Here is a 51,873-nt window from a genome sequence, read left to right as displayed (position 1 = left end):
TCGCTCGACCGCAACTGGTTCTCGCCGGACCAGGCCAAGCGGCTGGTGGACGTGGCGACGGGCGAGGGGCTGCTCGAACAGGTCGACGGGAACCTCCGGTGTACGTTCGACCCGAACGAGGTCGAGATACCCGAGGAGTTCGTCCCCGCCGACGACGTGCTCACCGAGCGCTCGGCGTTCGAACAGGTACTCGACGACCTCGTCGCCGCGGGGCACGAGAAACACGAGGCGGTCGGGGCGATCAACCAGCTCCAGCAGGAACTCGACGTGACCATCGCGGCCGCCGCACTGGTGTACGCGCGCCAGCAAGGTCTCGACGTCTCCGAGGCACAGGTGAAGGCGCGACAGGAACTCACGGAGGCCTGAGATGGTCGAAGACAGGACCACCGACGGCGTCCGCCTCGCACAGTTGCTCTCCTCCGAACTCGACGGGCGCGAGGACGGCGAGTTCGCCCGCTTCGCGGTCGAGAACGCCGACCGCGACGTGGAGCCGACCGACGACGGGGCCCGCGCCTACGAGGTGACCCGGGACGGCGACCCCTTCGCGGTCGTGTTCGTCCAGCCCGACCGCATCCGCATCGAACTCGAAGCCGGGCTCGACGCGGCAGTCGAGAAAGCGAAGCAGGTCGGCCTCCGGGTTCGCCCGAAGGCGACCCAGCCCCCGAAGACACTCGTCTTCGTCGAGGACGGGGCCGAGGTCAAGCGAGCGACCGACGTGGTCGACGCGGCCAGCCAGGCCGCCGCGAGCGAGTGAGGGGTGAGGCGGCGACCGTTCGCCGAGCGACTCAGGCGCTGGTCCCGCTCGACGATTCCCTGACGACGTACTTCTCGAGCAGGGGCGAGGCCCGCATCAGGCCCGTCCCGAGCACGCTCATCACGAGCACGTAGCCGACGGCGAACGCCGGAATCACGTCCGCGAGCGCGCCGGTTCCGACCGAGGTCGCCAGCGCGGCGAGCACCAGCGAGAACTCCCCGCGAGCGACAAGCCCGACCGCGACGCGCAACGACCGCCGTTCGCTCAGGCCGTACCGTTTCCCGCTCCAGTAGCCGCTGACGAGCTTGCTCGCGGTGGTGACGACCACGGCCACGCCGAGGAGCGCGAGTGCGGTCCCCTGGAGCTGGCTCACGTCGGTCTGGAGGCCGATGGCGAAGAAGAACGCCGCGGCGAACAGGTCCCTTGCGGGGGCCATGACCCGCTCGACCCGGTGGACGGCGTCGGTCTCACTGACGGCCGTCCCGACGAAGAACGCCGCGACGGCCTCGCTGACACCGAGGTCGAGCGCCATCGCGGCGACGACCGTCGTCACGCCGAGCAGCCCGAGCAACAGCAGTTCGTCCGAATCGATGGCGAGCGCGCGCTGGAGTAGTGGTGTGCCGAATCGGGCGAAGACGACGAGCGCGGTGAGCACCGCGAGGGCGACACCCACCGACCGGACCGCGGCGAAACCCCCATCGCCGATGGCGACCGCCGAGAGGAGGGCGAGGTACACCGCGATGACGATGTCCTCGACGACGAGGGTCCCGAGGACGACCTCGCTCTCGGGGTCGGCGACCCAGCCGAGGTCGATGAGCGTCTTGGTGATGATCGCGCTCGAGGAGATGTAGACGATGCCGACGAGGAACGCCGTCTCCAGCGGGGAGAAGCCGAAGGCGACCCCCAGCAGCACGCCGACACCGGCGTTCACCACGAGGTCGATGCCGCCGATGAGCGAGAGCTTCTCGCGTCTGGCCAGCAGCTGGTCGACGCTGAACTCCATCCCGATGAAGAAGAGGAGGAGGACGATACCCAGTTCTGCGAGGAGGTCGACGAACGCCTCGTCCTCGATGAGCGTGAGCGAGATGCCGTCGGCGATGGGCGCGTGCGGCCCGATGAGCAACCCGACGACGATGTACGCCGGGATGACCGACAGCCGGAGCTGTCTGGCGAGGACGCCACCGATGGCCAGCACGGTGAGCGTGATCCCGGCTTCCAGGAGTAGCCCGGCCATCGTCAGTCCTTGTGGACGAACGAACGGAGCTTCTCCTGTTCCTCCCGCGTCCCGATGGCGACGAGGATGTCGCCACCCTGTAGTTCGAACGTCGGGTCGGGGTTCGCGATGGTCTCGTCGTCGCGCTGGATGGCCATGATGGACGCCCCGGTCGCGGTCCGGATGCCACAGCTCTCGAGCGTCTGCCCCTCGAGGGTCGACCCCTCGTCCACGGTCACCCACTCGATGATGGCGTCGCCGAGGGGCACCTGTGGCTGCTGGAGCTCGACGGGCTGGAAGTACGCGCCGCCCAGAATCGCGCCGAGCTGGCGGGCCTGCTCACCGGAGAGGCTCGCGATTCGAGTGCTGTCTGCCTCCGGGTCCGTCCGGTGGAACATCTCACGTCGACCGTCGTGGTGGAGGAGGACGACCAGCCGCCCGCCGCCGTCGAGTTCGACCTCGAACTTGCGGCCGACCCCGGGAACGTCCGTCTCGTAGACCGTCATACCCGAAGATGGTGGTCGGCTGGGATATAAAGGTCGTCACGTGGCGGAGAGCGGCTCGAACTCGCGTCAGGTGAGTTGTGACTGCGTGGACTGCATCGTCGAGCCAGATCCTTCACGCGGGACCCAGGACCGCTCGCCTGACACGTACACGACCTCCAGGCGGAACTCCCGACCGTACTTCGATTCGAGCCGGTCTGCGAGTTCGTGGGCCAGCCCCGGCGGGGGTTGCGTGTCGACGTGGTAACCGAGGACCACACGCGCTCTGACGGGCTTCCCCAGGAAGTGGTCGATAGGCAGGTACTCGATGTCGGAGTCGAGGTAGGCCATCCGACCGTACTCGCCGGCGTCGAAGGTCGCTTCGAGGTCCGCTATCATCGACTTCTCCAGCGATTGCACCTCGTGGGTCGTGACGGTGACCGCCCCGAGGAGCACGGTGAGGACGGCGATGGCCACGACGAGCCTCGCGGTGCGCATCCTGACGGCGGCTCGCGCCCGCTCGGCATCCAGCCGCCGCTCCGGTCGGTAGCCCGCGAGCCAGAAGAGGATGAGCGCCGAGAGGTTGATGGCGAGCAGGTTGACGACGACGAGCACCGCCCCGCCGAACGCCAGCAGCGGCTCGCCGTAGGAGAGTGCGAGACCGGCGGTCGCCGCCGGGGGGACGAGCGCCACCGCGATGGCGACACCCACGAGCGTCGACCCGGACCCCCGCATGATACTGATGGCCCCGGCTGCCCCGGAGCCCAGGGCGAGCACCAGCGACAGGATACCCGGTCGCACCCGTTCCATGATCTGTGGGACCTCCCTGATCGCGAGGTCCGGTTCGACGAGAACCGTCTGTTGCACGACGACCCCGACCAGGAACCCGAGCGCGATGGCCCCGATGAGCCCCGTAATCTGGAGGTATATCCCACGGCTCCCGAGTTCGTCGTCTTCGAGGACGGCCCCGACGCTCGCCGCGATGGCCGGTCCCATCAGCGGGGCGACCACCATCGCCCCGATGATGGTCGCCGCGGAGTTCTGGAGCAAGCCCGTCGCGGCGATGAGGGTGCTCAGGAACAGCATCGGAAAGAACGTCTCGTTGACGGGTGCGAGGTCGTACGCCCGGGCGCTCAGTTCTTCCCGGGAGACCCGGAGGCTGGCGTACTTCTCGCGGAGCGCCTCGAACTGCCGGGAGATGACCAGTTCGACGGGGAGGACGATGGTGTAGGAGTCCTCTCGGATTCCCGCGATGCGGAGCTTCTTCAGGACGGGTTCGAGCCCGTTGGTCGGCACCGGGAACTGGACCATGGCCTCGAAATCCCCCCGACCGGTCTCCTCGAACAGGGCGTAGTCGATGCCCTCCCGGTCGAGGACGGTGAGGACACTCTCTCGCTTACCCTCCGGGATGAGCGCCTGGACGAGTCGCATGCAGAGAGTACGGGGTTCGGCCGATTAAGGCGATATTCGGTTTCCTGATAGCTCTCGCAGAGGACTGCCGGCGTCCCGAGACAGCGTCGAGGGCGCGCCGCGATAGCAACCTTGTTAATCGACCCACTCCCACGCCACACAAATGAGCTTCTTCGAGCACGTCGGGCAGCGGATTCGGGACAAGGACACGGTCGTTTCGGTCGGGCTGGACCCTGACCCGGCCCGGATTCCCGAGTTCCTCGCGGACCACGACCTGCCCCGGTGGGCGTTCAACCGCCGAATCATCGACGCGACACACGAGCACGCGGCCTGTTTCAAGCCCAATGCGGCGTTCTACGAGGACGGCGACGGCTGGGCCGCCCTGCGCGAGACCATCGCCTACGCCCACGGGAAGGACGTTCCTGTCCTGCTCGACGCCAAGCGTGCCGACATCGGGAACACGACCCGGCAGTACGCCGAGTTGTTGGACTACGCCGACGCCATCACGGTGAACCCGTACATGGGTCGGGACTCCCTCGACCCGTTCCTCTCGCGGGCCGACAAGGGCGTCTTCATCCTCTGTCGCACCTCGAACCCGGGCGGGGCGGACCTGCAGGACCTCGAACTCGCCTCCGGCGAGCCCCTGTACGAGCGGGTCGCCGCGCTCGCGGACCTGTGGAACGAACACGGGAACGTCGGGCTGGTCGTCGGCGCGACCACCCCGGACGAACTCGAGGAACTGCGCGAACAGGTCCCCGATATCCCGTTCCTGGTCCCGGGGGTTGGCGCACAGGGCGGCGACGCCGAGGCCGCAGTCGAATTCGGTCTCGCTGATGGAGTCGGGCTCGTGAACTCCTCGCGAGGTATCATCTTCGCCGGCGAGAACGCTCGCGGCGAGAAGGAGTTCTTCCAGGCGGCCGGACAGGCGGCCAGGCGGCTGAAGACGCGGCTGAACCAGTACCGCGACTGAGCCGGCACCAGCGCAGCCCCGGTATCGCCGCGGCCCCGGTATCGCCGCCGACTCAGAGCTGGTAGGTGTCGCCCTCGACCCCGCTGGGGTCCGCCCGGCGCGCACAGTCGAGGCACATCCCGTGCTCGCGGTCGAAGTGGGTCTGACAGACCATCGCCCCACAGCGGTTGCAGTGCTGGCGTGCGCGGGCTTCCTCGCAGATCTGGCAGAGGCCTGCGACGCTCATGTGAGGAGATAGCACACCCTGCCTCTTGAGTGCTCGGCCTGCGGTGCCAGCGACCGCGCGGACACCCCGTATCCTGCACTCCACCGAGTCGTTTAGGGTAGCGTGGCACATAGAGTCACAGCGTGCGAGATTCGCCACTGCTGTTCGGGTTGGCCGCCGTCTTCGCCGGCCTGACGACGGTGCTCGCGGTCGTGGCCATCGTCACGCGCGAGTTCTTCGTCCTCGGGGTCGCGCTCCCGTTCGCCGCCACCACCTACTTCATGTGGTTCCAGGCGAGCGGGAAACTCCAGGAGAAGGTGGCCGGCGGGACGTACGCCGACGCCCCCGGCGAACGCCGCCGAACCGCCGAGCAGAAGGCCCGGGAGGGCGCTCGCGGCGGCCGAAGCCGGTTCGCCCGCGAGGCACGCCGTGCGGCCCAGGAGCGCCGCCGCCGCGACCGGTTCCGACAGGCTGGCCGCGTCTCCGACAGCGGCCGTCGCCGACAGCGTCGCCAGCGACGCCGACCCCGGATGGACGACGGTCCGACCCGGTCGGAGGCCCTCTCGACGCTCGGCCTGGGACGAGACGCCGACGAGGAACGGGTCCGGGAGGCGTACCGCAAGAAGGTCAAGGAGGTCCACCCGGACACTCCCGATGGCGACGAGGAGTCGTTCAAACGGGTGAAGGCGGCGTACGAACGGCTCAAAGACGACTGGTGAGTTGCGGCGATTCCCTGTCCACGCCCCGGGATACCCGGTGTGCCGGAGAGCGCTCCCGTCCCCTCAGACCGTAATGTGATAACAATTGTCATAAGACGAGAAGTCTTTTGCCACCTGTCTCCTAACCCGGAGGTATGAGCCCTGACCGGGCCGTGTTGGAGCAAGCCCTCGAACGCGGTGAGCAAGAGGGCGGCAACGTCGAGTTCAAGGAGCGACTCTCGAAGGACGTCCACCTCGCCGATGGCCGGCGAGAGAGTCTGGCGGCGCAACTGCGCCACCGCGTCCTTTCGGGTGACGGCCACGCGATGTACGTGGTCGGCGTCACGGACGACGGCGGCCTCGCCGGTATCGAACCTGCGGTCTTCTCGGAGACGATGGACGTGTTGAGCCTGCTCGCCGAGGAGGCCGGTGCCCACATCGAGAACGTCCAGACGTGGGGCGTCACCGACGACGGGGCCCACCGCGGGACACGCGGTGACCACACAGACGCCAGGGAGCGCGGTATCGTCGGCGTCGCCGAGATCCGCGAAGGTGGCGTGCTGGAGACCGACGACGAGCACATCGTGGTCGGGACCGCCGGGCACGTCGACCACGGGAAGTCCACGCTGGTCGGCTCGCTCGTCACCGGACAACCGGACAACGGCGACGGGGCGACCCGCAGTTATCTGGACGTAAAGCCACACGAGGTCGAACGCGGGCTGTCCGCGGACCTCTCCTACGCCGTCTACGGCTTCAACGACGACGGCCCGGTCCACATGAACAACCCGCACCGCAAGCAGGACCGGGCCCGCATCGTCACGGAGTCCGACCGCCTCGTCTCGTTCGTCGACACGGTCGGCCACGAGCCGTGGCTCCGGACCACGATTCGGGGGCTGGTCGGGCAGAAGCTCGACTACGGCCTGCTGACGGTCGCGGCCGACGATGGCCCGACAAAGACCACTCGCGAACACCTCGGCGTCCTGCTCGCGACGGACCTCCCGACCATCGTCGTCCTGACGAAGAAGGACATCGTCGACCAGGAGCGTCTGGAGGAGGTCGAACGCGAGGTCGAGCGACTGCTCCGCGACGTGGGCAAGACGCCCCTGCGGGTCGACCGCCACGGGGTCGACGCCGCCGTCGAAGAGATCAGCGACGTGGTCGTCCCCATCCTCACGACCAGTTCGGTCACGATGGACGGCCTCGACACCCTCGACGAGCTGTTCGAGCGCCTCCCGAAGACCGCCGGCGTCGAGGGTGACTTCCGGATGTACATCGACCGGACCTACTCCGTCACCGGGGTCGGCGCGGTCGCCTCCGGGACCATCATGTCCGGCGAGATCGAGGCCGGCGACGAACTCCTGCTCGGCCCGATGCCCGACGGCTCCTGGCGCGAGGTCGAGGCCCGCTCCATCGAGATGCACTACCACCGCGTCGACGAGGCCAAGGCGGGCCGCATCGTCGGTATCGCGCTCAAGGGCGTCGCCGAGAACGAGATAGAGCGCGGGATGGCGCTGGTCCCCCGCGACAGCGAGCCGGTGACGGTCCGCGAGTTCGACGCCGAGGTGATGGTGCTCAACCACCCGACCCGCATCGGCGACGGCTACGAGCCGGTCGTCCACCTCGAGACCATCAGCGAGGCCTCCATCTTCTCGCCAGAGGAAGGGCGGCTCCTGCCCGGCGACAAGGGCCGCACCCGCGTCCGGTTCAAGTTCCGGCCCTACATGGTCGAGGAGGGCCAGCGCTTCGTCTTCCGTGAGGGCCAGTCCAAGGGCGTCGGGACGGTCACGAACGTCTATCGGGAGTGACCTGCGGCCGACCAAGCACCCCTGACCGGGGGTGGTTCGGTCACCCGATACATGTTTTTTTGCTGGCGTCCTACCTGCTGGCACGAATGGAACGTCGCTCGCCGGCCGTTCGCTTCTACATGGCGCTGACCGGGCTGGTTCTGGTCGCGTGCTATCTACTGGTGGGCTCGCTCCTGGTCGAGGTCGCCACCTCGCTCTGGCTCAGCCGGCCCGACCCGGTGCTGTTCACCGCCGCCTTGCTCGGGTCGTCGCTCGTCTTCGGCTACGCGAGCTACCGCGGTGGGACCGCACGGCTCCTCTCCTCGCTCGACGCGGTCGACCTGCCGCGGGAGCGCGCCCCCCAACTCCACGCCCGGGTCGACGGGCTGGCCGACCGGATGGGAATCGTCCGCCCGCAGCTGCTCATCGCACAGATGCACGCCCCGAACGCGCTCGCGCTGGGTGGCAGAAAGCGCGGCGTCGTCGTCCTCGACGCGAGCCTCTTCCGCCTGCTTTCGCTGGACGAACTGGAGACCATCGTCGCCCACGAACTCGCCCACCTGGAGAGCCGCGACAGCCTGGTGCAGACGCTCGGGTTCAGCGTCGGCCAGACCCTCAGCGGCTTCGTCTTCCTGCTGTTGCTCCCGGTCGGCCTGTTCGTCGCCGGGTTCCGACGAGCATTGCGCTGGGTCCGCGGGGAGCGACCGCGGCCGTTCAGCGAACACCTCACGCGGACGCACGCGCAGGTCGCCTCTGCCGTGATGGTCGTGATGCTGGTGTTGACGTTGGCGCTTCGAGCACACTCCCGGCGGCGGGAGATCGCGGCCGACGACCGGGCGGTCGCGGTGACGGAGAAACCGATGGCGCTGGCCCGGGCGCTGGCACGCATCGAACGCGCTTCGGAACCGCCGGGCGGGCTGTTGTCGTCGCTCTACATCCATGGGACCGAGGAAGGGACGCTTACGCGACTGCTGGCGACGCATCCACCGATGCAGGAGCGAATCGAGCGACTGGTCGAGCGGGCGGAATCGACGTGGCACCGCATCGAGATACAGTGAGTGGCGTCGGGGCGCGCGACTACCAGGGCGGGTCGGTCAGTTCTCCGAGCGACCCGAGCACGTACTCCGGGGTCGGCGAGTCCGCTCCCGGGCTTCCTCCATCCACCGCGAGCCACGCGGCCCGGACCCCGGCAGCCTGCGCCCCGGCCACGTCCGAGCGCAGTGAGTTCCCGACGTGAACCGTGTTTCTGGCGTCGCTCCCGAGCAGGTCGAGGACGCGGTGGAACGCGTCGGGCGCGGGCTTCGCGGGCGTGTCGTAGCCGGCGTGGACGACGTGCTCGAACGCATCGGCGAACGGGAGGGCACCGAGTTTCTGGGACTGCATCTCGGGGGACCCGTTGGTGACGACTGCGAGGCGGTAGTCGGCCGCGAGGGACGTGACCGCCTCGGCAGCGCCGGGGAGCGGTTCCACGTTCGACTGGTCGCGCTCCGCGTCGTAGACCGTGGCGAGTTCACGACCGAGGTCGGGGTCCCTGCCGGCGTCCGCCGCCAGGCTGGCGAAGCACTGCTCGCGCAGTTCACGCATCCCCGATGCGTCCGTCACGAACTCGTCGTAGCGCGCGTAGTAGTCGGTCGCCTCGAAGAACGGGTCGACGCCGACGGTCTCGAAGGCGAGGTCGAGCATCTCGGGGACCGAGCGTCGGTACGAACACAGCGTGTCGTCGAGGTCGAACAGGACGGTGTCGACGGGTGCGGGCATCGGGAGAGAGTCGGCCCGCCAGCGAGATAAATGAGGTGGCGACCCGGCACGCCTCGGGGGTCAGACTCGGACCGCCCGGTAGCCGTCGTCGGTCTTCTCGGCGAGGTCGAGCAGCACCAGCCAGTCCAGCTCGTACTCGACCTTCTCGGTCCAGACCTCCTCCCACGTGTTGGGGTTCTTGTGGCGCTCCCACTGGGGCACGTCGTCGCGGTAGCGGGCGAACACCTCGTCGGCAGGGAGCGGTTCGTCGGCCGCCCGGAGGATGTCGAGTACGTCGTTCGCGCCGAAGACGCCCTCCAGAAACGCCGTCTGGAGGTGCTCACGGGTCGGCTCCTGGCGGATGCGCGAGAAGCCGTTCTGGCCCTCTTTCGCGAGACCGACCCCCCGGAGGAACGTCAGCCACGTCGCGGCCTGGTCGCGGGAGACGAGGTCCGTCCGCTGGAGCATGCGGGCACAGCAGTCGTCCTCGCTCCCGGGGACCAGGGGGACCGCACGCTGGGCCGTCTCGACGAAGTCGAGCGAGTCGGGCGCGGGGGGGACGTGTTTGAACTTCACAGTCCGAACGACTCGGCCAGCAGCTCCTCGTCCGTCTCCCCGAAGACGTGGGTCGGGCCGCCCAGCACGTCGACCGTGATCTGTGCCGGGGCGAACACGCTCTCGTCGAGCTCGTGGAAGTCCCAGTCGATCTCCTCGAATATCTCGGCGAACGGCTCGCCGTACTGGTCGTTGGCGGTCGAGACGACCTCGTCGAAGCGGTCGAAGTCCTCCTCGACGGTGAGGGTGACCTGCCCGCCGTAGGCCAGCGCGTCGTTGGTCCGGGCCATGGCCTCCTCCTCCGAGGGGGCGACCGGCGCGACCGGAGCGGTGCCCGAGACCGAGACGAGGTCGAGCGGGTCGTAGCCCAGTTCCGAGAGCCGGAACGCGGCCAGTTCGGCGGCCCGGGCACCGATGCTGATGCTGCCCGCGAGGCTGGCGGTCCGGAAGCCCGCGAGGAAGACGCTCGACGTGTTCGTCTCGGTCAGGTCCGCGACGTGTTCGGCGACGGCCTCACCCGGGAGCGCGTCGGCCTCGATGGTCAGGACGGTGAGGTCGAACGCGTCGTGGTAGCCGACGCGCTGGAACACGTCCTCGGTGCCGACGAGGGCGCGGGCCGGGCCGCTTCCGAGTCCCTCGAAGTCCTCGACGCTGACCTCCCAGCCGGCTTTCTGCGAACACAGCAGGGCCAGCTCGGGGTGGTCGGTCGTCACGTCCACGTAGCGCATCGGCGCGCCCGCCACCTCGCCCATCCGGGACTGGACCGTCGCGAGGCCGCCCGTCTGTATCTCCGCGAGGAGGACGCCGGCCTCGACGCCGCCGCGGAAATCCACGCCGAAGTCGAGTACCGTCGCCTCGTTCTCCAGTTCGTACGCCCCGATATCGAGTACCTCCGCGAAATCGATGGCCTCGTCGACGAGCTCGATGGCCATCCGGTTGAGACTCTCCATGCGCGAGGGTTGTGCGGCTCCGGATAAAGGGCTTCAGTTCTCGACTCAGCGCCCGTCGCTACTCCCCGGGCTCGCTCCGGGGGGGGGGCGGCCGAGATGCCCTTCGACCGCCTCGACCTTCTCGCCCGCCGTCGTGGTCTTGGTCCGCTTGTCGTCTATCTTCAGTAACGTCGAGACGCGGTCACCGTCGACCGCCTCGTGGGCGGCCTGGGCGGCGGCGAACACCGTCGCCGCGTCCGCTGCTTCGATGGTCGTCCCCATCGGGGTCGTCTCGTAGCTCACGTCGAAGTCGTCGAGGGCAGCGACCGCCTTCGCGACCTCACTGGCCATGCTCCCCTCGATGACCGGCGCGACCGAGAGGAAGGCGACGACCGTCATTCCTCCTCGTGGAGCTGGACCGTCACCCGTCCCTCGAAGTTGAGCAGGATGCGCTGGGTGAGGTCACCGAACAGCGCCTTCCCGCTGGGCGAGCGCTTGCGCCCCGAGATGAAGACGTGGTCGCAGTCGCGCTCGTCGGCCACGTCGAGGATGGCGGTCTCCTCGCGGCCGACGGTCCCGAGTACCTCGTACTCGACGTCGATGCCCTCGAGCGACTTGTGGCCGACCTGTGTCGCGAAGTGTTCGGCTTCCATCTCGGCCTCGTCGAGCGGGAAGCTCTTTCCGTCGCTCTCCAGTCGCGACGACATGATGTCCTCGTACTCCTCCTCGGGGAGGACGTGAAGCAGGTAGAGCTCGGCTCCTGTCCCGGCGGCGATCTCTCCAGCCTCTCGGATGAGGGACTTGGTCTGGTCTGAATCGTTGCGGATGACGGCGAGTGCGCGTTCCATATCTACCGCTGTTCGAGAGGGGGTGAAAAAAAGGTTGCCCGAGCGATACAGTGTCACCCGTAGCGCCGGAATGGGCACCGACGAGGCCGTGTCAGCGTCAGTAGTACTCGCGCTCCTGGTCGGACGAGAGGAGCCGCTTCAGCAGGTACTCGGCGAGCAGCCCCACGCACATCACGCCGCCGGAGAGGAGCATGAAGTACAGCACCACCTCGGCGACCTGCGAGCCGGAGAGCCGCGACATGGTCAGCCCGACGGGGAACAGGGCGGCCCCGAGGAGGACCAGGGGGAGCACGACCCAGCGAACGAGCACGGATTCACGGACGAACGACAGGCCGCCGTACAGCGGGCTCAGTTCCATGCAGAAAATGTTAGAACAAGAGAATAAAGAGGTTTCGGACAGGACGGTGCTGTATCAGAGTCGCTGTTCGACCGACCGGTACGTCGCCGCGAACCGGCTCGTCCCCGCGAGCGCGCTGTCGGCGATCTGGAAGACGTTCAGGGTGATGTCGGTCTCCTCGCCCGTGAGGACGACTGCCCACGCGCCACTGTCCGGTTTCTGCCACTCCCCCTCGGCCTCGCGCAGGAGCGTTTCACCGAAGTAACTCCCCAGCGACAGCACGAGTTGCTTGTCACGGTCTCCCTCCGCCGCCAACTCGGTGGCCAGGTCGTCGAGTCGCTCCAGCGACGCCAGGGAGTAATCCAGCTCTGCGGCCGGCCAGTCCTCGACGCACGCCGCCGCCTGCTCGCGGAACACCTCCGTCCGGTCCCGGGGTTCGGGCTCCGGCTCTGGCGCGGGTGCCTCGGCTTCGACGGGGGCTTCCGCCTCCTCGACAGCTCCCTCGGACTCGGTCCCGCCCCCGCCTGCCGGTGTCGGCGGTTCCGAAGTCGGTGAGTCCGGTGTCGACTGCGGTGGGACCGACGCGTCCGTGGGCGAGGTCGGTGACGCCGTCTGTTCCGTCGCGGCCTCGGGCGACTGGCTCCCGTCTTTGCTTCCGAAAAGTCCGGTGAGTCGTTGGAGCAGTTTCATAGTATTTCAGACTCGCGGGGTTCGATAAAAAGCCCCACCCCGGAGTGAATGTGAAAATCCGGAAACTCTTGCAGAAGGGTGTTACCGGGCCTATAGGTCTGTTCTGGAGAGTGTCACGATTGGTAACAAGAACTGGTGGTGGCCGATGCTGTGTTGGCGAAGAATCGGCTGGGATTTGAACCTCACTCGCTCCGCTGACGCTCACGGCTTCACCGTTCGCGTCGCGGTTCTCGCTCTGCGTCGAACCGCGCACCGCTCGCTGGTTCAAATCCCAGCGCTTCCACGTTCGAAATTCACGTCGTGCTCGCAACACAGCAAGCTGGTTGCTCGCGGCGTAGAATTTCGGAAAAGTGCACTGGCTGGGATTTGAACCCAGGTTGTGACCATGGCAAGGTCACGTGATACCACTACACTACCAGTGCGCTTCGACTTCACCTGAACCGATGTGCTGGTCGGTTTAATACCCTGCGATATGAGTCGGCGACAGCGGGGTGGTCAGTCATCGAGAAGGCCGACGAGGCCGTCGGGATAGAGGGTTGCCTCGCCGTCGATGAACTGCGAAACCGGTTCCCACCTTGCAGTGAACGACCCCTGTCCGCTGTCCTCGAACCCATCGAGTGTCTCCCGTTCGTAGGCACTGTCGTCCGCGAACTCGGCTTCGAACACGAACACCACCTCGTGACCTGGCGTCCCCTCGAAGGTGAAGACGTTCTCGAGCACGCCGAGTCGCTCGATGGGCGTCACCTCACGGTCGAGTTCCTCGCGGAACTCTCGGACCAGTGCTTCGCGAGCCCGCTCTTCGAATTCGAGCCCGCCCCCGAGCGGTCGATAGAACGTCTCCTCGCCGTCGAAACGCTGGAGCAGAAGTTCGTCGTCGCGCCAGAGAATCCCCACTGCAATCGGTCTGATTTCACGCCAGGACATGTACTCGGCGACTCCGGTGATCGGTAAAAAATCTCCGCTGGGACGGTGCGGTCCGTCGGTGTTACGCGTCGAGCCAGTGTGAGAACTTCGTCGCCAGTCGGAAGAGGACGACTAGCACTGTCGCGACCAGCGCCAGTTCGACGACGAACACTGCCGCCGTGACCACGTGGAACCACAGGCCGTACTGTAGTCCGAACTGTGCTTGGAACAGGTCCGCGACGACGATGCCGAGGTACCACGCGAGGAACGCGACCGGCACGACTAGTGCCAGCCCGAGCAGGATGGCCGTCAGCCGAACGACCGAACCGGCCAACGAACGGGGACTGCCGCGTGTTTCGTGCATGTTTCTCCTACGCCCCCCCAATTAAAAGCCGTCTCCCTGGTTCGTCATGCGTTTCAGCTCGCTGACGACGGCGGCGACCGGAACAACCGCCGCAACCGACGCTTCACCAGTGCGATACCGGTCGCCGCGACCAGCGCCTCGATGAACAGGAACCCCCCGATGAGGAGGTACATCCCCACGCCGTCCCCGACCCCCGTGAAGAATATATCGCGTGTCATCCTCGCAGCCATCACCGCGAAGAACGTGAGCGTGTTGTACCCCGCGAAGGTGACGCCGACGAGAACCAGGACGGCGAAGATTATCAGGAGGTCCCTGACGAACGGTCGCCACCCCCCCGCGAACAGAGCGTTCATATCACGTAGAGAGAGGTGAGAATCGTTGATACCGGTTACCGAAGCGAAACGAGGAGTTGAATCGGGCTACGAGGTGGGCGGACTACGTGCCGGCCGCGAAATACGTACACGAAGAACGACGTGCTGGGAGGAGCGTTCAGCCCGCCACCGAGTCTCCTTCGACCATGTCGTCGTCAGGTTCCTGCTCGTCCCAGCGCGCGAGGCCGCTCCTCTCCGAGGCCCGGACGAGCCCCCAGTACACGACCGTGAACACGACCAGGCCCAGTACGAAGATGACAGCCTCGGTCAACGGGAGTTGACTGAGGATGCCGATGCCGAGCACGAGCGCGGCCAGCGGAGCGAACACGACGACGCCGACGGCGATCACTCCGAAGAGGACCAACGCTCCTCCTCGCATCACCCGTCCGAGGACAGGGGTTCTGGTCAGTTGGCTACGTTTCATCATTTTTCTTCCCCCTTTCTGGTCACTGTGCCTCAGTTGACCAGGTAACAATAGGACTTCTAGCAGAATATGGACAGTGCAGATTCTCATTGTTAGAGAATATCAAGCATGGCTGGGGATGACAGGCAGTCGGCCACGCTCCCGCGACCTGACGTTCGCAACACAGCTGTTCTCGCGACACGCTAACGCGGTCGCTCGTGGGCGTTGAATACCGAGAAATGCGACTCGCTTCACTCGTCGATTTGCGTCGGCAGAAATGCACTGGCTGGGATTTGAACCCAGGTTGTGACCATGGCAAGGTCACGTGATACCACTACACTACCAGTGCGCTTCGTCTGCATTCAAACGTAACTGCTGGATGTGATATAAGGCTTCTGAATCGGACGGTCCATGGGAGACACAAACCACCAGACTGCGCAGCGGTACTGGGTATATTATCTTGATTCCCGCACGTACGCGGGCATGACGCTCCAACCATGTGAACGCTAAACACCCACATTCGGGCGTGAGTCGCCGTCACAACCCAAAATCCAATCCGGCACCCTTTTACATTGGGCCAGAATAAATTCGGCACAGTCTAGTGGCGAGGCGTCGAAGCGTCACGGCATGACCATCAGCGTGCTCGTGCCGTCATCCCTCGTCCGGGAAGCCGAAGACAAACGCGAGGCAACTCGTAAGGTCGGCTACGTCGCCCGCGCGGCGACGGTATTCCGGGCAGACAGGCTGGTCGTCTTCCCCGACGAAGACGGCGAGACCAGATGGGGTGGCGGGTTCGTAAGCACCGTACTCGAATACGCGACGACGCCCCCTTACCTCCGAAAGGAGGCGTGGGGGCATCGAAGCGAACTGGAGTACGCCGGTATCTTGCCGCCGCTCCGCGCCTCACCACAGACCGGCTCCGAATCAGACGGTTCGGGGTCGTTAAGACAGGGAATCGTGACCGAGGTCGGACCTGACAGGCGCGTCCGGGTCAATTGCGGACTGCAACACCCGATCTCGCTCGTCGCACCACCCGATATGGCGGTGCCAGACGAGGGAGAGCGCGTAAACGTCAGGGTATCTTCGCGACGTCCGGTCCGTGCGCGACTCGTCGACGAGCCCATCGGTGGGCTGGTCGTCGAACGCACGGACCTCCAGACAGCGCTCGACCGCCCCGACGCGGGGCTCCGGATCGCGACCTCGCGCCATGGTGAGGAACTCACCGTGGGGCGACTCGCGAACCTGACCGGGCAGATCCAGCGCGACGGCATGACCGTCGTGTTCGGGTCACCGGGGCGAGGGCTGCCTGAAATACTCGGAATCGACGTGGCCCAACTGGCCACTCGACACGAGGACGCCACCGAACCCAACGCCGGAGGGTTCGACCTTTGGCTGAACTCGATTCCGCACCAGGGCAGCAAGGTCGTGAGAACGGAGGAAGCTCTGTTCGCGACGCTTGCCTGCCTGACACTCAACGAGTGATACAATGCCACAACCTAGCAGACCACGCAAAGGCTCGCTCGGGTTCGGCCCGCGAAAGCGTGCGACCTCGGAGGTCCCGCGCTTCAACTCGTGGCCGGACGACGACGGACAGCCGACGCTGCAGGGTTTCGCTGGCTACAAAGCCGGCATGACCCACGTGGTGATGATCAACGACGAGTCCGACTCCCCCCGCGAAGGGATGGAGGAGACCGTCCCCGTCACCATCGTGGAGACCCCGCCCATGCGGGCGGTGGCCCTGCGAGCGTACGAAGACACACCGTACGGGAAGAAGCCCCTCACCGAGGTCTGGACCGGCGAGTTCCACGAGGAACTCGACCGCGTTCTGGACCTCCCCGAGGACCCCAGCCCCGAGGCCGACGCGGAGGAACTCCGCGACGCCGTCGAGGCAGGGAAGGTCGCTGACGTTCGTGCCATCACGCACACCGTCCCCAGCGACGTCCCGTCGGTGCCGAAGAAGAAGCCCGACGTGATGGAGACCCGCATCGGCGGTGGCTCCCTCGCGGACCGCGTCGACTACGGCCTCGAGCTTATCGAGGACGGCGGCGTGCACGAGATGAAAGACACCTTCCGCGCCGGCGAGTACACCGACGTCTCCGGCGTCACGAAGGGGAAGGGCACCCAGGGTCCGGTCAAGCGCTGGGGCGTCCAGAAGCGTAAGGGCAAGCACGCCCGCCAGGGATGGCGGCGTCGCATCGGTAACCTCGGCCCGTGGAACCCGAGCCGCGTTCGCTCGACCGTTCCGCAGCAGGGCCAGATGGGGTACCACCAGCGCACGGAGCTCAACAAGCGCGTCATCCGCATCGGCGACGGTGAGGATGTCGACGACGTGAACGTCGACGGCGGTTTCGTCAACTACGGCGAAATCGGCGGCCCGTTCACCCTCGTCAAGGGCTCGCTGCCCGGTCCGGACAAGCGCCTCCTGCGCTTCCGCCCGGCCATCCGACCGAACGACCAGCCGCGCCTCGACCCCGAGGTGCGCTTCGTTTCCACAGCATCGAACCAGGGATAAACCATGCAGGCAACAATCTACGACCTGGACGGCTCCGAGGCCGACACGCTCGACCTTCCCGAGGTCTTCGAGACGGCCTTCCGTCCGGACCTCATCACGCGTGCGGTCCGTGCCGCCCAGGCCAACCGAAAACAGCCGTACGGTGCCGACGACTACGCCGGCATGCGTACGTCCGGTGAATCGATGGGTTCGGGCCGCGGCATGGCACACGTGCCGCGCTCGAACGGCCAGGGTGTCCGTGTCCCCCAGACCGTGGGTGGGCGCAAGGCACACCCGCCGAAGGAAGAGAAGGACCTCGGTGAGCAGATCAACAAGAAGGAACGCAAACTCGCGTTCCGGAGCGCACTCGCCGCGACCGTCGACGCCGAGCGCGTCGCCGAGCGCGGTCACGCGTTCGACGAGGATATCGATCTGCCGCTCGTCGTCAGCGACGACTTCGAAGAGCTGCTGAAGACCAAGGAGGTCGTCAGCTTCCTCGAGGGCGTCGGCGCTGACGCCGACATCGAGCGCGCAGACGAGGGCAAGACCGTACGCGCCGGTCGCGGGACGACCCGTGGTCGCAAGTACAAGCAGCCCAAGTCCATCCTGTTCGTGACCTCCAGCGAGGCCGGCCCGTCGAAGGCCGCACGCAACCTCGCCGGCGCTGACGTGGCGACGGCAGCCAACGTGAACGTCGAAGACCTCGCACCCGGCGCGAACGGCGGTCGACTGACCGTGTTCACCGAGTCCGCCATCGCGGAGGTGGCCGACCGATGAGCGTCATCCAGTACCCGCTCGTGACGGAGAAGGCGATGAACGACATGGACTTCGAGAACAAGCTCCAGTTCGTCGTCGACCTCGACGCTGCCAAGCCCGACATCCGCGAGGCTGTCGAGGAGCAGTTCGAGGTCTCCGTCGTCGGAGTCAACACGCAGGTAACGATGAAGGGCCAGAAGAAGGCCATCGTCCGCCTCTCCGAGGAGGACGACGCACAAGAAGTCGCCTCTCGTATCGGGGTGTTCTAAGAATGGGACGAAGAATCCAGGGCCAGCGACGTGGTCGCGGTGGGCCGACGTTCCGTGCCCCCTCGCACCGCTACAAGGCTGAGCTCTCGCACAAGACGCCTGAGGAATCGGACGTCGTCAACGGGACCGTCGTCGACATCGAACACGACCCCGCCCGGTCCGCACCGGTCGTGGCCGTCGAGTTCGAGGACGGCGACCAGCGCCTCGTGCTCGCGCCCGAGGGCATCACCGTGGGCGACGAGATCCAGGTCGGTGTCTCCGCCGAGATCGCACCGGGTAACACGCTCCCGCTCGCCGAGATCCCCGAAGGGGTTCCGGTGTGCAACATCGAGCGTCAGCCCGGTGACGGTGGGAAGTTCGCCCGGGCGTCCGGGACGAGCGCCGACCTCATCACCCACGACCGCAAGGCTGCGGTCGTCCAGCTGCCCAGCGGCGAGATGAAGCGCCTCGACCCGCAGTGCCGCGCCACGGTCGGTGTGGTCGCGGGTGGTGGCCGAACGGAGAAGCCGTTCGTGAAGGCAGGGAACAAGTATCACAAGATGAAGGCTCGCGGCACCAAGTGGCCGAACGTTCGTGGCGTGGCGATGAACGCCGTCGACCACCCGTTCGGTGGCGGTGGCCGCCAGCACCCGGGCCGACCGAAGTCCGTCTCGCGCGACGCACCGCCGGGCCGGAAGGTCGGTGACATCGCGTCTCGGCGAACCGGCCGAGGTGGTAACAAATGAGTCAACCCGACTACAGAACCGGCCGCGACGAGGACGAGGAGTTCACCTACCGCGGCTACACGCTCGACGAGCTGCAGGAGATGGAGCTCGAGGAAGTCGCAGAACAGCTCCCCGCCCGCATGCGGCGAAGCATCAAGCGCGGTCTCTCCGTCGAGAAGCAGAAGCTTCTCGAGAAGGCCCGCGACTACGACGAACAGGAGAGCGCCAACAACCCGATCCGCACGCACCTGCGCGACATGCCGGTGCTGCCGGAGTTCGTGGACCTGACCTTCGCCGTCTACACGGGTCAGGAGTTCGAGCGCGTCAAGGTCAAGCCCGAGATGATCGGCCACTACCTTGGCGAGTTCCAGCTCACACGCTCGTCCGTCACGCACGGACAGGCGGGTATCGGTGCGACGCGCTCCTCGAAGTTCGTGCCCCTGAAGTGATCGATACCATGGGAATCAACTACAGCGTCGACGCGGATCCGGAGAAGACGGCCAAGGCCATGCTCCGGGAGCGTCACATGAGCAACAAGCACAGCAAGGCCATCGCCCGAGAGATCAAGGGCAAGACCGTCGCCGAGGCACAGGAGTACCTCGACGCGGTCATCAAGGGCGAGCGGTCCGTTCCGTTCAAGCAGCACAACAGCGGCGTCGGCCACAGGGCCGACATCGACGGCTGGGACGCCGGCCGCTACCCCGAGAAGGCCAGCAAGGCGTTCCTCGACCTGCTGGAGAACGTCGCAGCCAACGCCGACCACCAGGGCTTCGACGGCGAATCGATGGAGATCATCCACGTCGCAGCCCACAAGGTCGGTGAGTCGCCGGGCCGCAAGCCCCGCGCGATGGGACGTGCCACGGCGTGGAACACGCCGCAGGTCGACGTCGAAATCATCGTCGAGGAGGTCGAGAACTAATGGCAGACGAACACCAGTTCATCCGAGACGGTATGCAGCGGTCCCAGATCGACGAGTTCTTCGCAGAAGAGCTCGGTCGAGCTGGCTACGGCGGCATGGAGGTCGCCAAGACGCCCATGGGCACACAGATCGTGCTCAAAGCCGAGAAGCCCGGTATGGTCATCGGCAAGGGCGGTGAGAACATCCGGAAGGTCACGACGATGCTCGAGGAGAAGTTCAACCTCGATGACCCCCAGATCGACGTGCAGGAGGTCGAAGAACCCGACCTCAACGCACGCATCGTCGCCGACCGCCTCGCGAACGCGCTCGAGCGCGGCTGGTACTTCCGTAAGGCCGGCCACACGACGCTCGAACGCATCATGGACTCCGGTGCCCTCGGTGCCGAGATCGTCCTGAGCGGGAAGGTCACCGGCGCGCGCTCGCGCGTCGAGAAGTTCAACGACGGCTACATCAAGCACAACGGCGAGCCCGCAGAGGAGATCGTCGACGAAGGCCAGGGTGTGGCAGTCATGAAGCTCGGTACCATCGGCGTCACGGTGAAGATCATCCCGCCGGAGGCCGAGCTCCCCGACGACTTCGAGATCTACGAGGGCGAAGACGTCAACGAGGTTGCCCCCGAGGCCGTCGAGGCCAACGAGGCAGTCGAGGAACTGCTCGAAGAGCCCCCCGAAGAGGAGCTCGACGAGATCGTCGACGAGGCCCAGACCGAGGAAGCCGCCGAGGAGGCGGCCGACGCGGACGAGGAAGTCGTCGAAGAGGTCCTCGACGAGGACGCCGACGAGGAGTTCGAAGAGGTCGAAGTCCCCGAAGGCGACGACGACATCGAAGACGAACTGGAAGAACTCGACGAGGCCGTCGAAGAAGAGGCGGCCGCGATGGTCGAGGAGATGGACGACGACGAGGAGGAGGAATAACACATGGCGATTCTCCACCCCGAAGAAGTCCGCGAGCTCACCCCGCGTGAGCGCGAAGAAGAACTCGAAGAACTGGAAACCGAACTCCTGAACGCGAAGGCCGTGCAGGCCGCCGGTGGTGCCCCGGAGAACCCGGGCCGCATCGGCGAGCTCCGCAAGACCATCGCACGGATCAAGACGATCCAGCAGGAAGAAGGCGACTTCGAGGACGAAGACTAACCACCATGGCGCTAACACCCGAGACGCTCCCACGACACGAACTCAACGGCCTCTACGTGGAGGTCGTCGACGCCGCGAACCCCGACCTTGTCGGGATAGCGGGCCGCATCGTCATCGAGACGATGCAGACCCTCCACGTGGAGGACCGTGTCGATGGCGAGTCTCGGGTGCGCCAGGTGCCGAAGCAGGGCACCGTATTTGAGTTCCGACTCACAGATGAAACCGCCGACCCCGAGAAGGGGTTGGGGACGACGTCGAAACCGGGCATCCCTACCGGCGACGACGTTGCCTACGTTACGGTGGATGGAGTCAGGCTGCTCTCACGACCCGCCCTTCGCACCGAAACCACAGGTGATTCGAAATGGCGATAGGACTGAACGTACCCGAACCGGAGGGTACCTGTTCCGACGACGACTGCCCGTTTCACGGCGAACTCGCCGTGCGCGGCCAGACACTCGAAGGAACGGTAGCCTCCACAGACATGGACAAAACCGTCATCGTCGAACGTGAGTACGACGTCCGGGTTCCCAAGTACGACCGCTACATGAAGCGGCGTTCGCGGGTCCCGGCCCATGCACCGACGTGCATGGACCTCACGGTTGGCGATACGGTTCGCATCGCAGAGACACGACCACTTTCGAAGACGAAAGCCCACGTCGTCGTCGAGCAGCTCGCTCACGACGACACCTACCAGCCCCGAGGAGGTGACGAGTGATGGAGGCCCTCAAAGCCGACGTCACTCAGGGCCTCGAGAAGGGCTCGCTGCTGACGTGTTCCGACAACACCGGCGCTCGTGAGGTGAAGATCATCTCCATCGCTGGCTACCACGGAACCAAGAACCGACACCCCAAGGGGGGTATCGGTGACAAGGTGACCGTCTCCGTGACCAAGGGGACGCCCGAAGAGCGTCGCCAGGTCAAGGAAGCCGTCATCATCCGGCAGCGCAAGCCGATCCGTCGTCCCGACGGAACGCGCGTGAAGTTCGAAGACAACGCGGCCGTCCTCATCAACGAGAACGAGGAACCGCAGGGCTCGGAGATCAAGGGCCCCATCGCGCGTGAAGTAGCAGAGCGATTCGGAAGCATCGCATCCACGGCTACGATGATAGTATGACACGACAACCACGCAAACAGCGCAATCAGGCAGCACGCGCACCCCTGCACAAGAAGCAGAAGCAGGTCCGTTCGACGCTGTCCGAGGACCTCCGTGAGGAGTACGGCCGCCGTCGCGCCCGCGTCAACGAGGGCGACACGGTCGAGGTCATGCGCGGCGACTTCGCCGGCGAAGAAGGCGAAGTCCTCGACGTCGACCTCAAGTCCTCGACCATCTCGGTCGAGGACGTGACGCTCGAGAAGGCCGACGGCGAGGAGGTACCCCGCCGTCTGGAGCCCTCGAACGTCCGTATCACGGAGCTCGACCTCGAAGACGAGCGTCGGGTGGCGCGTCTGGAAGGTGATGCAGAATGACGAAGCACCAGAAGCGACTCTCCGTTCCGAAGTCCTGGCCCGTCGAGCGCAAGACCAACACGTTCACCGTGAAGGCCGACGCCGGCCCGCACGGCGAGGAGGGTGTCCCGCTGGTCATCCTGCTCCGCGACGTGCTCGGTTACGTCGACTCGAAGAAGGAAGCCCGCTACGCCCTCAACCAGGGCACCATCCTGGTCAACGGCAAGGCGGTCTCCGACGAACAGCGCCCCATCGGCATGTTCGACATCGTCGCCTTCACCGAGCGTGACGAGTACTACCGCGTCTTCCCGGACGAGGGTGGCCGTCTGGCCCTCTCGCCCATCGACGAGGACGCGGCAGACTCCAAGCTCGGCAAGATCGTCGACAAGCAGCAGGTCACCGGTGGCGAGACCCAGGTCTCGCTCCACGACGGTCAGAACCTGCAGCTCGCGGACGCCAGCGAGTACAGCACGAAGGACTCCCTCGTCATCGACAACGAGACCAACGAGATCGTCGCCCACTTCCCGTACGAGGAAGGCGCGCTCGTGACCGCCGTCAAGGGCAGTCACGCGGGCCAGGTCGGCGAGATCTCCGAGATCCAGGTGACGATGGGCTCCGGTAACAACACCGTCGTCGTCGACCAGGACGACGGCTCGTTCGAGACCATCGAGAACTACGTCGTCGTCATCGACGAGAACTTCACAGGTGATGACGAATGAGCGAGGCCGAGTTCCACGAGATGCGCACGCCCACCGTCGAGAAGGTCGTCGTCCACATGGGCGTCGGCGAAGGTGGCCGCGCACTCCAGAACGCTGAAGGCATCCTCGAGGAGGTCACCGGGCAGGAGTCCGTTCGCACGCAGGCGAAGGCGACCCTCCCGGACTTCGGCATCCGCCAGGGCGACCCGATCGGCGCGAAGGTCACCCTCCGCGGTCCGGAGGCCCGCGAGTTCCTCGAGACCGCACTGCCGCTCGCCGAGATCGACGCGAAGCAGTTCGACCAGACCGGGAACTTCAGCTTCGGTGTCGAAGAGCACACCGAGTTCCCGTCGCAGGAGTACGACCCGAACATCGGTATCTTCGGGCTGGACGTGACGGTCAACCTCGTCCGGCCGGGCTACCGCGTGAAGAAGCGCGACAAGCGGTCGCGTCAGATTCCGGCGGGTCACCGTCTCACCCCCGAGGACGCAGTCGCGTTCCTCGAATCGGAATTCGACGTCGAGGTGAACAAGGATGAGTGAAAGTCAAGAGCAAGAGTCCGGTGAGCAGGCCGCAAAGCGAACCGGCCAGTTCGAGGAGTGCCAGCGCTGTGGCCGCAAGCAGGGCCTCGTTGGCAAGTACGACATCTGGCTGTGTCGGCAGTGCTTCCGGGAGATCGCCCGTGAGATGGGCTTCAAAAAGTACCGATAATTATGACAGCGAACGACCCATTCAGCAACGCGCTCTCCGGTGTGAACAACGCAGAGAGCGTTGGGCATCTCACACACACGGTAAAGCCCGCGTCGAACCAGATCGGCAGCGTCCTCGAGGTCTTCTACGACCACGGGTACATCGACGGCTTCGAGTTCGTCGACGACGGTAAGTCCGGTCGGTTCGAGGTCGAATTGAAAGGCGCGATCAACGAATGCGGCCCCGTCAAGCCTCGTTACTCCGTCGCGGCAGACGAGTACGAGAAGTGGGAGAAGCGATATCTCCCCGCGCGTGACTACGGTGCGCTCATCGTGACGACCAGTCAGGGCGTCATGAGCCACTACGATGCACGCGAGCAGGGCGTTGGCGGCCAGGTGATCGCATACGTCTACTAAACAATGCGAGTAGAACTGGACATTCCGGACGAAGTAAGCGCCGAGGTGGACCATCTCGACCTCACCGTCGACGGTCCCGAGGGGTCGGTCACACGACGCCTCTGGTACCCCGACATCACCGTGAGCGTCGAGGACGACCAGGTGGTCATCGAGTCCGACGTCGAGAACGCGAAGACGCGTTCGACCGTCGGTACCTTCGAGAGCCACATCACGAACATGTTCCACGGCGTCACCGAGGGATGGGAGTACGAGATGGAAGTCTTCTACTCTCACTTCCCGATGCAGGTGAACGTCGAGGGCAGTGAGGTCGTTATCGAGAACTTCCTCGGTGAGCGCGCACCGCGACGAACGAACATCCACGGAGACACACAGGTGCAGGTCGACGGCGAAGCACTGACCCTCAGCGGCCCCAGCAAGGAGGACGTCGGGCAGACCGCCGCCGACATCGAGCAGCTGACACGCGTCAGCGGCAAGGACACCCGTGTCTTCCAGGACGGCGTGTACATCACGCAGAAGCCTCGCAAGGGAGGTGCCTAACCTATGGCAGACGAACCCCAGGAACTCGAAGACATCAGCGGTGTCGGCGAGACGAAGGCGGACGCCCTTCGCGACGCCGGCTTCGAGACCGTCGAAGACATCAAGAAGGCCTCCCAGTCCGACCTCGCAGAGGTCGAGGGCATCGGGAACGCGCTCGCTGCGCGTATCAAGGCCGACGTCGGCGACCTCGAAGTGACCGAGGAGACCGAAGCAGAGATCGAAGGCGAGGAAGAAGACGAAGCCGAGGCCGAGGCGGCCGAGGACGTCGAGACCGAACTGCAGCCCCGCGGGCTGGTCGAGAAGACCCCCGAACTCGACGAGCGGACGGAGCAGCTGCTCCAGAAGCGTCGGAAGGACGGGAAGCCGCAGTTCAACCGCCAGGACTACCACAAGAAGAAGCGCACTCCGACCTCGTGGCGCAAACCCCGCGGCGGCCTGTCCAAGCAGCGCCGTGGCATCAAGGGTAAGGGCCCGAAGGTCGAGGCTGGCTACCGCACGCCCACCGAGGTTCGCGGCAAGCACCCCTCGGGCTTCGACGAGGTCCGTGTGCACAACACGGACGACCTCGAGGGTGTCGACGGCGACACCCAGGCAGTGCGCATCGCCTCGACCGTCGGCGCTCGCAAGCGCGAGCGTATCGAGGAACAGGCAGAGGAACAGGAGATTCGGGTGCTGAACCCGACCTACGTGGAAGTCGAGGTGGAACAAGATGACTGATCTGGCAGCCCAGAAGCGACTGGCTGCGGACGTCCTCGACTGCGGGAAGAGCCGCGTCTGGTTCGACCCCGACTCGCAGGGTGACATCTCCGAAGCGATCACCCGTGAGGACATCCGCGAGCTCGTCGACGAAGGCTCGATTCGAGCGAAAGAGAAGAAAGGCAACTCCAAGGGTCGCTCCCGCGAGCGCAAAGCCAAGCGCGCCTACGGCCACCAGAAGGGCCCGGGCAAGCGCAAGGGCAAGAAAGGCGGTCGCGCCAACTCGAAGAAGGAGTGGCAAAAGCGGATCCGTGCACAGCGAAAGAAGCTCAACGAACTCCGCGGCAACGGCGAGATCACGCGTACGCAGTACCGTGAGCTCTACAACAAGGCCCGTGGCGGGGAGTTCCGCAGCGTCCAGTACCTGCTGAACTACATCGACAACAACTACGGTGACGAATAAATGGCGACAGGACCACGATACAAGGTTCCGATGCGGCGTCGCCGCGAGGTCCGGACCGACTACCATCAGAGGTTGCGCCTGCTGAAATCCGGGAAACCCCGGCTCGTTGCACGCAAGAGCAACAAGCACATGACGGCGCAGCTGGTCTCCCCCGGCCCCGACGGTGACAACACACTCGCGAGTGCGCACTCGCAGGACCTGGCCGAGTACGGCTGGGAGGCTCCCACGGGGAACCTTCCGACGGCGTACCTGACTGGGCTCCTCGCGGGCAAGCGCGCCATCGACGCAGGTCTCGACGAAGCCGTGCTCGACATCGGCCTCAACACGGCGACGCCCGGTTCGAAGGTGTTCGCCGTCCAGGAGGGCGCTATCGACGCCGGTCTCGAGATCCCGCACAACGATGCCGTGCTGGCTGACTGGCCGCGTAACCGCGGCGAGCACATCGCTGAGTACGCAGAGCAACTCGACGAGCCGCTGTACAGCGGCGACTTCGACGCAACAGACCTCCCCGCGCACTTCGACGACGTGCGTGAGACGCTGATGGAGCTCTAACAATATGGCCCGAAATTATAACGACGGCTGGGAGCCCGTCACACGACTCGGCAAGAAGGTACAGGAGGGCGACATCGATACGATGGAAGCCGCCCTCAACTCGGGTCTCCCGCTGAAGGAGCCCGAGGTCGTCGACCAGCTCCTCCCCGGACTGGACGACGAAGTGCTGGACATCAACATGGTCCAGCGCATGACCGACTCTGGCCGCCGTGTGAAGTTCCGCTGCGTCGTCGCCATCGGCAACCGCGACGGGTACGTCGGGTACGCCGAAGGCCGAGACGACCAGGTCGGGGCTGCCATCCAGAAGGCGATCGGTATCGCGAAACTGAACATCATCGACGTGCCTCGCGGCTCCGGTTCGTGGGAAGACCGTTCCACGAAGCCGCACTCGCTCACCCACCGGACCTCGGGTAAAGCCGGGTCCGTCGAGGTCGAGCTTATCCCGGCCCCGCTCGGGCTGGGTCTGGCGGCGTCCGACACCGTTCGGAAGGTGCTGGAGCTCGCCGGTATCGAGGACGCGTGGACGAAGAGCTACGGGAACACGCGCACGACCGTCAACTTCGCCAAGGCAACGTTCAACGCCCTGGAGAACGCGTCGCAGTCGCGCCGTGCCCGGCAGCAGACACCTGAGGAGGTGGCCGAATAATGCAGGCAGTCGTCCAGATTCGCGGTGAGGTCGACATGTCCGGCGACATCCACGACACGCTGAAGATGCTGAATCTTCACCGCGTCAACCACGCCACGCTCGTTCCCGAGCGCGACACCTACCGTGGCATGCTCACGAAGGTGAACGACTACGTCGCGATGGGCGAGCCCAGCCAGGATGTGCTGGAGGTCGTCCTCCGTACGCGTTCCGAGCCCGCAGAGGGTGACGCCGACGTGGACGATGAGTGGGTCGCCGAGAACACCGACTACGACGACATCGCCAGTCTCGCCGAGGCGCTGCTGGCCGAGGAGACGACGCTGCGCGAGCAGGGTCTCTCCCCGGTGCTGCGCCTGCACCCCCCGCGGAAGGGTCACGACGGTATCAAGCACCCGACCAAGGAAGGTGGCGAGCTCGGTAAGCACACGACCGAGGAGATCGACAAGCTCCTCAAGGCAATGCGATAACAATGACGAGCAAGAAACGACGCCAGCGCGGCTCGCGCACACACGGCGGTGGGACGCACAAGAACCGGCGTGGTGCCGGTCACCGTGGTGGCCGCGGTCGAGCTGGCCGTGACAAACACGAGTTCCACAACTACGAACCGCTCGGCAAGCACGGGTTCAAGCGCCCGCAGGACGTCCAGGACGAGGTCGCAGAGATCAACGTCCAGAAGCTGGACGAGGACATCGCCCTGTACGTCGCGGATGGCGTCGCAGAGGAGAGCGGCGACGGCTACGTCGTCGACGCTCGCGACGTCGTCGAGGACGGCCACGAGGCAGACGTCGTGAAGGTCCTCGGTGGCGGTCAGGTGCGCAACGAGCTCGAAGTCCACGCGGACGCGTTCACGGCAAGCGCTCGCGGCCTCATCGAAGAGGCCGGCGGCGAGGCCGTGTTGACCGACCGCGCGGAGGAGCCAGAACCGGAAGAAACTCAAGACGAGACCGCAGACGAGGAATAAGCCATGGGATGGAAGGAGGCTGCCGAACCGGTCCTGACGCGGATGCCCGCAGTACAGCGGCCAGAAGGTCACGTCCCGTTCAAGCGCAAGCTGGGATGGACCGCTGGCGTGCTCGTACTGTACTTCTTCCTCACCACCGTCACCGTCTTCGGGACGGTTCCGGTCGGTGCGGGAGCAAGCGGCGACGCGTTCGGTCAGTTCCGCTCGATACTGGCGGGCGCGAATCGCTCGATACTGCACCTCGGTATCGGTCCGATCGTCACGGCGAGCATTGTCTTACAACTGCTCGGTGGGGCGAATCTGCTCGGACTCGACACCAACGATCCGCGTGACCAGGTGCTCTACCAGGGCCTCCAGAAGCTGCTGGTGCTGGTGATGATCTGCCTGACCGGCCTCCCGATGGTGTTCCTCTCGAACGCCATCCTGCCGGTCGAGCAGGCGGCGGCATCCACGATGGCCGGCATCGTCGGTACCGCGAACGCCGGACTGGCCATCCAGTTGCTCATCTTCGCCCAGATTCTGGTCGGCGGCGTCCTCGTCCTGTTCATGGACGAGATCGTCAGCAAGTGGGGCGTCGGCTCCGGTATCGGCCTGTTCATCGTGGCAGGCGTGAGCCAGAGCCTCGTCACCGGCTTCTTCGACATGTTCGGCCGGTGGTTCGCCATCGTCGTCGGCAACGTCGACTTCAACGTGCTGACCACGTCCGGCTTCGCGCAGTTCCTCGGCTCCGAGGGGCAGATAATCGCCCTCGCGACGACGATCATCATCTTCACCATCGTCGTGTACGCCGAGTCCGTGCGGGTCGAGATCCCGCTCAGTCACGCCAGGGTCAAGGGCGCACGCGGTCGCTTCCCCGTGAAGCTCATCTACGCGAGCGTCCTGCCGATGATCCTGGTTCGCGCCCTGCAGGCGAACATCCAGTTCCTCGGGCGCGGGCTGAACAGCGCGGTCGGCCTCCCGAACTGGGTCGCCCAGTACAGTGGTGGACAGGCCATCGGCGGCCTGTTCTACTACCTCGCGCCCATCCAGTCGCCCGGTGACTGGATGTGGTGGAGCACCGGACAGGCAGCCAGCATGGAGGTCTGGCAGGTGCTCATCCGTGTCGGCGTCGACCTGACGTTCATGATCGCGGGCGGTGCGGTGTTCGCGATCTTCTGGGTCGAGACGACCGACATGGGTCCGAAGGCGACCGCGAAGCAGATCCAGAACTCCGGGATGCAGATTCCCGGCTTCCGCCAGAACGTCGGCGTCATCGAGAAGGTGATGGAGCGGTACATCCCGCAAGTCACCGTCATCGGTGGTGCGCTGGTCGGCCTGCTGGCGGTGCTGGCGAACATGCTCGGCACCGTCGGTGGCGTCACCGGTACCGGGCTGCTGCTGACGGTCTCCATCACGTACAAGCTGTACGAGGAGATCGCCGAGGAGCAGCTCATGGAGATGCACCCGATGATGCGCCAGATGTTCGGCAACTGAGCCGGCATCTCGAACCACTCTCGTTTCACCATTTCTTCGACGACGTTTCGCCCCATAGTGGCCACGCAGTCGACGGTCGAGGGGTTTCTCTCGCTCAGAGAACTCCGTCTGTGGCTATCACGTGAGCCAGCGTCCGTGGGACCGTGGAAGAACCATCGCGGACTGAGTGATTCCTGCGCCGACGTAGGGGATTGGAGTTGGGTGCTCGCTGCCCCCGACCGATTTCAGTGCTCGTTTCGGTTGCCGGGGCCGGGTGATTCGGTTCCGTTCCCGCGCTCGTCAGCTGGACGCCCGGTACCACCATTGTCACCCCGGTCGCCGTTTCCATGCTCGGTTCCGGGCGGTGTGTTATCTTTCCCCTTGCCGTTCCCGTGGTCGTCGGCAGGTCCCTCGTTTCCAGCCCGTTCTGCGAGGCGCTGGATGTGGTCGACTAGCTGGTCACACTGGTCGATGACGGTCTGGGTCGACGGGACGTTCGCAGCCGTGGGCTCGACGTCTACGAGCCACTTGTGCAGTTTGTCGAGGACGTCGTTCTCGAGCTTGTTGGCGGCCCCACGGTAGGCTCCCTCGTCCACTTGGCCATGCACCGCGTCGAGCTTCAGCTGAAGCGTCTCGCGCCGGCTGTCGGGGTTGTTCTCGAAGGCAGCGTCGGGGAGTGAGGCAATCATCTCAGACAGGACTTTCGAGACTGGGTCGAACGTGGTTCGGGTATCTCCAGTCACGATTTCGACTGTTGCAGCGGTGTCGCCGAAGGGGACGACGAACTGGGCGACATCACTCGTTTCCGAGCCAGTTCCGTCGTGGGTGAACGCAACTCTCGCCGTGTGTCGCTCGTCGAGTACCTCTCCGGAACCGTCTTTGACTCGAACGACGATGTCGCTGCCCTTGGCGGACGGGAGCGGTCCTCCTTCCCGGAGAGAGACATTGAACACCTCGCCGCTGGTGGTGTCGAAGAGTCCCGAGATGACCGTCCCAGTCTGACTGAAGGGACTCCTGTCGATCTCCATCGGGTGCGGGTCGAACCCGGTGTCGATTAGCTTCTGATGCGAGAGTGCGTCTGCCACGAGCCTCCCCTCCGTCTCTTCGGTGTCCTCGAGATCCGTCTCTGCAGCGTATGACATGAACGAGAAGAGTCCGTCGGTGGCCTCGTAGGTGTCCGCGGAGATATCGAACGCTGTGGAGACCACCCCGTACTCGGCGTTACTGTAGGAGGGGTGGACGTGATTGCCGTCGAACGTGTAGTCCCCACTGTACGCGTTGGTTGGTAGGAAGTGATGGGCGATTTCCTGTGCTGCTGTCTCGACGGCGGCATCACCCTCGGGTCGCCAGCGAACGCTAGCGGCCTCTTGTGGTTGGAGGAGTTCAGGGAGGCCCATCATCGGCTCGACACCGTTGGCTGCCTCGTAGTGGTGAGTGTAGAAGCTCTCGTTCTCCCCGTCACCGTTGGGAACGACCGCGAGCGCGACGTCCACGTCGTACTCACCGTACACCTGCTCGTACACGTCGTCCATGTCTGCGATCATCCCCCAGTACCCCTGTGTCCCCGAGCCCTGAATGGGTTTCTCGAGGACCTTCACGTCGACCTGGGCTGTCGGGTACTCGTCGAGAAGGTAGTCTTCGAGATCGCTGCCGAAGGCATGGAGTGCCTCGGTGAGGGATTCGTACCCGTCCTCGTCGTAGGTGAACGTCCCGGTGTCCGTGTCGCCGTACTGGGGAACTTCCTCACCGCCTTCCATCGTCGTCGCTGCTTTCACCGTCCCGAGGCCGATCCGCAATTCCGGCATCTCCACGACCTCGAAGTCGGCACCGGCTTCTAGCGTGACCGGCTCGCCACCCGTGACCTCCCACCCGTCTCCGGAGTCGTCCTGCACCTCGATGGTGACGGACTCGAAGTCCGGGCCTGGAGTGAACACTGGCGGTGTCTGTCCCTCGAACACGTCCGCGAGCGCGGTGGCAGGTCTATCGGCATCGGCCAGCGTCTCGAGTTCGGCCCTGGTGAGCGCGACGTCGCCGACGCTCCCGTCGGGCGTCGACACCGAAATCGGCACCTCGGCGGAGTCGGGGAGGTCCGCCAGACCATCGGTTACGAGCCCGAACGCGACGGAGGTGTCGACTCCGGCGACTACCTGCGGGTCGGGAACGGAGCTATCCTCGTCGGAGTTGAGCCGGGTGTTCGTGACCGTTTGCACGAGCTTTGCGTCGTCAGCGATGTCGACGGTGGCCGTTGCTGGTCCCGACTCGTCGATGGGTCCCGTCTCGATGGTGATGTCGTCGAAGTACACGTCGAAGTCACCACTTCCCAGACGGACGTACGAAAAGTCGTCCGCGTGACCGGGAGCATCGTACTCGACGGTGTGGCTGTCGCCATCCACGGTCACGGTTTGCGTAATCGTCCCGTTGCCACCACCGTCTGGCTTCGTTCGCTCGTAGACGACTTCGAAGTCGTGCCACTCGTTCTCCGTGTACTCCGTCACGCGCTCGCCGCGCGTCTGGACCTCTCCGTTCTTGTAGAACCGGAACAGACGGATTCCACTTCCTGCACCCCACCATCCGGTTCTCGTGCGGAACTGGAGTTGGCCCTTCGAGTCGTGGCAGCCGACCCGACCGCTGGTCGTCGGACGAATCATCCCTGAGATGACCGTCTGTCCTTCTGCGGGAACGTCGGCGGGAACGTCGGCGAGCGCCTCCCAGCAGCCTCCTGGAGAGCCGCTCATCATCAGCGACTTCTGGCCTTCACCTGCGAACTGGTCTGTGACCCGTTGGTCGTGGTTCCCTTGCTTCGACCAGTCGGCCGGGTATCCTCCCGTACCGATGTCCTCGAAGTCCTGTTCGAGGACGGTCGTTATCCCCTCGCTGGCCCTGGCTACGCCCGTTATCGGGATTCCAGTCCCGACGACCGCTAGGCCAGCGGTCTTCAGCATGGATCGCCTGCTGAACTCTACTCCCCCATCCGAACAGCTGTCATTTCCCATACACCTGCCGTGATTCGCCCTGCAGAGATAAATGTATCTCAAAATTACATGACTGTCTGTACTACATTATTTCTCAGCCACACTTTGTGAGTGTAGAAACTCCTGTCGAGTCCCGGAACTGATTGAGTACGCCTTCTCAATCAGTAGAATGAGCATCTCGTGTGTGCAGGGCTTCAGTGTGACTTGCGAATCTCTACTGCCTCTCCGCCGATACTACTTCGATAACTACCACAACCAACATATTTCGGACGGGTCTCCGTATTCGCTCCGCTACCGTGGCGACAGGAAAACGCGAATGGGGGGGAGAGGGAACGGCGATTCGACAGTGGTGGGATACCGGGGACAGTGCTCGGTCGCGGGTGTCGGTGTCGAGTTGGGTGCCGACCGTGCGACCGGAGGCGTCGATGCTACTTCGAACGTGCTGCCCCGTGACGTGATACAACGGTCTGGTCCATAGCTATGGGCCTGTTAGCGCTGGCCCCCACGGTAGCAGTGACCGATTAGGGGGGTTCGTTACCGGTCCACGACGGTGATTGTCACCTCGTCGGTGAGGGGCGTGGCGAGGTGGTTGCCGTTCCCGAGCTGGCACACCAGTCGGTGCTCGCCTGCGGACAGGTCGAGTGTCGCCTCGGGTTCGCCCCCGCCGTAGTGGAGGTGCTTCGGCCCGGCGGGGATGCGGTTGCCCACGGGAATGGGGTCGGTGTCGATGAGCAGGTGGGCGTGGCCGGCGTTCTGTCGGACCTGGCCAGCGGGTTCGAGGCGGACCGCCTCCGTCGTCCAGCGGACGACGATCGGGTTGCTCACGGTTGCGCCGGCTGCCGGCTGGGTGATGGTGATGCTGGCCCCCTCGACGACGGTGATGGTCACCGTGTCGGTGAGGGTGGTCGCGCGGTGGTTGCCGTCGCCGAGCTGGCAGACGAGGCGGTGCTGGCCGGGCGGGAGGGCGAGGACGGTTTCGGTGGAGCCGTCGCCGAGGTGGTAGTGGCGGGCGTCGGCGGGGATTATCTCGCCGGGGGAGATGGGGTCGGTGTCGACGAGGAGGTGGAGGTGGCCGGCACCGGCCCGGGGCTGGCCGGCTGGTTCGAGGTCGACGTTCGCGGCGGCCATGACGACCGAGACGCCGTTGGCGATGACGTCGCCGTCGGTGGGCGTGACGAACGAGACGCTCGCGTCGGGTGGGTAGGGTGTCTCCCCGGCCGGGGCGGGGTCTCCGACGGGTTGCTGTTGCGGGCGGCGCGAGAGACAGCCTGCGGTGGCGAGGACGCCCGAACTCCCGAGGGCGACGAGTAGGGAGCGCCTGTCGACCCGGCGGGGGCGACCCCTGGCAGTGGTCGCTGGCGGTTCGGTCGCGACGGGAGGGGTCGCTGTGGACTCGACTGGTGACTGCATCGTGCGTGCTAGTACGGCGCGGGGTCGAATGGCCACTCCGCCAGCAGAAAACGAAATACGGCTGTCGAGTCGGGGTCAGGCAGAGCGACGTTCGAGCACGTCCGGGCGCTCGGTCGGCGCGTCGGTGAGGTACACCGAGCCGAACAGCGCGACCACGACACCGCCGATGGTGTCGTAGATGAGGTCGGAGACGGTGTCGTCGAGGCCGGACTGGACGATCGGCGCGGGCTGGCCGGCCCGGTCCGCGACGAACATGACGCCGAACTCCAGTAGTTCCCAGACCACGCCGGCGGCCATGACGAACAGCAGGAGGTACAGGAAGGTGAACCAGGGCGTGAGTCGGAGCGTCTCGCTGTGGGCTTCGAGCGACCGGGCGGTGGCGTAGCCGACGGCGGCGACGACCGAGGCCGAGAGGGTGTGTGCGAGGTCGTCGTACCAGACGATGTCCCCGTAGGGGCCGAGCGTCCCGGCGGCGTGGAACAGGACCGCGCCGGTGAGCCAGAACGTCAGGTAGACGTGCAGGGTGAACCGGCGGTCGCGCCCGAGGATGGCCGGCAGGAACGTGATGGTGAACGCGCCAAGTGCGTTGACGAGGATGCCGAAGCTCTCCTGCTGGTAGCCGATGTACGCGATGCCGAGCAGGCTGAGTTGCATCAGCCTGACCAGCACACTGGCGGCCCGTTCCGGCAGTCGCGGGCGCGTCATTGCCGCCACCTCGGCCGGGTCCGCGACCTCGCCCGGAAGGGGCGTCGGTTCGCCACCATCGGTCGCGACTGAACCCGTCCCGCGGGTCGGCGACACGGCAGCTGTACTGTCTTCTTCCGGGCGCGACCGGCAGAAGTATCGGGCGAACAGGACGGCGACGACGATGCCCGCGACGCTGGCGATGGCGAACTCGTACATGAGTCTGTCGTTGGTCGTCACCAGTGTCACGCCGAAGGCGTCGGTCGCGAACCAGCGAGCGATGCCCCAGAAGCCGGTCAGCCCCATGGTGGAGACGGCGACGAACAACCGCCCGAAGCTGGTCGTCATGCGGAGGCTCGTGAACTGCTGGAGCAGGGCGACACCGAGCAGGGCGACGGCGGCCAGTGAGGCGGCGTCGACGAACATGAACACGGACTCGAAGCCACTGTTCACGAGGGTCGTTCGCAGGTACAGCACGAAGTCCCACGAGAAGTAGTACGCGAGGTCGAACCCGAACCGGTTCCCGACCGCCAGCGCCCAGAGCTTGGCGTCCCGCGCCGTCCAGACGACGTAGTCGAGGTCGTACTTCGTCGCGAGCGAGACCGCCCAGAGCTTGGCGTCGCTCACGGAGGGGACGAGATCGTAGAGACCGTGTTCGTCCGCGAGCGAGAGCGCCCACAGCTTCAGGTCACTCCCGGTCGCGATGAACACCTCGGAGCCGAAGATGCGCGTGGTGAGTGGAACACAGGCGATGGTGACCAGCGGCCACGGCGCGACCTGTGTCATCGAGCCCCTGGTGATGGCGGGCCCTGCAGCGAGCACCGCGATGAACGCCGCGAGAACGGCCAGTAGCGTCGTTTCACGTGTGTACGCGAATCCGGCGAGCGCGATGAGCCCGAACACGAGCATCCACGTCAATACGGCGTTGACTGATCGGACGACGGCGCTCATTCCCCCCTCCAGCTGCGTACACCGGTGATGCCTCTCCCCCTGCTGGTGCTGGTTGTGTCCTGCAAGTCCTCCCCCTCCTTGCTATACTGACACATACTCGTCGCGGGATATTGAGAGTAGTAGAAACCGAGACGTAACGGAGTCCTGACTTATAACGTCACAGAAGCGAGAGGTGGGTCGCGGTGGTCGAGCCGCTTACTGCCGACCGAACAGCCGTTCTCGGATGCTGGTCTTGCGCTCCTTCTCGGCGAGCAGGACCGAGCAGTCAACGTCGCTGATGACGTCCATGACGAGCGACCCGCGGAGCAGGCGCGAGAGCAGGCCGCGCTCGGTCGCGCCGACGATGAGCATCGAGGCATCGCGCGCGTGGCGCTCGATGGCGTCCTCGACGTCGCCGCCGTCGTCCACGATGTAGGTCGCGTTCGTCAGGTCGTGGTCCGTCGCCCACTCGTTGAGGAAGGATTCGGCCTCCTCGTGGGTCTCTTCGTCCGTCCGACGGACGTACAGTAGCTCGATCTCGGAGTCGTACTGGGACTGCAGGGCGAGTGCGACCTCCGCGGAGAGGTCGGAGTCCGGGCCACCCGCAGTGGGTACCAGCACCTTCTGCGGGTCGAAACCACGGTCTTTCAGCACGAGGAAGTCACACGGGACGTCCTGCGTGAGTTCGTCCACGCGGCTCTCGGCGCGACCGTGAGAGTGCGGGCCCCAGCCCATCACGACGAGGTCCGCCTTGTGGTCGCGGGCCGCGTCGAACACCTCCTCGAACGACCGGTGCGAGAGGATGGTGTGGGTCTCGACCGGCACGTCGAACGCCTCGGCGTTCGTCCGCGCGGACTCGAGCAGTGCCTTGTTGCCCGGGTCCATCTCGTCGACGTGTTCCTTCGCGTACGACAGCGAGGTCTGGTCGGGCACCTGGACGATGTGCGTCGCGACGACGGTGCCGCCGCGCTGTTTGGCGATGGCCGACGCGAGCGAGATGAGGTCCTTCTCGTGTTCGGGATTCGCGAGGGGGACCATGACGCGGAACTGGCCGCCGTCGGGGGCGACCGTGTTCGCCGCGTTGACCGCGGAGTCGGGCATCTCGTCGGAGCGAGAGAGGATCCACTCCGAGAGTTCGCCGCTCTCGGTCGTCCGGGTCCGGGCGTAGCCGAGGTACCATGCGCTCGCGAAGATGACGAACCCGATGCTCAGGAGGATGATGTCCGGGTCGATGAACGCGATGAGGGCGAACGAGACGAACGCCCCGACGATGGGCGTGATGGGGTACAGCGGCACCGTGTACGACGGCTCGTACTCGGGGACGTCGGCCTCGCGCATCACGATGAGCGCGAGGTTGAGCAGCCCGTAGATGATGAGGTGCAGGACGCTCCCCATCGTCGCCAGCGTCTTGATCGGCGCGACGACGATGAACACGAGGATGAGTGCGCCCGTGATGGCGATGGCCCGGTAGGGCGTGCCGTAGCGGTTGTGGATCTCGTTGAGCTCCGGCGTGACGATGCGGTCACGGCCCATCGCGAAGTTGATGCGCGACGACGCGAGGATGCTCGCGTTCGCGCTGGAGGCGGTCGCCAGCAGCCCACCGATGAGCATCGCGATGGCCCCCGCGGGGCCGAGCAGCAGGCGAGCGACCTCGACGACGGCGATCTTGTCCGTCCCACCCGCGAGCTCCGCGATGAACCCCTTCTCGACGGCCATGCTCATCACGACGAGGACGAGCGCGTAGATGACCGTCACGATGAGGACGCTCCCGATGACTGCACGGGGCAGGTTCCGGTCGGGGTCTTTGATCTCCTCGGCGACACTCGTGATCTGGACGAAGCCGAGGTAGGAGACGAAGATGAGCCCCGTCGTGGTCATCATCGGCCCGAACCCGTTGCTCTCGGGCATGTTCGTCGGGTCGGCCCGCAGCGCACCGACGAGGGTGAACACGGACAGGATGATGACGAGGATGATGACGATGACGTTCTGGAGCCGGCCGGTCTCCTTCGCGCCGATGTAGTTCACCATCACGAACAGGGCCGCGCCTGCGAGCGCGACGAGTTTCACCGACGGCAGGGTGATGCCCGCGAGGGTGTACCCGTCGGCCAGGCCGAAGATGTTGCTGATGTACTGGCCGAAGCCGACCATGTAGAACGCGGAGGCGAACGCCAGCCCCATCCAGTTGGCCCAGCCGGCGACCGACCCGAACAGCGGGCCGAGCGCCCGGTTGACGTAGTAGTACGCACCGCCGGATTTGGGCATGGCGGTCCCGAGTTCGGACGCCGAGAGCGCGGTCAGGAGCGCGATTGCCCCACCGAGGACGAAGGAGACGACTGCGAGCGAGCCTGCCTCGAGGATGGCGTCCCCCGGCAGGACGAAGATACCCGCACCGATCATCGTCCCGACCCCGATGGTCAGGGCGGCGAGTGGGCCAAGGTCTTTGGCGAGCTCCTCGTCGGTCATTCGTCACCCCCGGGGAGTGCGATGACCGGCAGTTCGGCCTCCGTCACGAGGTCGAGCGTCGTATCGCCCGTGATGAACCGCAGCAAGCGGCTGCCCTCGCGTGGGACGAACGCGACCGCGGTCGCGTCGACCTCCTTCGCGGTGTCGAAGATGGCCTTCGAGACGTTCCGGCCGTAGGCCAGTTTCGTCTCGCAGTCGACGCCGGCCTCGGCGCACTTCTCGCGAGCGACCTCGAACGCCTCCTCGGCGTACTCCTCGCGCTGTTCGACCGATGCCTTATCCGGTGCCCCGCCCGCCTTCTCGACGACGTGGACGATGGTGAGTCGGGACTCGTCGGGAAGGTACGGGAGAAGTGCTTCGAGTGTCGCTTGCGAGTCTTTCTCGCCTGCGACCGGGACAACCGGGTGAGAGAGCAGTTCGGACTCCATCACCCACCACCCCCGCCAGGGACGGAGTAGTTGCATCGGCGTTGTGGTTCGACGACCGTGTCGTCTCTATTCGAATCGCTGTGCGGTTGTCTCATGGTCGGCCGTACAAGCCCACCGACCAAATAGTGTTCTGTCTCGGAATCAGATGTCAGTAACCCAGAGCCGGTACGACGCTGGACGGTCGAACACGTCCTGGAACACCCGGTCGACGAACTGGGCGACCCGTTCGTCGTCGGTCCGTGCCGTGAGTCTGGCGTGGGTCCCTTCGGCCTCCTCCGGTTCGACGAGTTCCTCGATACTGAACGAGGAGAACTCCGAACAGAGCGATTTCAGCTGTTCGAGCTCGTATTCCGTGCAGTCCAGGGCCACCGTCCCGTCGAAGTACTGCACCCACGGTGCCCCGTGGCCCAGCTCGCGGTCGGTGTCGGTCGGTTCGACGGTTATCGTCGTGTAGGGGCTCCCGCGCTCACGATGTGCCGCGATGGCGTCCGCGACCAGTTCGATTCGTGTTGCCGCCGTCGACGCGTCGAATCGTGTCATGGGTGGTCTTGCTGCGTGCTTTCGGGTGGGGTAGTGTAGTGGGTTCTGATTCTGTGTCGTGGGGTTCGGGTGCCTGGAGTGGCCACCGTGGCGCGTGCTGGCGCGGCCGTCGAGCACTACGAGACGGCCGCATCGACGTCGCGCGAGGGACGACCGAAGTGGAGTGGAGTGAAACGGAACGAAACGGAGGGAGTCGGCTGGGGAGGGTGTGGGTGCGGGGCTGTGCGGTGGCGGTCATCGCCACCAGCGCGAGCGAGTTGCTTGCTCGTCCAGCCTGTGTCAGCCGCGCCGGGTTTCGAGCACGTTCGAGCACAGTGAAACGGCGACCCGAACGCGGACCGGCCACGTCGAAACACCCCAACAGAACGCGAAGAACCGGCGACCACTCAACGGGATACGAAAACATTACTTGCCGGCGAGAGAGGGTCCAGATATGGCCCTGAGGACACCGCCGTTGCGCGAGCAACACGACGCGGTCGGCGCGAAGTTCACAGAGTTCGGCGGCTGGGATATGCCGGTCGAGTTCGAGGGAATCCGCGCCGAGCACGAGGCAGTTCGCGCCAGTGCGGGCATCTTCGACGTGTCGCACATGGGCGAGATCGAAGTGTCCGGGCCGGACGGCACCCGGTTGATGCAGCGACTGACGACCAACGATATCGAGCGACTGGGCCCCGGCGACTCGCAGTACTCCTGCATCTGTCGCGAGGACGGGGTCATCATCGACGACACGGTCGTCTACCGCTACCCCGACGAGGGCGACGCGGACCCGACGTACCTGTTCGTCCCGAACGCGGGCCACGAACAGGAGATGCTCGAACGGTGGAGCAGCCACCGCGACGAGTGGGACCTCGACGCGACGGTCACCGACCGGACCGAGGACTTCGCGATGTTCGCGGTCCAGGGCCCCGACGCGGTCGACCACGTCACGGCGGCGGCGGCGGACGAGGTCGCCGACCTCTCGCGGTTCGCTGCCCGCTACACGGACGTGGCGGGCGCGGAGTGTCTGGTCGCGCGAACCGGGTACACCGGTGAGGACGGGTTCGAACTCGTCGTCCCGTGGGCCGACGCCGTCGACGTGTGGGAGGCGTTCGACGACGTCCAGCCCTGCGGGCTCGGGTCGCGTGACACCCTGCGGCTGGAGGCAGGCCTGCTCCTCTCCGGGCAGGACTTCCACCCGGAGGACCAGCCGCGGAACCCCTACGAGGCCGGCATCGGGTTCACGGTCAAACTCGACACCGAGTTCGTCGGCCGTGACGCCCTCGAGGAGGTCAAAGAAGACGGCGTCGAGGAGGAACTCGTCGGCTTCCGACTGGTCGACCGGGGCGTGCCCCGCCACGGCTACGACATCGCCGACACGGACGACTTCGTCATCGGCACCGTCACCAGCGGGACGATGAGCCCCACGCTCGACGAACCCATCGGCCTGGGCTACGTACCGACCGACTTCGCCGCCCCCGACACCCGACTGCACATCATAGTCCGCGGTCGGGCGAAGGAGGCAGTCGTCGAACCACTCCCCTTCTACGAACGAGACAAATGAGCTTCGAGACACCTGACGACCGGAAGTACGAGGAATCGCACGAATGGGTACTGCGCGACGGCGACACCGTCCGCATCGGCATCACCGACTTCGCACAGGACGAACTGGGCGACGTGGTGTTCGTCGAACTCCCCGGTGAGGGCGACGACGTCGAACAGGGCGAGGCGTTCGGCGTCATCGAATCCATCAAGGCCGTCTCCGACCTGTACGCGCCGGTCTCCGGCGAGGTCACCGACGTGAACGAGGAGCTGTTCGACGCGCCGGAACTCGTCAACGACGACCCCTTCGGCGACGGCTGGATGCTGGAGATCGCACTCGCCGACGAGTCCGAGCTTGACGAGCTGCTGAGTGCCGACGAGTACTCCGAGCAGGTCGCCTGAGGTCGGCCATCGGCCACCGGACCGGTTCTCGCTCGCGACACGCTGGCCGGAAAATACTGCCGCGCAGTATGCAGGAACGAGCGTATCACCTATCCTTTCGATTCGGTTATACCCACGTTCGTGCACACCATCCGCGTGCGAACCACGGCAATCATATGCCAGTAGTCCCAACCGCGCTATTGTGAATCGAAACATCGGCCGCGGGGCGGCCGCGGGCGAGTACGCGTACACCGTAGCACCAGTCACATCATGAGTGGACACGACACAACACAGGGCAGCCCATTCGCGCCGCATACCCCGGCGGACACCGAGGCGATGCTCGATGCGATCGGCGTCGACAGCGAGGACGAGCTCTTCGACATCCCGGAGAGCGTCCTGTTCGACGGCGAGTTCGGTATCGAGGCACGCGACGAACGGACCGTTCGGGCCGAAGTAGCAGCCACACTCGACCACAACGACGACCTGGTCGAACTCCTGGGACGAGGCCACTACGGCCACTACGTCCCCTCGGTCGTCGACCATCTCTCCCTTCGTTCCGAATTCCTCACCTCGTACACCCAGTACCAGCCCGAGATCACGCAGGGGTTCCTGCAGGCACTGTTCGAGTACCAGTCGATGCTGGTCGAACTCACGGGACTGGGCGTCGCGAACTGTTCGATGTACGACGCCGCGACCGCGCTCGGCGAGGCGGCGACGCTCGCAGACCGACTCCGCCAGACCTCCGGGACGCAGGTGCTGGTCCCCGAGCAGCTCGCCGAGGGCCGGCACGAGGTACTCGCGAACTACGTCGGGGGGACCGACCTCGAGGTCGAGACGTACCCCATGGACGACGGGAACGCGGACGTCGACGCCCTCGACGGACTCGTCGGCGACGAGACGGTCATGGTGTACGCCGAGAACCCCACCGTCAGGGGCTGTGTCGAGGAGAACCTCGACACGATCGGCGACCTTGCCGACGCCAACGACGCGCTGTTCACGCTCGGGTCCGACCCGGTCGCGCTCGCGCTCCTGCAAGAGCCCGCGAGCGTCGGTGCCGACGTGGTCGTCGGTGCGGCCGACGTGCTCGGGATGCCCACCAGCTACGGGATGGGTCTCGGGCTGTTCGCCACCCGCGAGGACTACGTCCGGCAGGTGCCGGGCCGTCTCGTCGGCGCGAGCGAGGACCTGGGCGGGAAGCGGACCTACACGCTCACGCTCCAGACCCGCGAGCAGCACATCCGCCGGGAGCGGGCGACCTCGAACATCTGCACGAACCAGGCGTGGGTCGCGCTCCGGGCCGCCATGCACGCGGCCTCGCTGGGCCCCGACGGGCTGGCGGACCTCGCGAAGGAGTCGGTGACGGACGCCCAGGAACTCGCAGGGCGCATCTCGGAGATCGTCGGCGTGAAAGCGCCGGTCCACGACCGCTATCACTTCCGGGAGTTCGTCGCCCACACCGACCAGCCGGCGAAGGCCATCGCAGGTGACCTCGAAGACGAGGGCTACGCGGTCCACGTCGTCGGCGAACACGAGATACAGCTCTGCGTGACGGGGGCGACCGACTCGCAACTGGATGGGTTCGTCGAGACCTTCGCGGAGGTGGCGAGATGAAGTTCGACCAGGCCCGCTGGACCCACGACGAGGAACGCTACGAGCCACTGCTCTCGGAGAAGCACACGAAGGAAGCGGACCTCGACGACTCCCCGCTGCCGGACGACCTCACCCGGGACTCGCTCGACCTGCCGGACCTCTCCGAGCCCGAGATCGCCCGGCACTACACCCGGCTCTCGGAGATGAACTACGGCGTCGACTCCGGCCCGTACCCGCTCGGCTCCTGTACGATGAAGTACAATCCGAAGTTCACCGAGGACGTGGCCGCCCTCGAGTCCGGCGCGGTCCACCCGGCCCGGTCGGAGGAGAGCATCCAGGGCACGCTCCGAATCCTGTACGACCTGCAGGACTACCTCGGTCGTATCGGCGGCATGGACGCGGTCACGCTCCAGCCGCCCGCGGGCGCGGCCGGTGAGTTCACCGGTGTGCTCGTCGCGAAGGCGTACCACGAGCACAACGGCGAGGACCGCTCGGAGATCATCGTCCCCGAGAGCGCACACGGGACGAACTTCGCCAGTGCCGCCCTCGCGGGCTACGACGTGGTCGAACTCCCCGGTGGCGAGGACGGCCGTGTCGATCTCGACGCGCTCGAAGCCGCACTCTCCGAGGAGACCGCCCTGCTCATGCTCACCAATCCGAACACGCTCGGACTGTTCGAGCGCGACATCGAGACCATCGCCGAGATGGTCCACGATGCCGGGGGACTCCTCTACTACGACGGGGCGAACCTGAACGCCCTCCTCGGCCGGGCACGCCCCGGCGACATGGGCTTCGACATCATGCACTACAACGTCCACAAGACGTTCGCCACCCCGCACGGCGGCGGTGGCCCGGGCGCGGGCCCGGTCGGTGTGGTCGACCACCTCGCGCCGTTCCTCCCGCGGCCCCAGGTCGACCGCGATGACGGCAAGTACGAGCTGGTCGACCCCGAGCACTCCATCGGGAAGGTCCACGGCTACCTCGGCAACTGGCTCGTCCTGCTCAAGACGTACGCGTACATCGCTCGCCTGGGTGACCCCGGGCTCCGCGATGCGAGCGCGAAGGCCGTCCTCAACGCGAACTACCTCGCGACCCAGGTGGATTACGAGGTCCCCTACGGGCCGTTCCACCACGAGTTCGTCGCGAGCGCAGGCGACCAGGACGCGGCCGACGTGGCAAAGCGCATGCTCGACTATGGCGTTCACCCGCCGACGACGAAGTGGCCCGAGATCGTCAGCGAGGCGCTGATGACCGAGCCGACCGAGATCGAGAACAAGGAGACGCTCGACCAGCTCGCCCACGCGTTCAACGCGGTCGCGGCCGAGGACGACGAGACGCTGGAGGCGGCCCCCGAACGGACCACGGCCCGCCGTATCGACCAGACCTCGGCGGCCCGGGACCTGCGTCTGTCCTGGCGGTCGCTGGCCGACGAGTAGCTGTCCCACCAGTCGTTCGAGTTCCGTCTTCTTCTGGATTCAGTCTCGATATCGTGTTCGTTAGCTGCCGCAGGCCTCTCCGGCGAGCATTCCGAGCACCAGTCCTGTAGCCGTCGCTTCACCGCCATACCCGTATTTGCTATCGCTGCATACGGTTTATGACTCGGTTCTCGCCGCCGTGATAGCTCAGTATGCCGCTGTAACCCCTTATGGCTGAACGACACGTTCATCTCTACATGACGAAGCAGACTTCACGACGATGGCTCCTCCGGGGACTGGGTGCCGGTGCAGTCACGACACTGGCTGGCTGTATGGGTAACCTGACAAACGACGCGAGTGGGGACGCGAACGGGCCGAAAGGTGACCAGCAGGCAGCCGAGAAACCGGGGGCTGCCGAATCGTCACTGCTCGCCTCGCCCGCACTGGGGAGCGCAAACGCACCGGTCACCATCGAGGCCTACACCGACTACATGTGCGGGCACTGCAGCACCTTCCACCTGCAGACGCTCCCGAAGGTCGAGGACAAGTACCTCTCGACGGGCGATGTCTACTACGTCCACCGTGACTTCCCCATCCCCCTGAGCGAGTGGTCCTGGAACGCGGCGATGGCCGGGCGGAGCGTCCAGGCGAACGAGGGGATGGACGCGTTCTTCGCGTTCACCGAAGGTGCATACGAGGAGCAGGCCGACATGAGCTGGTCGGCCATAGAACGCGTTGCCCGTCGGGTCGGTGCGGACGCAAAGCGGGTCGTCGCGGACGCGAAAGACGGCGCGTACCGGTCGACCGTGGACGCGGACCGCCAGTCCGGCATCGACCGCGGCGTCCGGGGGACACCGACGTTCTTCGTGAACGGGAAAGAACTCGTCCCCGAGAAGTCCTGGTGGTACACCGTCGACACCGGGTTGCAGGCTGCGTTGAAGGAATAACTCGATTCTGAACCCCGGTGTCGCCACTCCGACCCCGGGGGTGAGACGGGAGAAGAGCCGATTCAGGCTTCGCTGGTGTCGACGTTCCCGTCGATCTTGACGAACCCGTAGTCACACTCGGTGCAGTGCCACTTCACTTTCTCGCCGAGGTGCATCTCGGTGCTCGCGGCGCGGTAGAAGGTCTCGTCGTCCTCGCAATCCGGACAGTAGTGCTCGATTTCCAGGCTCATACCCAGCGCTCCGTGGCCCCGGAACTTTATCGATTCGGTCCGCGGCGGTTACTGGAAGAGTTCGTCGAGATCGAGCCCCTCGACGTCGCTGGACTCGTCGCGAGCCGTGGTCGACGGTGCGTCCCGGTCCGTCTCCGTGACGAATCCCTCGAACGCCGCCGAGTCGACCGCGTCGGGGGCGGGCTCCTCGTCGATGTCTGCGAGAGCCATCACCGCTTCGGGGGTGTCCTCTGCGTAGGATTCCAGTACCTCGTCCGGGGCGACACGGGTGTTGGGGAGCGACATACCATTGTTTGTGATTGCCTCGCATATTAAATTACGTCAGACGGTTGGCAGACGATATGTCGCCTGCTGGCTGGATCGAGGTTCCCCGTCTCCTGGTGCCCACCTGTTCCCGGCCATCCCACCTCGATAAATCGTATCTCACGATACGAAATCACCTCCGGCTGGAAACGAGGGCTCTCGAGTAACGGGCAACCGGTTCCGCCGCGAACCAAGTTAAGTGGCGGCCGTACGAAGGGCGGAACATGAAGATCTACACCGGACGTGGTGACGACGGCATGACCGACCTGCGGGACATGTCCCGGGTCGCGAAGACGAGTCCGCGCATCGAGGCGTACGGGACCGTCGACGAGTTGAACGCGCTCATCGGGACGGTCCGGCCGACCGGCCACGACGACATCGACGAGAAGCTGGAGGGTGTCCAGAACCACCTCCACATCGTCCAGGCCGACTTCGCCAACCCAGACCCCGAGGATGACGACCCCGTCATCGAGGAGGCACACGTCGACACGGTCGAGGACTGGATCGACGAGTACGACGACGAGCTCGACCCGCTCACCTCGTTCATCCTCCCGACTGGTTCGGAGAAGGGCTCGAAGCTCCACCACGCCCGGGCGGTCTGTCGCCGCGCAGAGCGCCGGTCCGTCGCGATGGCCGCGAACGACCCGATCAACGAGGAGGCCGTCCAGTACCTCAACCGGCTCTCTGACGGGTTGTTCGTCTGGGCGCGCGTCGTCAACAAACGTGACGGCGTTCCCGAGGAGAATCCGACTTACTGAGGCCCCAGCGCGCGCTTATTCGGCGCGAACACCTCCGTTCTCTCGTGAGTGCACTGGCCAGACTTCTGCTCGTCCTGTCTCTTGGCGCCCTCGTCCTGGCGCTGAACCCATCGCTCGTCCCCGTCGAGGCGCAGTACCAGCCGCCGGCACCCGAGGTACCCGCCGAGCTGGACGACGCCGCCATCGAGGCGGCCATCCACGACCAGGTCAACGAGTTACGCATCGAACGTGGACTCAGACCGCTCGTGTTCGACCAGTCACTGGCGGAGGTCAGTCGCTACCACAGCAGCGACATGGCCGCAGCGGACTACGTCGGCCACGTCTCGCCGTCGGGCGAGACAGTACTCAACCGGTACGACCAGTTCCGGTACGACTGCCGCATCAGGGCCGGCACTGACAACGTCGTCTACGGCGGTGAGAACGTCTTCTTCGTCTCGTTCGCCGGTGTGTCCTACACCGACGACGAGATCGCCGAGCGGGCCGTCGACGGGTGGATGAACTCGACCGGCCACCGCGAGAACCTGCTCTCTGATTACTGGTACCGGGAGGGCGTCGGTGTCGTCGTCGACGTCGACGAGACCGACGGCAACACCTCGGTGTACGTGACACAGAACTTCTGCTGACGGGGTCGGTTACCCGTTCGAGTCAGGCCTGCTCGTACACCAGCATCCCACCGCGCTCGCGACGGGTCACTTCTCCGCGTGCTTCGAGGACGTCCAGGTGGCCGACGGCTTCGCTCATGCCCGAGAACTGCTCGGTCACCGGAAGGTCGTCGAACAGGCCGTGCATCACGTCGACGGCTGTCGTCGGCTCTTCGACCAGTTCCGCCACGTCCTGGGTACGCTTCTCGTGTGCGTCGAGAATCTGAGTGATACGACCCGCCGGGTCGGTGATGCGGTCGCGGTGCCCGGGAAGGAGCAGGTCGTAGCCCGCGTCGCGCTGGCGCGCGAGCGACTCGTTGTACCGGGGGAGTACCCGCGGGCGCTCGGCACCGGGTTCTGGCGGCGGCTGGAGGAACGGGTTCGGCGTGATGTCCGGCAGGACGTTGTCGCCGACCACACCGACGTACTCGCCGTCGTCCTCGTAGGAGAAGGTCAACTCGCCGGCAGCGTGGCCCTCGACACTCGCGACTTCGACCAGCGTGTCGTCGATGGTCATGTCGTCGCCGTCGCCGATGACGGTGTCCGTCTCCACGTCCGGCGCGTACCGCAGGAACACCTCGGGGAGGTCGGTCACGGACTCGGCCGTCGATTCGGCCATCCCGTTGCGCGCGAAGAAGTCGACGAAGAACTCCCGCTCGTACTCCCAGCGCCCCTCGAAGTCACCGATGATGTCGGCGCACTGCTCGCTGGCGTACACGTCGGCACCGAGTTCGCGGAACCGGTGTGCCAGCCCGAAGTGGTCGGGGTGTGGGTGCGTGATGATCACGCGCTCGATGTCCTCGGGGCCGAGCTCTCGGGTCTCCAGCCCGGACAGCAACGTGGACCACGATTCCTCACTGTCCGGCCCGGGGTCGACGAGGGTCCGGCCCGCGAGATAGGCGTTGACCGGACCAACCTGAAACGGCGTCGGAATGGCGAACCGCTCGAACATACCCGTCCAGTCGTACCGCCGTCTGGTAAACCCTTGGCATCCGGTGTGCCATGCTGTGTGTCGAAAGAGGCGGTCGGCGAGAAACAGGACAGGCGACTACCGAGTGATGCCCACGGCAGTCGGGGCACGCCGCACCTTCTTCGACGCGCCGAGTCTGGCTCGCTATGGGGTGTGTCGCCGACCGTGGTTTTAGGTGTGCCTAACAATTAGAAAAAGCCTGTGGTTTTGGTTGGCCTAAAACCACCGGGCCGGTTCGTGTCGTTGGAAGAACAGGAACCCGATACACTGAGGGGAAAGGGTTAACGTCTTATCATGCGTATTGATGTGTATGAACAAGCATTTTAAAGACGCCCAGTACTACCTGAAGCGAGCCGGCGAGCACACCAAAGAGGGCGCAAAAGAGGAGTTCGAAACCCTCCAGCAGCGGTTCGACGACCTCCGCGGCAAGGAGTCGGAACCGGAGCCGTCCCGTGTCGAGAAACTCCAGCAGGACCTGAAGAGCTACGAGAAGAAGGCCGAGGGCAAGGTCAAGGAGAACGTCCGCGAAGCCCGCAAGAAGCTCGACGGGTACCGCAAGCAGGAAGCATAGTCACGGAAAGCAACTCTTAAGTTTAACAACCGGGTAGCCGAGAGTGCGAACCCGGGTTGGTGGTCTAGTCCGGTTATGACACCTCCTTCACACGGAGGAAGTCGGCAGTTCAAATCTGCCCCAACCCATTTTTCAAGAACACTACAACGACGAGCGCAGCGAGGAGTCTCTGTTCTTGAAAATGTGAGACGGGTAGATCTGAACCAGCGAGCACCGCGAAGCGGTGCGAGTGAGGTTCACAATCTGCCCCAACCCTTCTTTCCAGAGCGAGCAGTTCGACCGTGTTCGCAACGAGCTGGCCGAGTTCTACGGCGGCACCGACTCGGACGACGAGCCCCGATAGCGAGGGACTGGAGAGTGGCAACACTGTCTCGACTCCATTCACCTGAGCAAGCCCGGTCATGGGCAACCAATGTCTGGCCCAGTAGTGCGGGGGAGACCGTTACTGGAGTCCGGATCCGGGTGGCAGAAGCGTTTATTCCCGATGACCGTGCTCTGTCGAGACGGTTCACGTAGCGATGACACTGGAACGATTCGATCTTTCGGCGCTGGTCCCGGCTGCAGAGTCACCCGAGAACGTCACCACCTCCGAACGGTACGGGCCACCAGCGGACGACGAGGAACCACCCCAGACGCTCCGCTGTGCGGTATGTGGGGTCCCGGAGGACCGTGCGAGGGACCTGCCCGTCGGCTACGCCAACCCCGTCTGTCGGGACTGTGACGAGCTTGCCGTCGACCAGGCCGGTGACGACCCGTGGACGGGGTGGCCGCCGGGGGAGCGACCAGAGCCAGAGGCGGGTGCCATCCAGCTTGCACCGGACGCCGGGGCGAACCCCGTCTACATCGCCGGGGTGAAGTGCTGGCGACGCTACCGCTTCGGCGGCCACATCACGCGACGCGACGCCTTCGACTGCGACTCGCTGGACGACTTCTCCGAGCGACACCGTGCCGAACCCGTCTGGATTCACGCGTTCAATACGCCCCAGCCGGGTGGTGTGGACGTCGGCCACGAGAACCGGGACGTGTACGAGTCCCTCGTCGACGAGTGGGGGGAGCTCTGGGAAGTCGCGTGGTCGGTCGCCATGGACAAGCGAGATGCACCAGCGCTCATGCAACGGATCGAGGAATCCTCCGACCGAGTGCAAGCGAAGGTCCCGGACCGGGGTGACAGTACCATCGAGGACTACGCGAGAACGGTCCACCGGATCGCCGAACAGCAACGGGACCACTACCAGGCACGTCTGGACCTGTGTGACCGGTATGGCGACAGGACCTGATTCGAGAGTCGGGAATCAGAGGCGGTCGCTTCGCTCCCTGGTTCGAATCCCTTCCGTGCGCACTTTTGAACTTGAACACGGCTCGCTGTTGCTCGCTGATTCGAGATTGGAAAAGTGCTCCGTCAGGGATTCGAACCCTGGTCCTTGCCGTGAGAGGGCAAGATGATTGGCCGGACTACACCAACGGAGCGGTGCGTTCTTCGCATTACTTCGTATTGCAGGGATACTAAAAACCCTTGCGTTTCGACGGAGCCGTGGGGCGGTTTACCGTTGTGCACCGTCGTCGTCTTCGTCGGCAAACGGGGAGCCTGCGGCGTCGGGTTCGTGGCCGGCGAGGCTGACGATATTCTCGCGGCCGACGCGGAGTTTGCTGATGTCGCCTTCGTCCTCCATGTCCGAGAGCAGCATGCTGACCTTGGATTTCGACCAGTCGGTCTCGTCGACGATGTTGGACTGGCGCATGCGGCCACCGTGTTCTTCGAGGAGTTTGCGGACCCGGTCCTCGTCGGTGAGGAGTTCCTCGTCGCTGACGGCGGGTTCGGGTGCGGGTTCGTCGGCTTCGGCGGCGGTGTCCGTGGTGGCCCCGCCGCTCATCTCGGCGGTGTCGGGGCCCGTCGGGCCCTCGGTGCTGGTGGTCGTGGCTGGTGCACCGTCGTCGCGGGTGCGCCACCAGACGACGACGCCGCCGACGCCGACCAGGGCGACCACGAGCAGGACGGGCATGGTCGGGAAGCCGCCGCCGTCGGAGGGCCCCGCATCGGTGGGTCCGTCGCCGGGGGCCGTCGTTTCACCGCCGCCGGAGGTCGTCCCACCGGCGGAGTCTGCGGGGACGAGCTCGATTCGCGGACGCTCGTCGGAGAACTGCTTCTCGCCCTGCCACGTCACGGAGTCGCTGGTGGCCGGTGAGTTCCCGGAGAACGTCCCTTCGGGTGTGACCGAGGCGAACGAGAGGTTCGAGCCGGTCTCGACGACGAGGGACTGGCTCGGGCCGATGTAGAGGCCGCCTTCGAAGACGTCGCTGACGACGAGACGGTCGCTCGACTCGCGGGCGAAGCCGGTCCAGACGAACGACATCTCGACGACGCCGATGTCGTTGAAGCCGGTCTGGATGTTCGCGCGGCGCTGGAAGCCGGTCGCGGTCATCTCGCGGCCGGTCTGGTTACGGCCGGCGGCGACGAGGCTGTCGGCCCGACGTTGGAAGTCGGTCCAGAGCTCCGTCTCGTTGTTCTCGAATCGTTCGGCGAACTCCTCGAACTGCGAGCGCTCGGATTCGTTGAGATTTCGCTCGTAGTGGATGGCGAAGCGTGCCGATCCGTTCTCGTACAGTCGAATCTGGAACTGTGTGCGGTCGAACTCCTGCGCGCCTGCGAGGTCTCCACGTGGGGCATCCACGGTCGGGGTGGGTGCCTGCGCGACCTCGGCGGTCGGGCTCGTACCCGCGAGTATGGCCGCGCCCACGAGGAGGACGACGAGTGTTCCGACACCAAGTGACCGACGCATTCGTCCACCCATTCTCGGGGAGGGGTAAAGAACGCTAGGCCATGTGATTGACGAATCGCCCGCGCGCCATGACACGTTCTGACTGTTGCCACACGGTCTCATCCTCGCGGGGGTCGGCCGGGAGGACGACGAGGTCCGCGGCGAGGCCCGGCGCAACGCGGCCGGTCTCGTCACCGATGCCCAGGAGCTCGGCAGCGTTGCTCGTGGCCGCTTCGAGGGCCTCTGCGGGCGTCATGCCGTACTCGACGAGGAGTTCGAGTTCGTGTGGGATGTCCGCGAACCGGTTGTACGGTGTGCCCGCGTCGGTGCCCATCGCGACGGTGACGCCCGCGGCGAGCGCGTGCTCGAAGGCGTCCCCGAACGCGTCGCGGGCGTGTTCGCCCTTCTCGACGGCCCAGTCTGGAATCGTCCCCTGGTCGGCGTTGTCGACGATGCCGTGGACCGCGCTCGCCGTGGGCACCCAGTAGGTGCCAGCGTCGGCCATGGCTTCGGCCGCGCGCTCGTTCATGTAGGTCCCATGTTCGACGCTCGTGATGCCGGCGGCGACCGCGTTCTCGATGCCCTGTGTCCCGTGGGCGTGGGCGGCGGTCGGGACACCTTTCGCGCTCGCGGCGTCGACCAGCGCGGTGAGTTCGTCCGGGGTGAGTTCGGGTGAGCCTGTCTGTGCGCCCTCGGTCAGGACCCCGCCGGTCGCCATGCACTTGACCACGTCAGCACCAGCTTTGAGCTGTTCGCGGACGGCCTTGCGAACCTCGTGAGGGCCGTCGGCCTCGCGGCCGAACCAGTGGCCGTGCCCACCGGTCATCACGACGTTCCGCCCGCATGCGTGGACCCGCGGGCCCGCGAGGACGCCCCGGTCGACTGCGG

Annotated in this window: 66 protein-coding genes and 4 tRNA genes (2 of these 70 cut by a window edge); 41 read left to right on the top strand and 29 right to left on the bottom strand. The window is 65.5% G+C overall.

Annotated elements, in window-relative coordinates:
• Both ACSC1S_RS11835 and ACSC1S_RS11830 read left to right on the top strand, forming a co-directional pair.
• Positions 1 to 366, top strand: partial view of a DUF2240 family protein gene (locus ACSC1S_RS11835; protein WP_435364453.1) — the 3' portion only. Its footprint begins 84 nt before the window's first position; 366 of the gene's 450 nt are visible here — the last part of the coding sequence; its start codon lies beyond the left edge, outside the window; it ends in the stop codon at positions 364 to 366.
• A gap of 1 nt (position 367) precedes the next feature.
• The gene (locus ACSC1S_RS11830; RefSeq protein WP_435319093.1) at positions 368 to 754 is read left to right on the top strand and encodes a DUF7993 family protein; all 387 of its coding nucleotides are present in this window, start codon (positions 368 to 370) and stop codon (positions 752 to 754) included.
• Positions 755 to 785: 31 nt separating this feature from the next.
• Here ACSC1S_RS11830 and ACSC1S_RS11825 read toward each other — a convergent pair whose 3' ends face one another.
• From ACSC1S_RS11825 to ACSC1S_RS11815, 3 genes are all read right to left on the bottom strand, one after another.
• Positions 786 to 1,988: a cation:proton antiporter gene (locus ACSC1S_RS11825; RefSeq protein ID WP_435364452.1), complete on the bottom strand. Its 1,203-nt coding sequence runs from the start codon at positions 1,986 to 1,988 to the stop codon at positions 786 to 788.
• A gap of 2 nt (positions 1,989 to 1,990) precedes the next feature.
• Entirely contained in the window at positions 1,991 to 2,473 is a 483-nt protein-coding gene (locus ACSC1S_RS11820; protein ID WP_435319091.1) for a cation:proton antiporter regulatory subunit, read from the bottom strand.
• Positions 2,474 to 2,539: 66 nt separating this feature from the next.
• Positions 2,540 to 3,880, bottom strand: coding sequence for a TIGR00341 family protein (locus ACSC1S_RS11815; RefSeq protein ID WP_435364451.1), 1,341 nt, complete (start codon positions 3,878 to 3,880; stop codon positions 2,540 to 2,542).
• A 142-nt stretch (positions 3,881 to 4,022) separates the two neighbouring features.
• Here ACSC1S_RS11815 and pyrF point away from each other — a divergent pair, with 142 nt between their 5' ends.
• Positions 4,023 to 4,829, top strand: a complete 807-nt coding sequence (gene pyrF, locus ACSC1S_RS11810; RefSeq protein WP_435364450.1) for an orotidine-5'-phosphate decarboxylase — start codon at positions 4,023 to 4,025, stop codon at positions 4,827 to 4,829.
• Between the two features lie 52 nt (positions 4,830 to 4,881).
• Here the strand turns inward: pyrF and ACSC1S_RS11805 are convergent, their stop codons facing one another.
• Positions 4,882 to 5,055, bottom strand: a complete 174-nt coding sequence (locus tag ACSC1S_RS11805) for a hypothetical protein (protein ID WP_435364449.1) — start codon at positions 5,053 to 5,055, stop codon at positions 4,882 to 4,884.
• A gap of 122 nt (positions 5,056 to 5,177) precedes the next feature.
• On the opposite strand from ACSC1S_RS11805, the gene ACSC1S_RS11800 reads away from it, so the two are divergent.
• From ACSC1S_RS11800 to ACSC1S_RS11790, 3 genes are all read left to right on the top strand, one after another.
• Complete coding sequence (locus ACSC1S_RS11800) at positions 5,178 to 5,753, top strand: J domain-containing protein (RefSeq protein ID WP_435364448.1); 576 nt, start codon at positions 5,178 to 5,180, stop codon at positions 5,751 to 5,753.
• 134 nt (positions 5,754 to 5,887) lie between these two features.
• Positions 5,888 to 7,537, top strand: coding sequence for a GTPBP1 family GTP-binding protein (locus ACSC1S_RS11795; protein WP_435364447.1), 1,650 nt, complete (start codon positions 5,888 to 5,890; stop codon positions 7,535 to 7,537).
• Between the two features lie 86 nt (positions 7,538 to 7,623).
• A complete protein-coding gene (locus ACSC1S_RS11790) occupies positions 7,624 to 8,574 on the top strand; it encodes a M48 family metallopeptidase (RefSeq protein WP_435364446.1) in 951 nt (316 codons plus the stop codon).
• A 19-nt stretch (positions 8,575 to 8,593) separates the two neighbouring features.
• Here ACSC1S_RS11790 and ACSC1S_RS11785 read toward each other — a convergent pair whose 3' ends face one another.
• The 13 genes from ACSC1S_RS11785 to ACSC1S_RS11725 form a co-directional block, all read right to left on the bottom strand.
• On the bottom strand, positions 8,594 to 9,274 hold the full coding sequence (locus tag ACSC1S_RS11785; RefSeq protein WP_435364445.1) for an HAD family hydrolase: 681 nt from the start codon (positions 9,272 to 9,274) through the stop codon (positions 8,594 to 8,596).
• 60 nt (positions 9,275 to 9,334) lie between these two features.
• Positions 9,335 to 9,829 carry a double winged helix-containing putative transcriptional regulator gene (locus ACSC1S_RS11780; RefSeq protein ID WP_435364444.1) on the bottom strand — a complete coding sequence of 165 codons (495 nt, stop codon included), beginning with the start codon at positions 9,827 to 9,829 and terminating at the stop codon, positions 9,335 to 9,337.
• Positions 9,826 to 10,758 carry a methenyltetrahydromethanopterin cyclohydrolase gene (gene mch / locus ACSC1S_RS11775; protein WP_435364443.1) on the bottom strand — a complete coding sequence of 311 codons (933 nt, stop codon included), beginning with the start codon at positions 10,756 to 10,758 and terminating at the stop codon, positions 9,826 to 9,828. The genes ACSC1S_RS11780 and mch overlap by 4 nt, the downstream gene beginning before the upstream one ends.
• Before the next feature lie 45 nt (positions 10,759 to 10,803).
• Entirely contained in the window at positions 10,804 to 11,136 is a 333-nt protein-coding gene (locus ACSC1S_RS11770; RefSeq protein WP_435364442.1) for an MTH1187 family thiamine-binding protein, read from the bottom strand.
• Positions 11,133 to 11,585 carry a universal stress protein gene (locus tag ACSC1S_RS11765; RefSeq protein ID WP_435364441.1) on the bottom strand — a complete coding sequence of 151 codons (453 nt, stop codon included), beginning with the start codon at positions 11,583 to 11,585 and terminating at the stop codon, positions 11,133 to 11,135. The genes ACSC1S_RS11770 and ACSC1S_RS11765 overlap by 4 nt, the downstream gene beginning before the upstream one ends.
• Before the next feature lie 97 nt (positions 11,586 to 11,682).
• Positions 11,683 to 11,943: a hypothetical protein gene (locus ACSC1S_RS11760; RefSeq protein ID WP_435364440.1), complete on the bottom strand. Its 261-nt coding sequence runs from the start codon at positions 11,941 to 11,943 to the stop codon at positions 11,683 to 11,685.
• Between the two features lie 54 nt (positions 11,944 to 11,997).
• Complete coding sequence (locus ACSC1S_RS11755; RefSeq protein WP_435364439.1) at positions 11,998 to 12,612, bottom strand: hypothetical protein; 615 nt, start codon at positions 12,610 to 12,612, stop codon at positions 11,998 to 12,000.
• Between the two features lie 351 nt (positions 12,613 to 12,963).
• Positions 12,964 to 13,034: transfer RNA gene (locus ACSC1S_RS11750), tRNA-Gly, on the bottom strand.
• A 73-nt stretch (positions 13,035 to 13,107) separates the two neighbouring features.
• Positions 13,108 to 13,536 (bottom strand): NUDIX hydrolase, encoded by a 429-nt coding sequence (locus ACSC1S_RS11745; protein ID WP_435319075.1) that lies wholly within the window; start codon positions 13,534 to 13,536, stop codon positions 13,108 to 13,110.
• A gap of 61 nt (positions 13,537 to 13,597) precedes the next feature.
• The gene (locus tag ACSC1S_RS11740; RefSeq protein ID WP_435319074.1) at positions 13,598 to 13,879 is read right to left on the bottom strand and encodes a hypothetical protein; all 282 of its coding nucleotides are present in this window, start codon (positions 13,877 to 13,879) and stop codon (positions 13,598 to 13,600) included.
• A gap of 53 nt (positions 13,880 to 13,932) precedes the next feature.
• Positions 13,933 to 14,232: a hypothetical protein gene (locus ACSC1S_RS11735; protein ID WP_435364438.1), complete on the bottom strand. Its 300-nt coding sequence runs from the start codon at positions 14,230 to 14,232 to the stop codon at positions 13,933 to 13,935.
• Positions 14,233 to 14,368: 136 nt separating this feature from the next.
• Complete coding sequence (locus ACSC1S_RS11730) at positions 14,369 to 14,629, bottom strand: hypothetical protein (RefSeq protein ID WP_435364437.1); 261 nt, start codon at positions 14,627 to 14,629, stop codon at positions 14,369 to 14,371.
• A gap of 302 nt (positions 14,630 to 14,931) precedes the next feature.
• A tRNA-Gly gene (locus ACSC1S_RS11725) sits at positions 14,932 to 15,002 on the bottom strand.
• Between the two features lie 278 nt (positions 15,003 to 15,280).
• On the opposite strand from ACSC1S_RS11725, the gene ACSC1S_RS11720 reads away from it, so the two are divergent.
• The 25 genes from ACSC1S_RS11720 to secY are packed head-to-tail and all read left to right on the top strand — an operon-like array spanning position 15,281 to position 29,499.
• Entirely contained in the window at positions 15,281 to 16,135 is an 855-nt protein-coding gene (locus ACSC1S_RS11720) for a putative RNA uridine N3 methyltransferase (RefSeq protein ID WP_435364436.1), read from the top strand.
• A gap of 4 nt (positions 16,136 to 16,139) precedes the next feature.
• Positions 16,140 to 17,165, top strand: coding sequence for a 50S ribosomal protein L3 (locus ACSC1S_RS11715; RefSeq protein WP_435319070.1), 1,026 nt, complete (start codon positions 16,140 to 16,142; stop codon positions 17,163 to 17,165).
• 3 nt (positions 17,166 to 17,168) lie between these two features.
• On the top strand, positions 17,169 to 17,921 hold the full coding sequence (gene rpl4p / locus ACSC1S_RS11710; protein ID WP_435364435.1) for a 50S ribosomal protein L4: 753 nt from the start codon (positions 17,169 to 17,171) through the stop codon (positions 17,919 to 17,921).
• Positions 17,918 to 18,169, top strand: a complete 252-nt coding sequence (locus ACSC1S_RS11705) for a 50S ribosomal protein L23 (protein ID WP_435364434.1) — start codon at positions 17,918 to 17,920, stop codon at positions 18,167 to 18,169. Before rpl4p ends, ACSC1S_RS11705 begins: the two co-directional genes overlap by 4 nt.
• A gap of 2 nt (positions 18,170 to 18,171) precedes the next feature.
• Entirely contained in the window at positions 18,172 to 18,894 is a 723-nt protein-coding gene (locus ACSC1S_RS11700; protein ID WP_261652028.1) for a 50S ribosomal protein L2, read from the top strand.
• Positions 18,891 to 19,322 (top strand): 30S ribosomal protein S19, encoded by a 432-nt coding sequence (locus ACSC1S_RS11695; protein WP_261652027.1) that lies wholly within the window; start codon positions 18,891 to 18,893, stop codon positions 19,320 to 19,322. Before ACSC1S_RS11700 ends, ACSC1S_RS11695 begins: the two co-directional genes overlap by 4 nt.
• Positions 19,323 to 19,330: 8 nt before the next feature.
• The gene (locus ACSC1S_RS11690; RefSeq protein WP_435364433.1) at positions 19,331 to 19,792 is read left to right on the top strand and encodes a 50S ribosomal protein L22; all 462 of its coding nucleotides are present in this window, start codon (positions 19,331 to 19,333) and stop codon (positions 19,790 to 19,792) included.
• Entirely contained in the window at positions 19,792 to 20,706 is a 915-nt protein-coding gene (locus ACSC1S_RS11685) for a 30S ribosomal protein S3 (RefSeq protein ID WP_435364432.1), read from the top strand. Before ACSC1S_RS11690 ends, ACSC1S_RS11685 begins: the two co-directional genes overlap by 1 nt.
• Before the next feature lie 3 nt (positions 20,707 to 20,709).
• Entirely contained in the window at positions 20,710 to 20,925 is a 216-nt protein-coding gene (gene rpmC / locus ACSC1S_RS11680) for a 50S ribosomal protein L29 (RefSeq protein WP_435364431.1), read from the top strand.
• A gap of 5 nt (positions 20,926 to 20,930) precedes the next feature.
• Positions 20,931 to 21,296 carry a ribonuclease P protein component 1 gene (locus tag ACSC1S_RS11675; protein ID WP_435364430.1) on the top strand — a complete coding sequence of 122 codons (366 nt, stop codon included), beginning with the start codon at positions 20,931 to 20,933 and terminating at the stop codon, positions 21,294 to 21,296.
• Positions 21,287 to 21,640 (top strand): 30S ribosomal protein S17, encoded by a 354-nt coding sequence (locus ACSC1S_RS11670; protein WP_261652023.1) that lies wholly within the window; start codon positions 21,287 to 21,289, stop codon positions 21,638 to 21,640. Before ACSC1S_RS11675 ends, ACSC1S_RS11670 begins: the two co-directional genes overlap by 10 nt.
• A complete protein-coding gene (locus ACSC1S_RS11665) occupies positions 21,640 to 22,038 on the top strand; it encodes a 50S ribosomal protein L14 (protein ID WP_261652022.1) in 399 nt (132 codons plus the stop codon). Before ACSC1S_RS11670 ends, ACSC1S_RS11665 begins: the two co-directional genes overlap by 1 nt.
• Positions 22,035 to 22,391, top strand: a complete 357-nt coding sequence (rplX, locus tag ACSC1S_RS11660) for a 50S ribosomal protein L24 (RefSeq protein WP_435364429.1) — start codon at positions 22,035 to 22,037, stop codon at positions 22,389 to 22,391. The genes ACSC1S_RS11665 and rplX overlap by 4 nt, the downstream gene beginning before the upstream one ends.
• Positions 22,388 to 23,089: a 30S ribosomal protein S4e gene (locus tag ACSC1S_RS11655; RefSeq protein WP_435364428.1), complete on the top strand. Its 702-nt coding sequence runs from the start codon at positions 22,388 to 22,390 to the stop codon at positions 23,087 to 23,089. Before rplX ends, ACSC1S_RS11655 begins: the two co-directional genes overlap by 4 nt.
• A complete protein-coding gene (locus tag ACSC1S_RS11650; RefSeq protein ID WP_261652019.1) occupies positions 23,086 to 23,610 on the top strand; it encodes a 50S ribosomal protein L5 in 525 nt (174 codons plus the stop codon). The genes ACSC1S_RS11655 and ACSC1S_RS11650 overlap by 4 nt, the downstream gene beginning before the upstream one ends.
• A complete protein-coding gene (locus tag ACSC1S_RS11645) occupies positions 23,603 to 23,779 on the top strand; it encodes a 30S ribosomal protein S14 (protein WP_435364427.1) in 177 nt (58 codons plus the stop codon). The genes ACSC1S_RS11650 and ACSC1S_RS11645 overlap by 8 nt, the downstream gene beginning before the upstream one ends.
• A gap of 2 nt (positions 23,780 to 23,781) precedes the next feature.
• On the top strand, positions 23,782 to 24,174 hold the full coding sequence (locus ACSC1S_RS11640; protein WP_261652017.1) for a 30S ribosomal protein S8: 393 nt from the start codon (positions 23,782 to 23,784) through the stop codon (positions 24,172 to 24,174).
• A gap of 3 nt (positions 24,175 to 24,177) precedes the next feature.
• Positions 24,178 to 24,711: a 50S ribosomal protein L6 gene (locus ACSC1S_RS11635; RefSeq protein WP_435319062.1), complete on the top strand. Its 534-nt coding sequence runs from the start codon at positions 24,178 to 24,180 to the stop codon at positions 24,709 to 24,711.
• Positions 24,712 to 24,714: 3 nt separating this feature from the next.
• Positions 24,715 to 25,428, top strand: a complete 714-nt coding sequence (locus ACSC1S_RS11630; RefSeq protein WP_261652015.1) for a 50S ribosomal protein L32e — start codon at positions 24,715 to 24,717, stop codon at positions 25,426 to 25,428.
• The gene (locus ACSC1S_RS11625; RefSeq protein WP_435364426.1) at positions 25,421 to 25,870 is read left to right on the top strand and encodes a 50S ribosomal protein L19e; all 450 of its coding nucleotides are present in this window, start codon (positions 25,421 to 25,423) and stop codon (positions 25,868 to 25,870) included. Before ACSC1S_RS11630 ends, ACSC1S_RS11625 begins: the two co-directional genes overlap by 8 nt.
• Positions 25,871 to 26,422 (top strand): 50S ribosomal protein L18, encoded by a 552-nt coding sequence (locus ACSC1S_RS11620; protein WP_435364425.1) that lies wholly within the window; start codon positions 25,871 to 25,873, stop codon positions 26,420 to 26,422.
• Between the two features lie 4 nt (positions 26,423 to 26,426).
• Positions 26,427 to 27,068 (top strand): 30S ribosomal protein S5, encoded by a 642-nt coding sequence (locus tag ACSC1S_RS11615; RefSeq protein WP_435319061.1) that lies wholly within the window; start codon positions 26,427 to 26,429, stop codon positions 27,066 to 27,068.
• Positions 27,068 to 27,532, top strand: coding sequence for a 50S ribosomal protein L30 (gene rpmD / locus ACSC1S_RS11610; RefSeq protein ID WP_435319060.1), 465 nt, complete (start codon positions 27,068 to 27,070; stop codon positions 27,530 to 27,532). The genes ACSC1S_RS11615 and rpmD overlap by 1 nt, the downstream gene beginning before the upstream one ends.
• 2 nt (positions 27,533 to 27,534) lie before the next feature.
• Positions 27,535 to 28,026 carry an uL15m family ribosomal protein gene (locus tag ACSC1S_RS11605; RefSeq protein WP_435364424.1) on the top strand — a complete coding sequence of 164 codons (492 nt, stop codon included), beginning with the start codon at positions 27,535 to 27,537 and terminating at the stop codon, positions 28,024 to 28,026.
• A 3-nt stretch (positions 28,027 to 28,029) separates the two neighbouring features.
• Entirely contained in the window at positions 28,030 to 29,499 is a 1,470-nt protein-coding gene (gene secY / locus ACSC1S_RS11600; protein ID WP_435364423.1) for a preprotein translocase subunit SecY, read from the top strand.
• Between the two features lie 224 nt (positions 29,500 to 29,723).
• On the opposite strand, the gene ACSC1S_RS11595 is transcribed toward secY, so the two are convergent.
• The 6 genes from ACSC1S_RS11595 to ACSC1S_RS11570 form a co-directional block, all read right to left on the bottom strand.
• Positions 29,724 to 32,471 (bottom strand): RNA-binding protein, encoded by a 2,748-nt coding sequence (locus tag ACSC1S_RS11595; protein WP_435364422.1) that lies wholly within the window; start codon positions 32,469 to 32,471, stop codon positions 29,724 to 29,726.
• A 513-nt stretch (positions 32,472 to 32,984) separates the two neighbouring features.
• Positions 32,985 to 33,860 (bottom strand): DUF4399 domain-containing protein, encoded by an 876-nt coding sequence (locus ACSC1S_RS11590; protein ID WP_435364421.1) that lies wholly within the window; start codon positions 33,858 to 33,860, stop codon positions 32,985 to 32,987.
• A 75-nt stretch (positions 33,861 to 33,935) separates the two neighbouring features.
• Positions 33,936 to 35,495 (bottom strand): DUF2238 domain-containing protein, encoded by a 1,560-nt coding sequence (locus ACSC1S_RS11585; RefSeq protein WP_435364420.1) that lies wholly within the window; start codon positions 35,493 to 35,495, stop codon positions 33,936 to 33,938.
• 195 nt (positions 35,496 to 35,690) lie between these two features.
• Positions 35,691 to 37,937: an amino acid permease gene (locus ACSC1S_RS11580; protein WP_435364419.1), complete on the bottom strand. Its 2,247-nt coding sequence runs from the start codon at positions 37,935 to 37,937 to the stop codon at positions 35,691 to 35,693.
• Positions 37,934 to 38,365 carry a universal stress protein gene (locus ACSC1S_RS11575; protein WP_435364418.1) on the bottom strand — a complete coding sequence of 144 codons (432 nt, stop codon included), beginning with the start codon at positions 38,363 to 38,365 and terminating at the stop codon, positions 37,934 to 37,936. The genes ACSC1S_RS11580 and ACSC1S_RS11575 overlap by 4 nt, the downstream gene beginning before the upstream one ends.
• A gap of 141 nt (positions 38,366 to 38,506) precedes the next feature.
• A complete protein-coding gene (locus ACSC1S_RS11570) occupies positions 38,507 to 38,905 on the bottom strand; it encodes a DUF7975 family protein (RefSeq protein ID WP_435364417.1) in 399 nt (132 codons plus the stop codon).
• Between the two features lie 433 nt (positions 38,906 to 39,338).
• On the opposite strand from ACSC1S_RS11570, the gene gcvT reads away from it, so the two are divergent.
• From gcvT to ACSC1S_RS11545, 5 genes are all read left to right on the top strand, one after another.
• A complete protein-coding gene (gene gcvT, locus ACSC1S_RS11565; RefSeq protein WP_435364416.1) occupies positions 39,339 to 40,445 on the top strand; it encodes a glycine cleavage system aminomethyltransferase GcvT in 1,107 nt (368 codons plus the stop codon).
• Positions 40,442 to 40,825: a glycine cleavage system protein GcvH gene (gene gcvH / locus ACSC1S_RS11560; protein ID WP_435319051.1), complete on the top strand. Its 384-nt coding sequence runs from the start codon at positions 40,442 to 40,444 to the stop codon at positions 40,823 to 40,825. The genes gcvT and gcvH overlap by 4 nt, the downstream gene beginning before the upstream one ends.
• A gap of 249 nt (positions 40,826 to 41,074) precedes the next feature.
• Positions 41,075 to 42,415 carry an aminomethyl-transferring glycine dehydrogenase subunit GcvPA gene (gene gcvPA, locus ACSC1S_RS11555; protein WP_435364415.1) on the top strand — a complete coding sequence of 447 codons (1,341 nt, stop codon included), beginning with the start codon at positions 41,075 to 41,077 and terminating at the stop codon, positions 42,413 to 42,415.
• Entirely contained in the window at positions 42,412 to 43,830 is a 1,419-nt protein-coding gene (gene gcvPB, locus ACSC1S_RS11550) for an aminomethyl-transferring glycine dehydrogenase subunit GcvPB (RefSeq protein ID WP_435364414.1), read from the top strand. Before gcvPA ends, gcvPB begins: the two co-directional genes overlap by 4 nt.
• Before the next feature lie 236 nt (positions 43,831 to 44,066).
• Positions 44,067 to 44,756 (top strand): DsbA family protein, encoded by a 690-nt coding sequence (locus tag ACSC1S_RS11545; RefSeq protein WP_435364413.1) that lies wholly within the window; start codon positions 44,067 to 44,069, stop codon positions 44,754 to 44,756.
• A gap of 62 nt (positions 44,757 to 44,818) precedes the next feature.
• Here the strand turns inward: ACSC1S_RS11545 and ACSC1S_RS11540 are convergent, their stop codons facing one another.
• Both ACSC1S_RS11540 and ACSC1S_RS11535 read right to left on the bottom strand, forming a co-directional pair.
• A complete protein-coding gene (locus ACSC1S_RS11540; RefSeq protein ID WP_261651997.1) occupies positions 44,819 to 44,986 on the bottom strand; it encodes a DUF7838 family putative zinc beta-ribbon protein in 168 nt (55 codons plus the stop codon).
• Positions 44,987 to 45,034: 48 nt separating this feature from the next.
• Positions 45,035 to 45,271: a hypothetical protein gene (locus ACSC1S_RS11535; RefSeq protein ID WP_435364412.1), complete on the bottom strand. Its 237-nt coding sequence runs from the start codon at positions 45,269 to 45,271 to the stop codon at positions 45,035 to 45,037.
• Between the two features lie 242 nt (positions 45,272 to 45,513).
• On the opposite strand from ACSC1S_RS11535, the gene ACSC1S_RS11530 reads away from it, so the two are divergent.
• Positions 45,514 to 46,047, top strand: coding sequence for a cob(I)yrinic acid a,c-diamide adenosyltransferase (locus tag ACSC1S_RS11530; RefSeq protein ID WP_435319046.1), 534 nt, complete (start codon positions 45,514 to 45,516; stop codon positions 46,045 to 46,047).
• A 44-nt stretch (positions 46,048 to 46,091) separates the two neighbouring features.
• Positions 46,092 to 46,670, top strand: a complete 579-nt coding sequence (locus ACSC1S_RS11525; protein WP_435364411.1) for a CAP domain-containing protein — start codon at positions 46,092 to 46,094, stop codon at positions 46,668 to 46,670.
• A 22-nt stretch (positions 46,671 to 46,692) separates the two neighbouring features.
• Here ACSC1S_RS11525 and ACSC1S_RS11520 read toward each other — a convergent pair whose 3' ends face one another.
• The gene (locus tag ACSC1S_RS11520) at positions 46,693 to 47,640 is read right to left on the bottom strand and encodes an MBL fold metallo-hydrolase (RefSeq protein ID WP_435319044.1); all 948 of its coding nucleotides are present in this window, start codon (positions 47,638 to 47,640) and stop codon (positions 46,693 to 46,695) included.
• A 328-nt stretch (positions 47,641 to 47,968) separates the two neighbouring features.
• On the opposite strand from ACSC1S_RS11520, the gene ACSC1S_RS11515 reads away from it, so the two are divergent.
• From ACSC1S_RS11515 to ACSC1S_RS11505, 3 genes are all read left to right on the top strand, one after another.
• On the top strand, positions 47,969 to 48,229 hold the full coding sequence (locus ACSC1S_RS11515) for a DUF7553 family protein (protein WP_261651992.1): 261 nt from the start codon (positions 47,969 to 47,971) through the stop codon (positions 48,227 to 48,229).
• Positions 48,230 to 48,282: 53 nt separating this feature from the next.
• A tRNA-Val gene (locus ACSC1S_RS11510) sits at positions 48,283 to 48,357 on the top strand.
• Between the two features lie 390 nt (positions 48,358 to 48,747).
• Entirely contained in the window at positions 48,748 to 49,506 is a 759-nt protein-coding gene (locus ACSC1S_RS11505) for a hypothetical protein (protein ID WP_435364410.1), read from the top strand.
• Between the two features lie 115 nt (positions 49,507 to 49,621).
• Here the strand turns inward: ACSC1S_RS11505 and ACSC1S_RS11500 are convergent.
• From ACSC1S_RS11500 to ACSC1S_RS11490, 3 genes are all read right to left on the bottom strand, one after another.
• Positions 49,622 to 49,696, bottom strand: a tRNA-Glu gene (locus ACSC1S_RS11500).
• Positions 49,697 to 49,770: 74 nt separating this feature from the next.
• Positions 49,771 to 51,006 carry a helix-turn-helix transcriptional regulator gene (locus ACSC1S_RS11495; protein WP_435364409.1) on the bottom strand — a complete coding sequence of 412 codons (1,236 nt, stop codon included), beginning with the start codon at positions 51,004 to 51,006 and terminating at the stop codon, positions 49,771 to 49,773.
• A gap of 34 nt (positions 51,007 to 51,040) precedes the next feature.
• A protein-coding gene (locus ACSC1S_RS11490; RefSeq protein ID WP_435364408.1) for a metal-dependent hydrolase family protein crosses the window boundary here: on the bottom strand, positions 51,041 to 51,873 show its 3' portion. It continues 373 nt past the right edge of the window; the window shows 833 of its 1,206 coding nt (coding positions 374–1,206); the start codon falls outside the window, past its right edge; the stop codon is at positions 51,041 to 51,043.

The organism is Haloarchaeobius pelagicus, from assembly GCF_051207375.1.
In the GTDB taxonomy this organism is placed as follows: Archaea; Halobacteriota; Halobacteria; order Halobacteriales; family Natrialbaceae; genus Haloarchaeobius.
The sequence above is the reverse complement of the archived record's forward strand: the minus strand, read 5'-3'. Positions and strand labels throughout refer to the sequence as shown.

Excerpts from the sequence above, each read along its gene's own strand:
- rpl4p (WP_435364435.1), top strand. The coding sequence starts at position 17,169 with ATGCAGGCAACAATCTACGACCTGGACGGCTCCGAGGCCGACACGCTC.
- ACSC1S_RS11705 (WP_435364434.1), top strand. The coding sequence starts at position 17,918 with ATGAGCGTCATCCAGTACCCGCTCGTGACGGAGAAGGCGATGAACGAC.
- ACSC1S_RS11520 (WP_435319044.1), bottom strand. The coding sequence starts at position 47,640 with ATGTTCGAGCGGTTCGCCATTCCGACGCCGTTTCAGGTTGGTCCGGTC.
- gcvH (WP_435319051.1), top strand. The coding sequence starts at position 40,442 with ATGAGCTTCGAGACACCTGACGACCGGAAGTACGAGGAATCGCACGAA.
- gcvT (WP_435364416.1), top strand. The coding sequence starts at position 39,339 with ATGGCCCTGAGGACACCGCCGTTGCGCGAGCAACACGACGCGGTCGGC.
- ACSC1S_RS11540 (WP_261651997.1), bottom strand. The coding sequence starts at position 44,986 with ATGAGCCTGGAAATCGAGCACTACTGTCCGGATTGCGAGGACGACGAG.
- ACSC1S_RS11805 (WP_435364449.1), bottom strand. The coding sequence starts at position 5,055 with ATGAGCGTCGCAGGCCTCTGCCAGATCTGCGAGGAAGCCCGCGCACGC.
- ACSC1S_RS11740 (WP_435319074.1), bottom strand. The coding sequence starts at position 13,879 with ATGCACGAAACACGCGGCAGTCCCCGTTCGTTGGCCGGTTCGGTCGTT.
- ACSC1S_RS11625 (WP_435364426.1), top strand. The coding sequence starts at position 25,421 with ATGACTGATCTGGCAGCCCAGAAGCGACTGGCTGCGGACGTCCTCGAC.
- ACSC1S_RS11790 (WP_435364446.1), top strand. The coding sequence starts at position 7,624 with ATGGAACGTCGCTCGCCGGCCGTTCGCTTCTACATGGCGCTGACCGGG.
- ACSC1S_RS11690 (WP_435364433.1), top strand. The coding sequence starts at position 19,331 with ATGGGAATCAACTACAGCGTCGACGCGGATCCGGAGAAGACGGCCAAG.
- ACSC1S_RS11815 (WP_435364451.1), bottom strand. The coding sequence starts at position 3,880 with ATGCGACTCGTCCAGGCGCTCATCCCGGAGGGTAAGCGAGAGAGTGTC.
- ACSC1S_RS11765 (WP_435364441.1), bottom strand. The coding sequence starts at position 11,585 with ATGGAACGCGCACTCGCCGTCATCCGCAACGATTCAGACCAGACCAAG.
- ACSC1S_RS11655 (WP_435364428.1), top strand. The coding sequence starts at position 22,388 with ATGACGAAGCACCAGAAGCGACTCTCCGTTCCGAAGTCCTGGCCCGTC.
- ACSC1S_RS11795 (WP_435364447.1), top strand. The coding sequence starts at position 5,888 with ATGAGCCCTGACCGGGCCGTGTTGGAGCAAGCCCTCGAACGCGGTGAG.
- pyrF (WP_435364450.1), top strand. The coding sequence starts at position 4,023 with ATGAGCTTCTTCGAGCACGTCGGGCAGCGGATTCGGGACAAGGACACG.
- ACSC1S_RS11595 (WP_435364422.1), bottom strand. The coding sequence starts at position 32,471 with ATGGGAAATGACAGCTGTTCGGATGGGGGAGTAGAGTTCAGCAGGCGA.
- ACSC1S_RS11820 (WP_435319091.1), bottom strand. The coding sequence starts at position 2,473 with ATGACGGTCTACGAGACGGACGTTCCCGGGGTCGGCCGCAAGTTCGAG.
- ACSC1S_RS11635 (WP_435319062.1), top strand. The coding sequence starts at position 24,178 with ATGCGAGTAGAACTGGACATTCCGGACGAAGTAAGCGCCGAGGTGGAC.
- gcvPA (WP_435364415.1), top strand. The coding sequence starts at position 41,075 with ATGAGTGGACACGACACAACACAGGGCAGCCCATTCGCGCCGCATACC.
- rpmD (WP_435319060.1), top strand. The coding sequence starts at position 27,068 with ATGCAGGCAGTCGTCCAGATTCGCGGTGAGGTCGACATGTCCGGCGAC.
- ACSC1S_RS11575 (WP_435364418.1), bottom strand. The coding sequence starts at position 38,365 with ATGGAGTCCGAACTGCTCTCTCACCCGGTTGTCCCGGTCGCAGGCGAG.
- ACSC1S_RS11535 (WP_435364412.1), bottom strand. The coding sequence starts at position 45,271 with ATGTCGCTCCCCAACACCCGTGTCGCCCCGGACGAGGTACTGGAATCC.
- ACSC1S_RS11620 (WP_435364425.1), top strand. The coding sequence starts at position 25,871 with ATGGCGACAGGACCACGATACAAGGTTCCGATGCGGCGTCGCCGCGAG.
- ACSC1S_RS11545 (WP_435364413.1), top strand. The coding sequence starts at position 44,067 with ATGACGAAGCAGACTTCACGACGATGGCTCCTCCGGGGACTGGGTGCC.
- ACSC1S_RS11650 (WP_261652019.1), top strand. The coding sequence starts at position 23,086 with ATGAGCGAGGCCGAGTTCCACGAGATGCGCACGCCCACCGTCGAGAAG.
- ACSC1S_RS11505 (WP_435364410.1), top strand. The coding sequence starts at position 48,748 with ATGACACTGGAACGATTCGATCTTTCGGCGCTGGTCCCGGCTGCAGAG.
- ACSC1S_RS11685 (WP_435364432.1), top strand. The coding sequence starts at position 19,792 with ATGGCAGACGAACACCAGTTCATCCGAGACGGTATGCAGCGGTCCCAG.
- ACSC1S_RS11570 (WP_435364417.1), bottom strand. The coding sequence starts at position 38,905 with ATGACACGATTCGACGCGTCGACGGCGGCAACACGAATCGAACTGGTC.
- ACSC1S_RS11760 (WP_435364440.1), bottom strand. The coding sequence starts at position 11,943 with ATGGAACTGAGCCCGCTGTACGGCGGCCTGTCGTTCGTCCGTGAATCC.
- ACSC1S_RS11695 (WP_261652027.1), top strand. The coding sequence starts at position 18,891 with ATGAGTCAACCCGACTACAGAACCGGCCGCGACGAGGACGAGGAGTTC.
- mch (WP_435364443.1), bottom strand. The coding sequence starts at position 10,758 with ATGGAGAGTCTCAACCGGATGGCCATCGAGCTCGTCGACGAGGCCATC.
- ACSC1S_RS11645 (WP_435364427.1), top strand. The coding sequence starts at position 23,603 with ATGAGTGAAAGTCAAGAGCAAGAGTCCGGTGAGCAGGCCGCAAAGCGA.
- ACSC1S_RS11665 (WP_261652022.1), top strand. The coding sequence starts at position 21,640 with ATGGAGGCCCTCAAAGCCGACGTCACTCAGGGCCTCGAGAAGGGCTCG.
- ACSC1S_RS11715 (WP_435319070.1), top strand. The coding sequence starts at position 16,140 with ATGCCACAACCTAGCAGACCACGCAAAGGCTCGCTCGGGTTCGGCCCG.
- ACSC1S_RS11605 (WP_435364424.1), top strand. The coding sequence starts at position 27,535 with ATGACGAGCAAGAAACGACGCCAGCGCGGCTCGCGCACACACGGCGGT.
- ACSC1S_RS11720 (WP_435364436.1), top strand. The coding sequence starts at position 15,281 with ATGACCATCAGCGTGCTCGTGCCGTCATCCCTCGTCCGGGAAGCCGAA.
- ACSC1S_RS11770 (WP_435364442.1), bottom strand. The coding sequence starts at position 11,136 with ATGACGGTCGTCGCCTTCCTCTCGGTCGCGCCGGTCATCGAGGGGAGC.
- ACSC1S_RS11700 (WP_261652028.1), top strand. The coding sequence starts at position 18,172 with ATGGGACGAAGAATCCAGGGCCAGCGACGTGGTCGCGGTGGGCCGACG.
- ACSC1S_RS11530 (WP_435319046.1), top strand. The coding sequence starts at position 45,514 with ATGAAGATCTACACCGGACGTGGTGACGACGGCATGACCGACCTGCGG.
- ACSC1S_RS11825 (WP_435364452.1), bottom strand. The coding sequence starts at position 1,988 with ATGGCCGGGCTACTCCTGGAAGCCGGGATCACGCTCACCGTGCTGGCC.
- ACSC1S_RS11830 (WP_435319093.1), top strand. The coding sequence starts at position 368 with ATGGTCGAAGACAGGACCACCGACGGCGTCCGCCTCGCACAGTTGCTC.
- ACSC1S_RS11615 (WP_435319061.1), top strand. The coding sequence starts at position 26,427 with ATGGCCCGAAATTATAACGACGGCTGGGAGCCCGTCACACGACTCGGC.
- ACSC1S_RS11585 (WP_435364420.1), bottom strand. The coding sequence starts at position 35,495 with ATGAGCGCCGTCGTCCGATCAGTCAACGCCGTATTGACGTGGATGCTC.
- ACSC1S_RS11785 (WP_435364445.1), bottom strand. The coding sequence starts at position 9,274 with ATGCCCGCACCCGTCGACACCGTCCTGTTCGACCTCGACGACACGCTG.
- ACSC1S_RS11730 (WP_435364437.1), bottom strand. The coding sequence starts at position 14,629 with ATGCGAGGAGGAGCGTTGGTCCTCTTCGGAGTGATCGCCGTCGGCGTC.
- ACSC1S_RS11630 (WP_261652015.1), top strand. The coding sequence starts at position 24,715 with ATGGCAGACGAACCCCAGGAACTCGAAGACATCAGCGGTGTCGGCGAG.
- rpmC (WP_435364431.1), top strand. The coding sequence starts at position 20,710 with ATGGCGATTCTCCACCCCGAAGAAGTCCGCGAGCTCACCCCGCGTGAG.
- ACSC1S_RS11580 (WP_435364419.1), bottom strand. The coding sequence starts at position 37,937 with ATGACCGACGAGGAGCTCGCCAAAGACCTTGGCCCACTCGCCGCCCTG.
- rplX (WP_435364429.1), top strand. The coding sequence starts at position 22,035 with ATGACACGACAACCACGCAAACAGCGCAATCAGGCAGCACGCGCACCC.
- ACSC1S_RS11515 (WP_261651992.1), top strand. The coding sequence starts at position 47,969 with ATGAACAAGCATTTTAAAGACGCCCAGTACTACCTGAAGCGAGCCGGC.
- ACSC1S_RS11590 (WP_435364421.1), bottom strand. The coding sequence starts at position 33,860 with ATGCAGTCACCAGTCGAGTCCACAGCGACCCCTCCCGTCGCGACCGAA.
- ACSC1S_RS11640 (WP_261652017.1), top strand. The coding sequence starts at position 23,782 with ATGACAGCGAACGACCCATTCAGCAACGCGCTCTCCGGTGTGAACAAC.
- ACSC1S_RS11495 (WP_435364409.1), bottom strand. The coding sequence starts at position 51,006 with ATGCGTCGGTCACTTGGTGTCGGAACACTCGTCGTCCTCCTCGTGGGC.
- ACSC1S_RS11670 (WP_261652023.1), top strand. The coding sequence starts at position 21,287 with ATGGCGATAGGACTGAACGTACCCGAACCGGAGGGTACCTGTTCCGAC.
- ACSC1S_RS11745 (WP_435319075.1), bottom strand. The coding sequence starts at position 13,536 with ATGTCCTGGCGTGAAATCAGACCGATTGCAGTGGGGATTCTCTGGCGC.
- secY (WP_435364423.1), top strand. The coding sequence starts at position 28,030 with ATGGGATGGAAGGAGGCTGCCGAACCGGTCCTGACGCGGATGCCCGCA.
- gcvPB (WP_435364414.1), top strand. The coding sequence starts at position 42,412 with ATGAAGTTCGACCAGGCCCGCTGGACCCACGACGAGGAACGCTACGAG.
- ACSC1S_RS11735 (WP_435364438.1), bottom strand. The coding sequence starts at position 14,232 with ATGAACGCTCTGTTCGCGGGGGGGTGGCGACCGTTCGTCAGGGACCTC.
- ACSC1S_RS11755 (WP_435364439.1), bottom strand. The coding sequence starts at position 12,612 with ATGAAACTGCTCCAACGACTCACCGGACTTTTCGGAAGCAAAGACGGG.
- ACSC1S_RS11675 (WP_435364430.1), top strand. The coding sequence starts at position 20,931 with ATGGCGCTAACACCCGAGACGCTCCCACGACACGAACTCAACGGCCTC.